The sequence below is a fragment of the Sphingopyxis sp. 22461 genome, assembly GCF_052044915.1.
Lineage (GTDB): Bacteria > Pseudomonadota > Alphaproteobacteria > Sphingomonadales > Sphingomonadaceae > Sphingopyxis.
In genome coordinates this window covers 1-57,671 of record NZ_JBQENY010000017.1, presented here as the reverse complement: position 1 = coordinate 57,671, position 57,671 = coordinate 1, and the positions used below count along the sequence as shown (strand labels likewise).

General features: G+C 59.9%; 48 protein-coding genes and 2 pseudogenes. 15 read left to right on the top strand and 35 right to left on the bottom strand.

Annotated features, from left to right (window positions below; all coding sequences use genetic code 11):
- The first annotated feature begins 255 nt into the window (after positions 1 to 255).
- Positions 256 to 720, top strand: coding sequence for a MarR family winged helix-turn-helix transcriptional regulator (locus ACTJI5_RS21720; RefSeq protein WP_440861774.1), 465 nt, complete (start codon positions 256 to 258; stop codon positions 718 to 720).
- Here the strand turns inward: ACTJI5_RS21720 and ACTJI5_RS21715 are convergent.
- The 15 genes from ACTJI5_RS21715 to ACTJI5_RS21645 all read right to left on the bottom strand — a co-directional run bounded on the left by ACTJI5_RS21715 (position 713) and on the right by ACTJI5_RS21645 (position 16,877).
- Positions 713 to 1,909 carry a CaiB/BaiF CoA transferase family protein gene (locus tag ACTJI5_RS21715; protein ID WP_440861773.1) on the bottom strand — a complete coding sequence of 399 codons (1,197 nt, stop codon included), beginning with the start codon at positions 1,907 to 1,909 and terminating at the stop codon, positions 713 to 715. The genes ACTJI5_RS21720 and ACTJI5_RS21715 overlap by 8 nt on opposite strands.
- A gap of 4 nt (positions 1,910 to 1,913) precedes the next feature.
- Entirely contained in the window at positions 1,914 to 3,089 is a 1,176-nt protein-coding gene (locus ACTJI5_RS21710; protein ID WP_411341029.1) for an acyl-CoA dehydrogenase, read from the bottom strand.
- 16 nt (positions 3,090 to 3,105) lie between these two features.
- The gene (locus ACTJI5_RS21705; protein ID WP_411341028.1) at positions 3,106 to 4,296 is read right to left on the bottom strand and encodes an amidohydrolase family protein; all 1,191 of its coding nucleotides are present in this window, start codon (positions 4,294 to 4,296) and stop codon (positions 3,106 to 3,108) included.
- Between the two features lie 20 nt (positions 4,297 to 4,316).
- On the bottom strand, positions 4,317 to 4,901 hold the full coding sequence (locus ACTJI5_RS21700; protein WP_411341027.1) for an amino acid synthesis family protein: 585 nt from the start codon (positions 4,899 to 4,901) through the stop codon (positions 4,317 to 4,319).
- Between the two features lie 5 nt (positions 4,902 to 4,906).
- Positions 4,907 to 5,494 carry an amino acid synthesis family protein gene (locus ACTJI5_RS21695; protein WP_411341026.1) on the bottom strand — a complete coding sequence of 196 codons (588 nt, stop codon included), beginning with the start codon at positions 5,492 to 5,494 and terminating at the stop codon, positions 4,907 to 4,909.
- A 10-nt stretch (positions 5,495 to 5,504) separates the two neighbouring features.
- On the bottom strand, positions 5,505 to 6,398 hold the full coding sequence (locus tag ACTJI5_RS21690) for a UPF0280 family protein (RefSeq protein WP_440861772.1): 894 nt from the start codon (positions 6,396 to 6,398) through the stop codon (positions 5,505 to 5,507).
- Positions 6,395 to 7,924 carry a hypothetical protein gene (locus tag ACTJI5_RS21685; RefSeq protein ID WP_440861771.1) on the bottom strand — a complete coding sequence of 510 codons (1,530 nt, stop codon included), beginning with the start codon at positions 7,922 to 7,924 and terminating at the stop codon, positions 6,395 to 6,397. Before ACTJI5_RS21685 ends, ACTJI5_RS21690 begins: the two co-directional genes overlap by 4 nt.
- 74 nt (positions 7,925 to 7,998) lie before the next feature.
- On the bottom strand, positions 7,999 to 8,856 hold the full coding sequence (locus tag ACTJI5_RS21680) for a ferredoxin--NADP reductase (RefSeq protein ID WP_411341023.1): 858 nt from the start codon (positions 8,854 to 8,856) through the stop codon (positions 7,999 to 8,001).
- Positions 8,857 to 8,861: 5 nt separating this feature from the next.
- On the bottom strand, positions 8,862 to 10,292 hold the full coding sequence (locus ACTJI5_RS21675; protein WP_440861770.1) for an aldehyde dehydrogenase family protein: 1,431 nt from the start codon (positions 10,290 to 10,292) through the stop codon (positions 8,862 to 8,864).
- A gap of 108 nt (positions 10,293 to 10,400) precedes the next feature.
- Positions 10,401 to 11,243 (bottom strand): fumarylacetoacetate hydrolase family protein, encoded by an 843-nt coding sequence (locus ACTJI5_RS21670; RefSeq protein ID WP_440861769.1) that lies wholly within the window; start codon positions 11,241 to 11,243, stop codon positions 10,401 to 10,403.
- Positions 11,244 to 11,282: 39 nt separating this feature from the next.
- The gene (locus ACTJI5_RS21665; protein ID WP_411341020.1) at positions 11,283 to 12,266 is read right to left on the bottom strand and encodes a hypothetical protein; all 984 of its coding nucleotides are present in this window, start codon (positions 12,264 to 12,266) and stop codon (positions 11,283 to 11,285) included.
- Positions 12,267 to 12,277: 11 nt separating this feature from the next.
- The gene (locus tag ACTJI5_RS21660; RefSeq protein ID WP_411341019.1) at positions 12,278 to 12,694 is read right to left on the bottom strand and encodes a RidA family protein; all 417 of its coding nucleotides are present in this window, start codon (positions 12,692 to 12,694) and stop codon (positions 12,278 to 12,280) included.
- Positions 12,695 to 12,730: 36 nt separating this feature from the next.
- Entirely contained in the window at positions 12,731 to 15,016 is a 2,286-nt protein-coding gene (locus ACTJI5_RS21655; protein WP_440861768.1) for a TonB-dependent receptor, read from the bottom strand.
- A gap of 44 nt (positions 15,017 to 15,060) precedes the next feature.
- Positions 15,061 to 15,606, bottom strand: a complete 546-nt coding sequence (locus tag ACTJI5_RS21650) for an aromatic-ring-hydroxylating dioxygenase subunit beta (RefSeq protein WP_411341017.1) — start codon at positions 15,604 to 15,606, stop codon at positions 15,061 to 15,063.
- Entirely contained in the window at positions 15,603 to 16,877 is a 1,275-nt protein-coding gene (locus ACTJI5_RS21645; protein WP_411341016.1) for an aromatic ring-hydroxylating oxygenase subunit alpha, read from the bottom strand. Before ACTJI5_RS21645 ends, ACTJI5_RS21650 begins: the two co-directional genes overlap by 4 nt.
- Positions 16,878 to 17,093: 216 nt before the next feature.
- On the opposite strand from ACTJI5_RS21645, the gene ACTJI5_RS21640 reads away from it, so the two are divergent.
- From ACTJI5_RS21640 to ACTJI5_RS21620, 5 genes are read left to right on the top strand one after another with little or no spacing between them, the layout of a single operon-like run.
- Positions 17,094 to 17,807, top strand: coding sequence for a GntR family transcriptional regulator (locus ACTJI5_RS21640; protein WP_411341015.1), 714 nt, complete (start codon positions 17,094 to 17,096; stop codon positions 17,805 to 17,807).
- Between the two features lie 23 nt (positions 17,808 to 17,830).
- Complete coding sequence (hcaB, locus tag ACTJI5_RS21635; RefSeq protein WP_440861767.1) at positions 17,831 to 18,643, top strand: 3-(cis-5,6-dihydroxycyclohexa-1,3-dien-1-yl)propanoate dehydrogenase; 813 nt, start codon at positions 17,831 to 17,833, stop codon at positions 18,641 to 18,643.
- Between the two features lies 1 nt (position 18,644).
- Entirely contained in the window at positions 18,645 to 20,027 is a 1,383-nt protein-coding gene (locus tag ACTJI5_RS21630) for an amidase (RefSeq protein WP_440861766.1), read from the top strand.
- Positions 20,028 to 20,039: 12 nt separating this feature from the next.
- The gene (locus ACTJI5_RS21625) at positions 20,040 to 20,519 is read left to right on the top strand and encodes a (2Fe-2S)-binding protein (protein ID WP_440861765.1); all 480 of its coding nucleotides are present in this window, start codon (positions 20,040 to 20,042) and stop codon (positions 20,517 to 20,519) included.
- On the top strand, positions 20,519 to 24,037 hold the full coding sequence (locus ACTJI5_RS21620) for a molybdopterin cofactor-binding domain-containing protein (protein ID WP_440861764.1): 3,519 nt from the start codon (positions 20,519 to 20,521) through the stop codon (positions 24,035 to 24,037). The genes ACTJI5_RS21625 and ACTJI5_RS21620 overlap by 1 nt, the downstream gene beginning before the upstream one ends.
- 324 nt (positions 24,038 to 24,361) lie before the next feature.
- On the opposite strand, the gene ACTJI5_RS21615 is transcribed toward ACTJI5_RS21620, so the two are convergent.
- The 9 genes from ACTJI5_RS21615 to ACTJI5_RS21575 all read right to left on the bottom strand — a co-directional run bounded on the left by ACTJI5_RS21615 (position 24,362) and on the right by ACTJI5_RS21575 (position 36,550).
- Positions 24,362 to 25,603, bottom strand: coding sequence for an NAD(P)/FAD-dependent oxidoreductase (locus ACTJI5_RS21615; RefSeq protein ID WP_440861763.1), 1,242 nt, complete (start codon positions 25,601 to 25,603; stop codon positions 24,362 to 24,364).
- Between the two features lie 225 nt (positions 25,604 to 25,828).
- Positions 25,829 to 26,425, bottom strand: a complete 597-nt coding sequence (locus ACTJI5_RS21610) for a nucleotidyltransferase family protein (RefSeq protein ID WP_058537104.1) — start codon at positions 26,423 to 26,425, stop codon at positions 25,829 to 25,831.
- On the bottom strand, positions 26,422 to 27,270 hold the full coding sequence (locus ACTJI5_RS21605) for an XdhC family protein (protein ID WP_058537105.1): 849 nt from the start codon (positions 27,268 to 27,270) through the stop codon (positions 26,422 to 26,424). Before ACTJI5_RS21605 ends, ACTJI5_RS21610 begins: the two co-directional genes overlap by 4 nt.
- A gap of 102 nt (positions 27,271 to 27,372) precedes the next feature.
- Positions 27,373 to 29,637: a molybdopterin cofactor-binding domain-containing protein gene (locus ACTJI5_RS21600; RefSeq protein ID WP_440861762.1), complete on the bottom strand. Its 2,265-nt coding sequence runs from the start codon at positions 29,635 to 29,637 to the stop codon at positions 27,373 to 27,375.
- Complete coding sequence (locus tag ACTJI5_RS21595; protein ID WP_440861761.1) at positions 29,634 to 30,095, bottom strand: (2Fe-2S)-binding protein; 462 nt, start codon at positions 30,093 to 30,095, stop codon at positions 29,634 to 29,636. Before ACTJI5_RS21595 ends, ACTJI5_RS21600 begins: the two co-directional genes overlap by 4 nt.
- Before the next feature lie 236 nt (positions 30,096 to 30,331).
- Positions 30,332 to 30,793, bottom strand: coding sequence for a nuclear transport factor 2 family protein (locus ACTJI5_RS21590; RefSeq protein WP_440861760.1), 462 nt, complete (start codon positions 30,791 to 30,793; stop codon positions 30,332 to 30,334).
- A 2-nt stretch (positions 30,794 to 30,795) separates the two neighbouring features.
- The gene (locus tag ACTJI5_RS21585; RefSeq protein WP_440861759.1) at positions 30,796 to 31,662 is read right to left on the bottom strand and encodes an NAD(P)H-binding protein; all 867 of its coding nucleotides are present in this window, start codon (positions 31,660 to 31,662) and stop codon (positions 30,796 to 30,798) included.
- Between the two features lie 955 nt (positions 31,663 to 32,617).
- A complete protein-coding gene (locus ACTJI5_RS21580; RefSeq protein ID WP_440861758.1) occupies positions 32,618 to 34,885 on the bottom strand; it encodes a TonB-dependent receptor in 2,268 nt (755 codons plus the stop codon).
- A 450-nt stretch (positions 34,886 to 35,335) separates the two neighbouring features.
- Positions 35,336 to 36,550 (bottom strand): lipase family protein, encoded by a 1,215-nt coding sequence (locus ACTJI5_RS21575; RefSeq protein WP_440861757.1) that lies wholly within the window; start codon positions 36,548 to 36,550, stop codon positions 35,336 to 35,338.
- A gap of 140 nt (positions 36,551 to 36,690) precedes the next feature.
- On the opposite strand from ACTJI5_RS21575, the gene ACTJI5_RS21570 reads away from it, so the two are divergent.
- Positions 36,691 to 37,272 carry a TetR/AcrR family transcriptional regulator gene (locus ACTJI5_RS21570; RefSeq protein ID WP_440861756.1) on the top strand — a complete coding sequence of 194 codons (582 nt, stop codon included), beginning with the start codon at positions 36,691 to 36,693 and terminating at the stop codon, positions 37,270 to 37,272.
- A gap of 576 nt (positions 37,273 to 37,848) precedes the next feature.
- Here ACTJI5_RS21570 and ACTJI5_RS21565 read toward each other — a convergent pair.
- From ACTJI5_RS21565 to ACTJI5_RS21530, 8 genes are all read right to left on the bottom strand, one after another.
- On the bottom strand, positions 37,849 to 38,562 hold the full coding sequence (locus ACTJI5_RS21565; protein ID WP_440861755.1) for a TetR/AcrR family transcriptional regulator: 714 nt from the start codon (positions 38,560 to 38,562) through the stop codon (positions 37,849 to 37,851).
- Positions 38,563 to 38,597: 35 nt separating this feature from the next.
- Positions 38,598 to 39,557, bottom strand: coding sequence for an alpha/beta fold hydrolase (locus ACTJI5_RS21560; protein ID WP_440861754.1), 960 nt, complete (start codon positions 39,555 to 39,557; stop codon positions 38,598 to 38,600).
- Between the two features lie 4 nt (positions 39,558 to 39,561).
- Positions 39,562 to 40,725, bottom strand: a complete 1,164-nt coding sequence (locus ACTJI5_RS21555) for an FAD-dependent oxidoreductase (RefSeq protein ID WP_440861753.1) — start codon at positions 40,723 to 40,725, stop codon at positions 39,562 to 39,564.
- A gap of 32 nt (positions 40,726 to 40,757) precedes the next feature.
- On the bottom strand, positions 40,758 to 41,390 hold the full coding sequence (ndpG, locus tag ACTJI5_RS21550; RefSeq protein WP_440861752.1) for a maleamate amidohydrolase: 633 nt from the start codon (positions 41,388 to 41,390) through the stop codon (positions 40,758 to 40,760).
- The gene (gene ndpE, locus ACTJI5_RS21545) at positions 41,377 to 42,453 is read right to left on the bottom strand and encodes a 2,5-dihydroxypyridine 5,6-dioxygenase (RefSeq protein WP_440861751.1); all 1,077 of its coding nucleotides are present in this window, start codon (positions 42,451 to 42,453) and stop codon (positions 41,377 to 41,379) included. Before ndpE ends, ndpG begins: the two co-directional genes overlap by 14 nt.
- 19 nt (positions 42,454 to 42,472) lie before the next feature.
- Positions 42,473 to 43,258, bottom strand: a complete 786-nt coding sequence (gene ndpF, locus ACTJI5_RS21540; protein WP_440861750.1) for an N-formylmaleamate deformylase — start codon at positions 43,256 to 43,258, stop codon at positions 42,473 to 42,475.
- 4 nt (positions 43,259 to 43,262) lie between these two features.
- Positions 43,263 to 43,967, bottom strand: coding sequence for a maleate isomerase (gene ndpH / locus ACTJI5_RS21535; protein WP_440861792.1), 705 nt, complete (start codon positions 43,965 to 43,967; stop codon positions 43,263 to 43,265).
- Positions 43,968 to 44,810: 843 nt separating this feature from the next.
- Positions 44,811 to 47,096 (bottom strand): TonB-dependent receptor, encoded by a 2,286-nt coding sequence (locus tag ACTJI5_RS21530; RefSeq protein ID WP_440861749.1) that lies wholly within the window; start codon positions 47,094 to 47,096, stop codon positions 44,811 to 44,813.
- Between the two features lie 723 nt (positions 47,097 to 47,819).
- On the opposite strand from ACTJI5_RS21530, the gene ACTJI5_RS21525 reads away from it, so the two are divergent.
- From ACTJI5_RS21525 to ACTJI5_RS21515, 3 genes are all read left to right on the top strand, one after another.
- A complete protein-coding gene (locus tag ACTJI5_RS21525; protein WP_197411403.1) occupies positions 47,820 to 49,286 on the top strand; it encodes an APC family permease in 1,467 nt (488 codons plus the stop codon).
- Positions 49,287 to 49,465: 179 nt separating this feature from the next.
- A complete protein-coding gene (locus ACTJI5_RS21520) occupies positions 49,466 to 50,641 on the top strand; it encodes an acyl-CoA dehydrogenase (protein ID WP_440861748.1) in 1,176 nt (391 codons plus the stop codon).
- The gene (locus ACTJI5_RS21515) at positions 50,641 to 51,804 is read left to right on the top strand and encodes a CaiB/BaiF CoA transferase family protein (protein WP_440861747.1); all 1,164 of its coding nucleotides are present in this window, start codon (positions 50,641 to 50,643) and stop codon (positions 51,802 to 51,804) included. Before ACTJI5_RS21520 ends, ACTJI5_RS21515 begins: the two co-directional genes overlap by 1 nt.
- Positions 51,805 to 52,465: 661 nt before the next feature.
- On the opposite strand, the gene ACTJI5_RS21510 is transcribed toward ACTJI5_RS21515, so the two are convergent.
- A complete protein-coding gene (locus ACTJI5_RS21510; protein WP_156419690.1) occupies positions 52,466 to 52,975 on the bottom strand; it encodes a YybH family protein in 510 nt (169 codons plus the stop codon).
- A gap of 521 nt (positions 52,976 to 53,496) precedes the next feature.
- On the opposite strand from ACTJI5_RS21510, the gene ACTJI5_RS21505 reads away from it, so the two are divergent.
- Both ACTJI5_RS21505 and ACTJI5_RS21500 read left to right on the top strand, forming a co-directional pair.
- Positions 53,497 to 54,687 carry an MFS transporter gene (locus tag ACTJI5_RS21505; RefSeq protein WP_440861746.1) on the top strand — a complete coding sequence of 397 codons (1,191 nt, stop codon included), beginning with the start codon at positions 53,497 to 53,499 and terminating at the stop codon, positions 54,685 to 54,687.
- A 166-nt stretch (positions 54,688 to 54,853) separates the two neighbouring features.
- On the top strand, positions 54,854 to 56,284 hold the full coding sequence (locus ACTJI5_RS21500) for an NAD(P)/FAD-dependent oxidoreductase (RefSeq protein WP_440861745.1): 1,431 nt from the start codon (positions 54,854 to 54,856) through the stop codon (positions 56,282 to 56,284).
- Positions 56,285 to 56,429: 145 nt separating this feature from the next.
- On the opposite strand, the gene ACTJI5_RS21495 is transcribed toward ACTJI5_RS21500, so the two are convergent.
- Positions 56,430 to 56,615, bottom strand: a complete 186-nt coding sequence (locus ACTJI5_RS21495; protein WP_440861744.1) for a transposase domain-containing protein — start codon at positions 56,613 to 56,615, stop codon at positions 56,430 to 56,432.
- A 28-nt stretch (positions 56,616 to 56,643) separates the two neighbouring features.
- On the opposite strand from ACTJI5_RS21495, the pseudogene ACTJI5_RS21490 reads away from it, so the two are divergent.
- From ACTJI5_RS21490 to ACTJI5_RS21480, 3 genes and pseudogenes are all read left to right on the top strand, one after another.
- Positions 56,644 to 56,844, top strand: a pseudogene (locus ACTJI5_RS21490) (transposase domain-containing protein); the annotation flags it as partial.
- Positions 56,841 to 57,440 carry a plasmid pRiA4b ORF-3 family protein gene (locus tag ACTJI5_RS21485; protein ID WP_440861743.1) on the top strand — a complete coding sequence of 200 codons (600 nt, stop codon included), beginning with the start codon at positions 56,841 to 56,843 and terminating at the stop codon, positions 57,438 to 57,440. The pseudogene ACTJI5_RS21490 and the gene ACTJI5_RS21485, both read left to right, overlap by 4 nt.
- Before the next feature lie 12 nt (positions 57,441 to 57,452).
- Positions 57,453 to 57,569: pseudogene (locus ACTJI5_RS21480) on the top strand (integrase core domain-containing protein); the annotation flags it as partial.
- A gap of 7 nt (positions 57,570 to 57,576) precedes the next feature.
- Here the strand turns inward: ACTJI5_RS21480 and ACTJI5_RS21475 are convergent.
- Complete coding sequence (locus ACTJI5_RS21475) at positions 57,577 to 57,648, bottom strand: hypothetical protein (RefSeq protein ID WP_440861791.1); 72 nt, start codon at positions 57,646 to 57,648, stop codon at positions 57,577 to 57,579.
- Positions 57,649 to 57,671: the final 23 nt, after the last annotated feature.

Below are 57,671 nucleotides of genomic sequence, written 5' to 3'. Positions count from 1 at the left end.
GCTGGCGCCGTGTCGCAACAGGCCACGACAGGGGTCGAAAGGATCTATTCTCCGCCGTTGCTTTCGCAGCCACAACATCTTTTCTCTCTGATCTCACTCTAAGCGGCGTGAAACAGCCGCCTCAAGTTTAGCCGCCATCGGTCCACAATCAATCGAGAAGCGCCGGAATGGATTCTCAGCGCCGTGGTTAGCCAAACGCGGGTAGGTGTGGACAAGAGACTGGCGAAGCACGCCGGTGTCGACTAGCAGCTAATCATGAGTAGACAAACGACATCCGGGGACGAGGAACCTGAGCAGCCTCAGAATGGCGATTATCACGTCGATGATCAGATCGGCTTATTGATCCGCCGTGCCCATCAGCGAGCTAGTGCGATCTTCGCCCAGCACTTCAGCCATTCGGGCTTGAGCCCGCTACAATTCACCGCCCTGATCAAAATCCGCGACGAGGGTCGTGTGTCGCAGAATCAGCTCGGTCGCCTCGTATTTGTCGACCCTTCAACGATTATGGGGGTCGTTGCGCGATTGCATGATCGAGGGTTTATACGACGATTGCCTGATCCCCGCGACAAACGCCGGATGCTCCTTACCATTACTTCCACCGGACTAAAGCTGGCCGAGGATCTCGAGTGCGTAGGTCATGAAGTGACCCGGGCCACCCTCGCACCGCTAACAATGAGCGAGCGTGCCCAATTGCATGATCTGCTATCAAAGCTCAACTGACGGCAATTACCCGGCGCTGCATCAACGATTCGATTGTATCGCGGTCAATATCGAGCACATCGCGCAGCACGCTTTTGCTATGCTGGCCCAGCTTGGCTGGAGTTCGCGGTTGCTCGGCAGTCGACCCCGAGAAGCGCAGAGGACCGGCGACGCTGAACCCAACGCTTGCCGGCATCCGCAATCCGCGATGGATTGCTTGCGGATCGTCAAGTGCGGACGCGATATCGTTAATGGGTGCGTGCGGTAGCCCAGCTTTCCCGAAGATTGTCACGCAGTGGACAGTAGAATATTCTCGCAACACGCTTGCTATCTCTTCAACCATGACCGACCGGTTGGCTACACGCGCTGCGTTGGTACGGAACCGATCGTCGGTGGCCCATTCTGGCCGCCCAATGATTGTCGCGAAATCCGCGAACTGGCGATCGTTCCCGATGGCAAGAACGATTTGCCCATCGGCGGTATCGAACACCTGATAGGGCACGATATTTGGATGTGCATTGCCCAGTCGTCCTGGCACCGTTCCGGAGACGAGATAGTTTGATGCCTGGTTCGCAAGTGCGGAGACGGCGACATCGAACAGGGCCAGATCGATATATTGACCCACTCCGGTCGAAGCGCGCTGATGAAGCGCAGCGAGGATGGCAATCACCGCGTGCAAACCGGTCATAACGTCTACGAGCGCAACCCCCACTTTCTGGGGCTCGCGATCTGGTTCCCCGGTGATGCTCATCAACCCTGACAGCGCCTGGATCATTAGGTCGTAACCGGGCTGCGCGGCGCGGGGACCATCTTGCCCGAAGCCAGTGATCGAACAATAAACGAGCCGAGGATTAATCGCCGCGAGGCTGGCATAATCAAGCCCGTATTGCGCGAGCCCCCCGGTCTTGAAATTTTCGACCACGACATCCGAACGCTTGGCAAGTTCGCGGATCAGATCCGCGCCTTCAGGCACAGACATGTCGATCGCCACCGAAGACTTGTTTCGGTTTGCCGCCATGAAATAAGCTGACCGCTGTTCTTTTGGATCGCCATACCACGGCGGCCCCCAGCTGCGGGTGTCATCACCGCTGCTCGGCCGCTCAACCTTGACAATCTCGGCACCAAGATCACCCAACATCTGGGTAGCCCAAGGGCCGGCCAAAACGCGACTCAGGTCGAGTACCCGGATGTTCTCAAGCGGCCGGGTCATGACTTCAGAAAGCCGCGATGCCGGTAATCGTGCGGCCGAGGATCAGGCCATGGATATCATGCGTTCCTTCATAGGTGTTCACCGTCTCGAGATTGACCAAATGGCGAATGACGTGAAACTCATCCGCGATACCGTTACCACCGTGCATGTCGCGCGCCACGCGGGCGATGTCGAGCGCCTTGCCACAATTGTTACGCTTGATCAGGCTGATCATCTCTGGCGACCAATTGCCCGCGTCAATCGCCCGGCCAACCGCCAGCGCCGCATTGAGCCCGAGCGCGATCTCGCTCTGCATATTGGCCAACTTTATCTGAACAAGTTGCGTCGCCGCAAGCGGTCTGCCGAATTGCTGGCGATCCAGCGTATATTGCCGGGCGCGGAACCAGCAATCCTCCGCAGCGCCCATCGCGCCCCAGGCTATCCCGTAACGCGCCTTGTTGAGGCAACCGAACGGACCGGCCAGTCCCTTCGCGCCCGGCAGATAATTTCCCTCGGGAACAAAAACGTCATCCATCACAATCTCGCCCGTGACCGACGCGCGCAGCGACATCTTGCCTTCGATCTTGGGGAAACTCAGACCCTTCGCCCCGCGCTCAAGCACGAATCCTCGGATCACGTCATCCTCGGTCTTAGCCCAAACCACAGCAACGTCGGCAATCGGCGCGTTAGTGATCCACATTTTCGAACCGTTCAGGACATAGCCGCCATCGACCTTTTTAGCGCGCGATTTCATCCTTCCGGGGTCTGACCCCGCATCGGGCTCCGTAAGGCCAAAACAGCCAATTAAGGTGCCCGCGGCGAGTCCCGGCAGCCATTTCTCGCGTTGCGCCTCGGTTCCATAGGCGTGGATCGGGTGCATCACGAGTGAGGACTGGACGCTCATGGCCGAACGGTAACCGGAGTCAACGCGCTCGACCGCGCGCGCCACAAGCCCATATGCCACGTGGCTGACACCTGCGCACCCATAGCCCTCGATGGTCGCGCCGAGAAGGCCGAGTTCGCCCAGTTCGCTCATGATCTCGCGATCAAATCGCTCCTCACGCGTCGCCGACAATACGCGCGGCAACAGTTTGTCGCGAGCATAAGCCTGGGCAGTTTCGAAAACCAATCGCTCCTCGCTGGTAAACTGCTCGACCAGACGAAAAGGATCATCCCACAGGAGAGGGGTCATTGCGGTCATCGTTGCTACCTTCAGATTAGAGAATGATGGGAATTCTGTCTGCAGGCGGGGTGTTGCGGCTGCGACCGCATCGTACGATGCCGTCGATCATGACCATGCCGACCCCAGGAATGTCGCCCAGCGCGACGCTATCCAGCATATCCCGCCCGGCGCTGTGTTGCGCCTTGTCCAGGAACACGAGATCGGCCGGACGACCGACCTCTATCAGCCCGCTCTCCAGCCCGCGGATGCGGGCGGTATTGCCCGTGGCAAAACAGAACACATCTTCCGGTCGCAGCCCGCCGAGGCTGGAAAGCAGTGCGATCAGCCGCACGATGCCGAGCGGCTGGACTCCCGAACCCGCCGGACCGTCCGTACCCAAAATGACGCGATGCGGACATTTCAGTTCGACCGCGGCTTTGGCGGCAGCGATACCTGTCTTTTCGTTACCGTTGTGAACGATCTCGATCGCGCGTGACGATCGCTCGCATAACTCGCACACATGGGCTTCAGATAACGACGTATGCCCACCGTTAATATGCCCGATCACGTCGGCGTCAGCCTCCAGCACCACATCCTTGTCGATCAGTCCCGATCCCGGAATTGATGGGCCGCCAGTGTGGATGGTCGACTGAATGCCATATTTGCGCGCCCAAGCCACCATTTGCGCGGCCTCGGCGCCGGCCTTTACCGAACCCAATCCGATCTCACCCAGCAGGGTGACACCGGCTTCGGCCAATTCACGGAAATCATGCTCCTCCATGCCCTGCTCAATCACCGGCGCGCCAGCATGGACCTTCACCCCGCCGGGCCGGAAATTGGAATAGGCACGCTGTGCAGTGATCGCGAGCGCCTTCAATCCAACTATATCTTTGGGACGGCCGGGGAGATGGACTTCGCCCGCCGAGATCATGGATGTCACCCCGCCATGCAAACTCGAATCGATCCAGTTGAGCTGGCTCTGCCGGGGAGTCCAGTCGCCGAAGACCGGGTGGACGTGACTGTCAATCAGGCCGGGCGCGACCGCTGTTCCCTTGGCGTCTATCACCTGGTCAGCATTGCCGGTGTCGATATCGGCCGACCTGCCCACCCCGGCGATCCGTCCATCGACGGCCACCAGCGTGTCAGCATCGCTCACCGGGCGATCAATGTCGCCCGTCAGCAATAGCCCGATATTCTTGACGACCAGTTTGCCCAAAGGGACTTGTTCGACGACGGGACCAGCCATGTCACATTCCTTTCCCTGATTCAGCGCAGGCCGTCTTGACCGACGATCTCGTCCTTTGCCAGGCCACCGATACGGGGAAGCGGACGACCACTATCGGTGACGGCGACAGCAACCACGATCTCATTTGCGCGCGGCGCATCTGCGATACGCGCCTCGATCGCATCGAAGTGACTGCGGACATAGGCGGCATTCTTGTGACCCAGCGGAATGTCGATAGCAGTGCCGAGCCCGCCGATCTTCTTGGCCGACGGCACCAAGGCCGCGCCGTTCTCGACCGCCACGCGAAGCGGCGCGCCGAGCTTGGGGTGCAGTATCGCGGCGGCATGTTCAAGCTCGCCGCGCTCTCCGACTATCGCCGCCTTGCCGTAGCTTTCCGCCTCCATTGGCGCGATGCCCAGCGCGGCGACCGCGCGCGCGCCGAGCAGGCCGCCCAGTTCCTCGCCAATCGCTATCAATTCGTCCAACCCGGCTGAATAGCGGCCAGCATACGGATTTTCGATCACCGCCATCGCGACCACGCGGCGCGTGGGCGGCGAGACGTCCTGGCCTTGTTCACGGCGCACCTCGTCGACCTGCACGACGATTTTTCTGATATTAGCGGTCATATGCTTTACCTCAATCCATCCAGGGTCTTGACGTCGCCGGCCTGCAGACCGCCGACGCGATCGTGAATGCGCGGTCCTGTCGTCATTGCGAGAATCAGAACCATTTCGTCGTCGCGCGGTGCGCCAGGCACACTCAATTCGATCGCGTCGAAATTGCCACGTACGTAAGAAGCGTTGTGGTGGGTGATCGGCACGTCGAGCCTTGCACCGGGGCCGCCGACCTTCTTGGCTGACGGTACGATCGCCTTGCCACCGCCAATCGGATCGAGAACTCGACGCATCGCATAGCCGCCGGGCACATGCCACAACGCCCCATGCTCCAACTCCCCCGCCGCACCGACGATAGCGCCTTTGCCGTAGCCTGAAATTTGTGTCGCACCGATGCCCATGGCGGCCATGAGCACCTTCGCCACAGTCTCGCCGACCGGTTCGAGTGCGGCCATCATCGGCAGGATATCAGGCTCGTAACGCCCGGCATAAGGATTGGCGACCACGGCCGCCGCCGCGCCGCGCAAGAGCGGGATAGCGGGTGCCGGGCCAAATTCGTGCCGAATTTCCTCGACCTGAGTGAAAATGCGTTTGATCTCGATCATAATGCCTTCGTCATGCTGCGATTGGAGGATGAGACACATTGAGGCCGTCGCTTGCGCTGACTATTCGGCAATGCCCCTGAAGCTGGAGATAGGCCTGCTCGATCAAGCCCCGCGCCATGAGCTTGCGCGCTTCCGCCAGCCCGCTTTCCATCGCCGCCTCGATCGCGCGCGCGTCGAGCGGCGGCACATCACGCGTGACGAGCCGCGCACCGAGATCGCTGTCGGAGTCGATCTGGCTGGCTGGCGTACGCACGATGCGTGGGTCGGCTATGTCGACCGCGTTGGCGATCATCGTCGCCGCGGCATCGGCCGTGGCGGCATCGCCTGCCAGCACGGTCACGCTGTCAGCGATGCCAAGGCTATGGCTGCGGCCACGCCATCCGCTCGTGGCAATACCGCCAATCCCGTCGTCAGCGCCAACCTCGATTACTGCTTCGTGCCGGCTGAGCGCCGAGGCGCCCTCGAGACATAGCCGTGCGATATCGCCGAACACCCCGATGCGAAACCGCGTCCTGCCGGTAAGATGGAGGGCAATGTCTCCGCCATTGTTGACATAGGCGCGACTGACACCCGGCTCGCAGCGGAAGTAACCGATCATTTCCTCGGCAACCGCGCCGGCCACGGCGACCATGGGCGTGATAAAATAGGGTCGATGCATCAATGCCGCACGCCACATCCGGCGCGCTACAGGCCCTTGCGGCTCCTGACCGGCGGACACGTCGGCGCGCAGAAGAGGCAGTTCGGCGGCCAACTCGTGCAGCAACCCCGAAAAACGCGCCCAAGCGCCTTCAATTCCGCCCGAAACAGCATCACCGTCACCATCCGCACCAATGACGAGATCAATCGGCCCATGCTGAAAATGCCAGCGGCCGTCCGGCAAGCGCGAACGCGCCGCGGCCATCATTGCGGCGCCTTGGTGGGAAGCAGCGGCCACGGCTGGTCTCCCGCCCATGCCGCGAGTTGATGATGTGGCTCGCGCAGCAAGTCCTCAACCGACACAATCGCATCCATATGTCCGCCGAGCGCACGATAATCATCGAGCCGCATGGTAAACTCGATCGGCGCTACGATCGCCGGTGTCGGCACATAGCCGAAGCTGTTATTCGGCATCTGGGCCACATCAACCATCACGGTGATGCCGCCGCCCGGCCAGACATAGGTCGGCACCCCGCCGCAGGTAACGTTGACTAGGCGATTTTTGATCGAGCGCGTGAGTGCCACAGGATTTTCCGTCGCGCCCGCGCGCAGAGAGCCGCCCGCCCCCCCGACGAACAGCACCGTCGCCAACGAAGGTTCGCAATTCTCCGCGATGCGCTCAATCACATGCGCAAGCGCGAGCGGCATTGGCTTCGCCACCGGTTGCAGTGCCTCGTCAAGCTCGAAATAGGCGGCATCCTCGCCAGTGGTAGAGGTAATGAGTAGCCTCAGACCCGGCCTCGCGACCTTCGGGTCGAAGCCAACGAGGCATTTGAGCGGATCCGTCAGGTCGGTGCCGCCCCAGCCGGAACCGGGATTCGCGATCTGGAAGTAACGCCCCGGAGTGGAGCGGCGCCCCCCCATCTTGATGCCCGAAGGCGGCATATCGAGGCATTTTCCTGCCTGATGCTCTGTCAAGACGCCGGTGATATGATCGTCAAGGACGACCACCTCGTCGACCAGCCCCCACCATTGTTTGGCGAAGATGCCGATCGTCGCCGATCCGCATCCCACGCGCATCCGTTGCTCTGGTACGCCATTTACAATCGGCGGCTTGCCCGCCTCGACCGTGATTTTCGCGCCACCTTCTATCTCCAGGTCGATGGGCTGCTTGTTGCCCAGCTCCATCATCATCTTGACGGTCGCCCGGCCTTCGGGCTTTGAACCGCCGGTCAGATGGTGCACGCCGCCGAGATTGAGCATCTGCGAGCCATATTCGGCTGTCGCGACGTGACCCACATGCTCGCCTGCATAACGGATCGGTGCCGCCTCGTCCCCTAGATAGCGGTCGGTATCGACCTTCACCTTGAAGCTGCAATAACTGAAAATGCCTTCGGTCACGACGGTGACCATGTCGACATCATCCTGCTTCGACGCGACAATGAACGGTGCGGGCTTGTAGTCCGGATAGGTCGTCCCCGCACCAACCCCGGTCACGAAATAGGATCGCGCACCACTCAGCCCGTCACCCTCCGCGAAGGGAACGATCGCGGTGCCAGAGGCCTTTGCCCGCTCCATCAGCAGCACGGGGTCGACGCGGATCAAATCGCCGGCAACATTGCCCCAACGGTCACATGCGCCAGTCGCTCCGTCTGCGATCTTGCACAATACCGGACAGGCATTGCACTCGACCTTGCCTTCGCGCATCCGCTCAGGCGGACGCGATTTGGCCAACACCGTCACGGCTTTGGGGAAAAGGCCATCCCCTTGATCCGATTTTGAACCCTCATCCACAGAACGCGTCTCCAGTCGCGTTGAACCTATGCCTGCTTGCATGGTCAGTCAATATCATTTGTGTACAAACAATATTATCCCACAAACGCGCGTTCCAGAACATAGGAGCCAGGCGCCGCATTGCTGCCCTCGACCATCCCGTGCTCATCAAGCATCGCCGCCATGTCCTTGTTGAATGCCATCGAGCCGCACACCATCACGCGGGATGCGTCGGGCTGAAAACGGTTGCCAATCAGCCCAAGATCCTCCGCGAAAGCGCCCTCTCGAATACGATCAGTTATGCGGCCGGGCGTCTTGAACTCGCCTCGGGTGACGGTGGGATAATAGACGAAGCGGTCCCGCAACATCTCACCGAAGATCTCGTCATTTCGGATTTCTTCTTCCAGGAAATTCCGGTAGGCTAGTTCCTGCTCTTCGCGAACCGTATGAGTGATAATGATCTGTTCGAATTTCTCGTGCGTATCCGGGTCGCGCAAAACCGAAAGAAACGGGGCGAGGCCGGTACCGGTCCCCACCATGAATAAACGCCGACCCGGCAAAAGCGCGTCGAGCACCAAGGTGCCGGTGGGCTTCCTCCCAAGGAATATGAGGTTGCCCGGTTCAAGGTGCTGGAGACGTGAAGTCAACGGACCATTCGGCACCTTGACCGAGAAAAACTCCAAATGATCTTCCCAGCTTGGGCTGGCGATTGAATAGGCGCGCATCAGCGGCCGATCACCGTCCGTCAGACCGATCATGACAAACTCGCCCGAGCGAAAACGAAAGCTGGGCGGGCGCTCGATGCGGAAGCTGAAAAGACCCTCGGTCCAGTGGTGGACCCAGGTCACCCGCTGGAGATGGAGGTTCTTGGACTCGGCCATTGCGACGAGTTCATCGACCGTTGCGGTCCCGATGCTGCCCGCGCGCGCCCCGAGTGTCTGATGTGATGTCATATGGGTCAACCTATGTAGCTGGTTTTGACAATGGTGAAAAAGTCGCGGGCATGGCTGCCCTGCTCGCGAGGACCAAAGCTCGACTGCTTCCGGCCACCGAAGGGGACATGATAGTCAACGCCAGCGGTCGGCAGGTTGACCATCACCATACCCGCCAAGGCCCGGCGCTTGAACGAGCGGGCATAGCTGAGCGAGGTGGTGCAGATCCCGGCGCTGAGCCCGAACGGCGTGTCATTGGCGAGGGCGAGGGCGTGCTCGAAATCATCCGCGGGGATAACACAGGCGACCGGGCCGAATATCTCCTCGCGCGCGATACGCATCGCATTGTCGGCGTCCACGAACAGGGCGGGCTGAAGGAAAAAGCCTCGTGTCGGGCGGTCGACCAGATCGCCGCCGCAGGCCAGGCGGGCCCCCTCGTCTTGGCCGATCTTAATATATTCGAGATTTTGGCGCAGTTGATCTTCATCGGTCACTGGACCGATTTGGACTTCAGGATCGAGCGCATGGCCTACCCGCAAGTTGGAGACACGTTTGGCCAACGCCGCGACAAAGCGGGAATAGATGCCTTTCTGTACGATCAGGCGCGATGAAGCTGTACACCGCTGTCCCGTGGAAAAAAAGGCACCGTTGACCGCGCACTCTATCGCAACGTCGAGATTGGCATCATCCAGGACGACCAGCGGGTTCTTGCCGCCCATTTCGAGCTGGAGCTTGGCGCCGCGCTCGGTGGCAGTCGTTCGCAGCAACCTTCCAGTCGGGGTCGATCCGGTAAAACTGATGCCTGCAACGCGCGCATCCTCCACCAACCGTTGCCCGACCACGCGTCCGCGGCCCATCGCCAGATTGAAGACGCCGCGCGGCATAGGCGATCGGCTGATGATCTCGGCTAGCGCCCAAGCGCTTGCCGGTACGCTGTCGGCGGGTTTCAGAACGACGCAATTGCCGTGTGCGAGTGCCGCCGCCGTCTTCCAGGCAGGTATCGCAATCGGAAAATTCCAGGGCGTGATCAGGCCCACGACACCCAGTGCCTCGCGGGTCACCTCAACGTCGACACCCTCGCGGATGGACGCCAACTGCTCTCCGCCGGTACGAACCGATTCGCCGGCGAAGAATTTGAATATCTGGCCCGCGCGTCGCACTTCGGCGACCGCCTCGATCAGGATTTTGCCTTCTTCGCGCGCGAGTAGATTGCCCAGTTCATCCGCCCGCGCAAGCAGCTCCGTGCCGACGAAGTCGAGCGCGTCAAACTTCGCTTGCGGGGACGCGACGGCCCAGCCATCTGATGCGGCGTGCGCGCTCGCTATCGCCGCGTCCGTGTCGGCCGCCGTCGCCTGCGCATATTCGCCAATAACCTCGTCGAGATCGGAAGGATTGACGTTTCGCCGAAAACGGTCAGAACCGACCCAATCACCGCCGATCAGGTTTTTATACACCATAGCTCTCCGTTAAGATCGCGCCCTTACCGGCTTGAAGCCGATATCATTTGAGTGCCAATGATATTGGCGAGCGAGGCTTGCTCAGAGCATGGGCTCTTTCATAGTAGCTCAGGCTACGCTGTTGGTCAGGAGACCGATCACGCTCGAAGAGACTTCCACCACGTCCCCCTTCTTCAGATATTTTGGCGGATCGAAACCGATTCCGACGCCCACCGGTGTACCGGTCGCGATCACATCACCGGGGTACAGGGTGATCCCCGCTGACAGCGTTTCGATTAATGTAGGGATATCAAAGATCAGATCGCGACTGATAGCCGCCTGACGCTGCTCGCCATTGACACGGCATTCGATATCGATCGCATCGACGGCAACCGAGTCCGCGGTCACTAGAGCAGGGCCCATCGGACAGAAACCATCGAGCGACTTGCCAATAAACCACTGCTTGTGAAGCTTCTGCAGGTCGCGAGCAGTGACATCGTTGATCAAGGTGTAGCCGAAGACATGAGCCAGCGCGTCAGCCTTACTTACGCGCCGGCAGGTCTTCCCGATCACGACCGCAATCTCGGCTTCATAATCGACCGCTTCCGACACGCCGTCGGGATAAGGGATGAGGTCGCCCGAAGCGATTACGGTCTCGGGAAATTTTGTGAACAGGATCGGGTGCTCGGGAATCGCGTCGGCCGCACTTGATGCGCTGGAATCAAAGCCACTCCGCGTGAATTCGTGGGCGTGCGCGTGATAGTTTTTGCCGACGCACAGGATGTTGCGTCGCGGTCGCGGGATCGGCGCCAGTATAGCAACCCCTTCAAGCGGAAGCGTGGCGCCGGTGCGTACTGCCCCGCCAGCGTCAATGAGGGCCAACATGGACGGCGCGTCGAGCAGGTGCAATGTCTCGCCTTCAAGTTCGGCGACATGCTCCTTGTCGTCGTGGCGGATGGAAAGCAACTTCATTACATACTCCTTGAATTTCAATTCTCCGCGAGGGCGAATTTAATAGGTCATATATCCAATGCCCGTGATCCATTCCGGCACGGATTGATAATCGACGAGAGTTGCGGGGGCGCCATTCATCGCCCCCATCAGCGCAGCCCAGTTCAGCACCTCATGTGCGCCGAAGCCGCCGCCAGCCTCGATCTCGTCATAGCTCATCGCCTGGACGCGGTGGGCGTCGCCAGACGTGATGACATCGAGAAACGCGAGGTCCCATTCAGGATTGGTCAACGGCTCATTGGACGTTCGCATCATGTCCTGCTCGAGTTCCGCCATTTGCGTCATCAAGTCTGGAATATCGTCAAGAACAGCGCGCCCCTCATGCTGGAAGCGTTTGATGTTCTGGAGATATGGATGGAATTCCTCCTCACGACCGCCATGCACATGTTCGAGCCAGATCGGCGGCGAGTGCGATAGCCCACCCGTTGCCAAAAAGCCGACATCGATGTCCTCGCCATAAGCATCCACCGCCGCACGGATCGCTTCGCCGAAGGCATAAGCCCGGCGCATCGTCGGCAGGGGCGGGGTGTAGACGTTGAGGAACACCGGTATGACCGGGATGTCATAGGCATTGCGGATCAGTTCCAAAACAACGATCAGGTTGTTGCCGTATTCGACCGGACCCACCCGTGCGACGTCAAACCCGGCATGGACGGTTTCGCGGAGGAGATGTTCTGCGAACTTGGGGGAGCCTGGAATGTCTTTGGCACCATCCATGCGCAACACAGGTTGCCAATACTCGGGGGGGCCCGAATGCATATCCGCGACCCCGATTGCAAAGGTGGGAGTCAGCGAGCGGTACATCTGCTCGAAATGATCATCAAGAAAGGCGATCAGGACATCGGGTCGCCGTTCATCCAGATATGTTGCGATCTGCGCGCACGCCGCCTCCATGCGGTGACGCTCGGCCTCGCCTATTGTTTCCGGCCAGCCTATCATGCCTGGAGCATGGGACATGGCGATTCCGGCGGTCACTCGGGGCATAGCTATGATCCTCAGCTTCCCGACACCGCGACGGCCTCGACCTCGATCATGAAGCGGGCATCAACCAGGCGATTGACAACCAACAACGTGTTGGGCGGATAGACGTCGGTGCGGAACAGCGCTGGGAACCGCTTGGCTCGCTCGGCCATAAAGAGATCGATCATATCGGCGTCCAACAGATAGGTGTTGAACTTCACGATATCGTCAAAACCCATGCCGAGCTTGTCGAGGACAGCGCCGAGATTATCGAAGACTTGCTCAAACTGGGCCGCGAAATCGCCCACGCCAGCTATTTCACCATCGCCGCCGACCGAGAGCTGGCCGGCGATAAAGTGCGTTCGCCCTCCATCCACCCGTCCCGCCTGCGAATAGAGGCCTTGAGCTGGCGCAAGCCCTTCTGGATTAAGATAAGTAACATTGTGCGACACGGTTGCTCCTGTCTTTCTGTTCGTGATTCTGGATATTTAGAAGTGAAAGCTTGCCTCAACCCCATAGGTGCGGGGCTCTCCCCGCTGGAAAATGTCATATCCGAAATCGTTGCGGGCGGCGAAGCCATAGGGCGTATATTCTGTCTTGGTCAGATTTTTGCCGAACAGCGATATGGTTAGTTTCTCAGACGGCGCGTAGCTCAACCTGGCATCAACAAGCCAATATCCCGGCTGGGAAAACTCGATCGTGTTGACGGGATCAAAGAACTGGCGCGACTTGTATTGAGCATTGCCGAAAAGGCTAAGTTTACCTGATTTGTTGTCAAACAGTGTCAACGTCCCGTTGAATCCAGCAGTATACTTTGATGCGCCGATCAACTGCTCACCAATGGTCGGAAACCCGAGAAGTGATCCGCGATACTCTGGTTTCTGCGCTGTCAGACTGGCATTGAGAACCAGTGCGTCGAATGGGCGAAGCGTCGTCTCCACCTCCACGCCGTAAACGCGGCCATCAACATTGCCGACAATCTGGGCGCCAGCAATATACTTGTATGTCTGCAGATCCTTGGATTCCTGATGGAACGCCGCAACATTGACTTGCACCCGGCGATCGAACCATTCGCCTTTCAGGCCAACTTCGAAGCTCCGAGCCTTTTCCGGATCGACAATATAAGCCAGATTGGCCGCGGCAAAAGCTTGGCTAGCCACGGCGCCGGCTCGGTAACCTTGCTTGTAGGACGCATAGACGTTCAATTGACCAGTCACTTCATAGGAAGCCACGGCTTCAATGCTAATATTGTCCGAACTCCGGGAGAGATTGGCATCGGCAAAGCCCAGAATTACAGGGAATACCGGGGCGTTGGTGAAGGTGCAGAAATTATCAAAATTGGGCGCACCTACCGGCACCGGCGCAAGAGTGATGCAACCACCGTAATCTTGCGCTTTGACCGTGTCGCGGCTGTAACGAATGCCGCCGGTAAGCGAAAATCCGGGTGACACTTCGTAGGTGAGCCGACCGAACACCGCGAACCCGTCACGTTTTTGAACAAAGGCGTTAAACTGGTTAAACGGCGCGCCATTGAGCGGCCCGCCAAAGGTCGGCGTCACCGTGTAACCCGTGCCCGGTGTGTAAAAAGCAGGATCATTGAAAAAGCGAAGAGCGTTTTCGACAGCAGCGCGATCGTTGACGTAATTGGCGCCAATCAACCAGTCCAGTCCGTTATCCCCGCTGGAGGACAGCCGGGCTTCTGCATAAAATTGACGGGCACCGCGGACGTTGAAATCGCCATCGATGATGGAGACCGGCAGCCCGTCATCGTCAAGCGGCGCCAGAAAAGTTGCATGATCATAAGAGGCAGTGAGCGCAAAATCCGCAAATGATCCAAGAGGCGCTTCGAGGTTCAGGCTGAAGCCATAACCTTCAAAATCCTTCTCGCGCTGGAAATTGGCACTGGTCTCATAAAAACCCAAACCATCGCGCACATTGGCCGGAATGAAGGCTGGATTGATATTCTTGGGCAGAACCCCCGCGGCCTCCCCCCCAGAGCGTGCGTAATAACCTCGCGCAACCACATCGAGACCATCACCGGAATCATACCGGATGCTGCCCCGCGCCGAAAAAACATCGGTCTGGCTTTGGTTGCGACCGCCGGGGAACCGGTTCGTCACATATCCATCGTCCTTCGTGTAGGTGGTCGCAAGCCGAACCGCGACCTTGTCCGACAAGGGGAGATTGATGGCACCGTCAATGTGCCTGCGGTCAAGGTTGCCATAGCTGGCCGTGACATAACCCTCGGTTTCGAAACCGGGCTTGCGTGTGATCGCCAAAATCGCTCCGGCAGTGGCATTGCGCCCGTAAAGTGCGCCCTGCGGCCCGCGAAGCACTTCTACACGCTCCATGTCATACAATGGCACCGCCTCGAAAATGCTCAGGCCGCGCACACTGTCATCGAGATAGATCGCAATCGGACGACCATTGTTCATCGCATAATCGTTCGCGGCAATACCGCGCATCGTGAACACCGGCGTCGCGCCTTCGCCATAGGGCGAATAGGATTGGAGATTTGGCACAATCTGTGCGATCCCTTGGAAGTCGCGGATCGCGTTATTCTGCAAAGTCAGCGGGCCTAAAGCTGTGATTGCAGCGGGCGCCTCACGCACAGTTTCCGAGCGGCGCTGGGCGGTGACGACAATGTCGGAGCCCGAGGGCGCCGCTTGCGTATCAGCAGGTGCGGCCTCCGTCTGGGCACGAGCCGGTGATCCCAGCGCCACTGCCGATGTGGTTCCACACAAGACGATTAAAAGTCTGCCCAGCATGCTCATACCTCCCCCAAATTTTCGATCAGAAAAATCCGATTTACAAAATTCTAAAAGAATACTGTAACGGCCCCAGTCGGAATTACAGTTAAATCAAGAATAATTTTCCGCTTTGCAATCATCAGATTGCCATTGACCTTACGTAACCGGTCGATTCGAGCACCAAAGAACGTAGTTCCTGCTTCATCGAAGCGAGCTTGATAGACAACGAAGTTTGAATAAACATCGAGTTCTTCGTCCGCCTCATCGGCGACATACGCCTCAATATTAGAGATCATGTGCCGCACCCGGGAAGGCGGGTTTTCGCACCAAAGCTGCTTGGCAGTAGTCGTGCGCGCGATGCGAAGCCTCAGGTCCTCGAACGTTTCATCGTAGATTGCGGGATCGCCAACCGGGCTCAATTCATGCGCCACGTCGCGATCGCCGGGCTTTGCGCTGACAATGCGGTTCACGCGGTTCGGAGCCCAATAGTGGATGTCAGGGGCGAGGATTCCCAGCCAACCCTCGAAGTCACGCTCATCGAGCAGTCGTGCCTCGCGATAAAGAAACTGCTCGACGGCCAGATAGCACTCAGGATCGACGGCGACCCGGCTCATGACCGAGTTCCGATCGCGCTTGCCCACTGCTTGTAGAAGTTGCGCTGCGCGGCTTCGCTCAGCTGGTCGGTCACGAAGCAACCCAGGCCCTCATGCCAGGCCTCATTCCCCAGCCCCATATGGAAATGGGAGATCGCGTCGCGGCCCTGCTGGCCTTTGGAGGAGACGTAGATACTCTCCCACACTGCGGAATCATCCTGTTCGATGATGCCGGCCGGACCAAAGTTGAAATTGTAGAACTTGCTCAGTTCCCTACGAACGTCGTCAGGCGCCTCTTTGTCGACATAAACATAAGACCAGAGCTCGATCTCTCCGGGGCCCTTGGGATGCGCGATACGAAAAGTGTTGAACACCGGGAGCAGCGACCAGTTTGGAAAGACGTTGCCCGCGACCCACTGACACCGCCCGTGGATAGGACTGACGCGCTCATCGAGCTTGTCGACAACCGATTGATAATAGGCTTGAGTGGCCGGACTTAACATGTCCGGCTGCTCAACTGGCGTGTACGGCCTCTCCACGCCGTCGGGAAAATGGAAATGTCCGGCAAAGCCATGCCCTCCGGGGAGCGCGCAGTGCATGATGCCGCGAAGATAAGTGTCCCAATCCAACCCGATCGTCTCAACCGCTGACCCATGGGTGGAGCCGACATGATATTCGTCGCCAGCAAAATTGTCGGAATATACCTTCCAATTCGTCGGCACACGCCATTTTTGCGGCTTGCCAACCAATGTTACCCCACTCGGCGTCCGGGCAAAGATCGCCTCCAGAAAGGGGATCAGTCCACCAAGCTCGTCGCGAAGCGGCGGAGCGTCGCTGGCGAACGTGGCAAAAATCAACCCGAACATTTCCTCAACCTGCGCGACACATTTCAAGCCGAAGGCTTCTTTGTTCAGGCCGCCATAAAGCCGATTATTGAGCGGCACGCCGACCAGCTGCCCGTCCATCGCGAAGGTCCATGCGTGATATGGACAGACTAGCCGGCTGGCCTCGCCCGAGTCGTCAAGGCAAATCCTCGCCCCGCGATGGCTGCAGGCATTGAGGAAGACATTGATCTTTCCGTCAGAGCCGCGGGTGACCACGACGGGGTCCTCGCCCATGAACGATGTAAAATAGGATGATTTTGTCGACAACTGGCTTTCATGGCCGACAAGAAGCCAGCGCTTCGAGAAAATTTCTTCGAGCTCACGGCGATAGACAGCTTCATCGGAATAGATGGAACGTCGAACTTGTGCGCCATCGGACGAGACATACTGCGATTGATCGAGCTGCATTGGGTCCACCGCATCGTTTCAGGATTGTCGACAATATCATGCTCGGCCCTTGAGTCAAGCAACGCGCGAATTTTTTGCTAAATCTGAAAGAATTATTGAATTTCAATATGTTAAAAACTCATCCCGCAAGCATCAGGCCCACTCCGAATAAGGCGGGTTGAATTTCGCACCTATTGCTGTAAATATTGTCTAATATTCTTGAGGAGCAATTTGACAATGAAGGAAAAACAGGCCGTTTTTTCGGAGTCGCGCGGCGCGCTGCCGGGAGCTGTCTACAATCAAATCAGGGTTGCGATTCTTAATGGCGTGTTGGCGCCGGGGCAAATGCTACGGCAAGAAGAGATGGCCGCGCGGCTAGGCGTCAGCCGAGGCCCGTTGCGCGAAGCTCTTCCACGGCTCGTTGCCGAAGGATTGGTCGTTCTTCATGCCAATCGTGGCTATTCGGTGACCTCCCTAGATTTGGACGAGATACAAGAGCTTTTTGACCTGCGGGCCATGATCGAAGTCAAGCTCGCGCGGGTAGCGGCGGAGCGCCGAAGCGCCGACGATGTCGCTATCGTTCAGAAAATGAACATGGAACTTGGCGCGCTAGTAAAATGCACGACATCGGGTGACACGCGCGATCGGTTGCGCTGGTTCGATCTCAATGTCGAATTTCACGACGCGTTGCTGGCCCCGGCCGGCTTGCCGCAGCACGCGCGCGTTCTTGAGACGATCCGAAATCGGCTTGAGCCCTATATTCGCATGGAGGTGTATCTGACCGGCGACCTCGACGAAGCGCAGGACGAACATGACGCCCTCATCCAGGCTTTTTTGCGCCGTAAGGCCGACGATTTTGCGACATTGGTACACGACCATGTCGACCACGCCCGCATCCGGCTGCTCGATGGGCTGAGGGAAGGCGGCTGGAGTATGCGCAAATCAGCGTAGTCGAAGATATTAGGGAGATTGAAATGGGTTGGTTGAGTGGAGACGTCGCTGTCGTGACGGGCGGCGCGTCGGGATTGGGCTTGGCTATTGTCCGTCGGTTCGTGAACGAAGGCGCGCGTGTCGTCGTGTTTGATCGCGATGCGACGCGACTGGCGTCCGTCGCCGCTGAGCTCGGCGATTCCGTCGCCGCTGTGCATGGTGATGTTTCGCGCCTCGCCGACAATGAGCGGGCGGTGGAGATGGCGACCGCGACATTCGGCAAGCTCGATGTCTTCATCGCTAATGCTGGCATCTGGGACGGCGGCCTTTCGGTAATCGATCTTCCAGCCGAAAAAATTGAACAGGCTTTCGACGAGCTTTTCGCAATCAACGTCCGCGGTGGCCTTCTCGGCGCACGTGCAGCGGCACACGCGCTCGCCGCTACCCGCGGGAACATGGTCTTCACCATCTCCAACGCAGGCTTCTATCCCGGAGGGGGCGGGCCTTTGTACACAGCTTCGAAACATGCTGTTGTTGGTCTGGTCCGCCAGCTCGCGCATGAACTCGCGCCCAAGATCCGCGTCAACGCGGTCGCGCCGGGTGCGTTGCATTCCAACCTGAGCGGACCCGCCGCGCTTCATCTGGATGGACGCTCGCTGATAGAAGGTCGCAGCGACGAGTCGATTGCCAGAGCCATTCCGCTCGCGATATCACCTCAAGCCGAGGATTACGCGGCTTCCTATGTGCTGCTCTCATCGCGCACGGCGTCAAAGGTTACAACCGGCGCGGTGATCAACGCTGACGGTGGCTTGGGCGTGACCGGGATCGGTTGCGTGACCGCTGGATTGGACCTTTAGGATGGCGACGGATGCGCCATGGCAATGGGGGGTTGCCAGAATTGCCCGCGCCGTCGCTGCTGGAGAACTGTCGGCGGAGGACGTGCTCCGTTCGTTTCTTGACCGTGTCGATGCGGTTAATCCGATCCTCAATGCGATTGTCGACGATCGACGCGAGGAGGCGATCGCGGTTGCGCGCGCGTCCGACGCGCGGCGCGCACAGGGAGAGCCGGGTGGGCCGCTCGACGGGGTGCCCGTCACGACGAAGACCAATGTCGCCCAACGCGGCTGCGCGACCTCTAACGGCGTCGTGGCGTTTCGTGACGCTATCGCGACGGAAGACGCTCCGGTTGTCGCCAGCCTGCGCCGGGCGGACGCAATTCTGTTCGGCCGCACCAACGTGCCCGCCTTTTCCTGGCGTTGGTTTACGTCGAACGCGCTGCATGGCGCGACGCTGAATCCGCACGACAGCGCAATCACGTGCGGAGGTTCGAGCGGGGGAGCGGCAGTCGCGGTCGCAACCGGCATGTGTGCGGTGGCGCACGGATCGGACCTGGCGGGCTCGATCCGGCATCCCGCCGCCTGCTGCGGCGTATTCGGTTTCAAACCGAGCCTTGGCGCTATACCCAACTATGATCCGGGAGCGCCAGAAAGGCCCTTGCTGTCGCAGCTCATGGTGACGCAAGGACCAATCGCGCGCTCGGTCGAGGATCTGCGGCTGGGGCTGCACGGCATGCGGGGCGCCGATCCGCGCGATCCCTGGTTCATCGATGCGGAGCCTCGTGCCCGCACGCCGCAAGGGCGGATCGCTCTGCTGGCCGCCCCCGCCAGCGGTGTCGACCAAGAGGTCGTCGACTCGCTCGCGCTCGCGGCAACGCAATTCGAAGCCGCCGGATTTTCGGTTGAGACCCTCGAAATACCGTTATGGGAGGAGTTATATTCTTTCTACATGATCCTGCTAGCCGAAGGGAAGGGTGGCCTGTTCCAGCGGATCGACGATTTGGGCGACCCCCTCGTTCGCAACGCCGCGGCAGCACTGCGGCCGCTGGCTGACCGCATTGACCCGGCTGGCTATGCGGCGGCGCTAGCCGGCCGCGGAGCGCTGCTTCGTCGATGGCGGGCGCTGACTGAGCCATTTGACGCGGTGCTGGCGCCTGTGTGCTGGCGCATGCCGTTCGCTAATGACGCCGACCAGCCCGGCGGCATTCCCATGCCGGAGATCATCAGGACAATGCTGCCCACTGTCACCGCCAACCTGCTCGGGCTTCCGGCGCTCGCCTTCCCCGGGCCGACGCAGAGCCTGCCCATCGGCCTGCAATTGATCGGTCGCCATTTTGGCGACGACTCGCTGTTCGATATCGCCGATCATGTGGCGCGCGATGTGGCAGTGATCGACCCGCATTGACCACGTCGGAACATGCCTGAGGCGCGCCTTCTGGACGTTAACGGCGAGCGCCACACGGTTTTCGTCGATGCCGACACGCCGCTGTTGGCGGTGCTACGTAACGACCTCGCCCTGAACGGGCCCAAATATGGCTGCGGCCTGGGCGAATGCGGCGCGTGCATGGTGCTGGTCGATGGCGCGGCGGCACGCAGTTGCGTGCTGCCCGCCAGCGCGGTGACCGGCCGGCGCATTACCACGCTGGAAGGACTGGCCCCGCCAGGCCAGATGCATGCCGTCCAGCGTGGCTTCGTGGAAGGACAAGGTGCGCAATGCGGCTATTGCCTGAACGGGATGATCATCCGCATCGCCGCACTGCTCGATGCCGTGCCTGATCCGAGCGATATCGAGATACGCGAGGCGCTCCGCCATAACCTCTGCCGGTGCGGAGCGCACCTTGAGATTCTCGACTCTGTTCGCGCCGCCATCCGGATCGCAAAGGACGACCGAGCGTGATGCGTTCGCGCCTCGCGGCGCTGGATGCCTGCGCCCTCGCACGCGAGCCCGATATATTGCTGGTCGCGCGCAAAGACGGCGACCTGTTGGAGCCGTTCATCTGCATCGCGGGCGACGGATCGGTGATTGGATTTTGCGGCCACGTCGATCTGGGCCAAGGCATCCGTACAGCACTGGGGCAGATCGTCGCCGAAGAACTGGATGTCTCGGTTGCGCGTGTCGAGATCGTGCTCGGCGATACCGGCCGTGCACCGGATCAGGGTCCCACCATCGCCAGCGACAGCATTCAGAACAGCGCGCGCCCGCTTCGCAAGGCGGCGGCGCAGGCGCGCGCTGCCTTGATCGCCTTGGCGGCCGACCGGCTTCAAGTCGCAGCTGATAGCTTGTCGAGCGATAACGGGACGATCAGCTGCCGCCAGATCGACGCGCGGGTCGACTATGCGCAGCTCGTGCGCGGACGGCACATCGTGCTTCCACTTGACGAGAACCACCCCGTCAAGGCGCCATCCGACTATCGCGTCGTCGGCCGGCCGCAGCCGCGTGTCGACATTCCCGCCAAGGTCTCCGGTGAGCTCACCTTCGTCCACGATATGCGCGTGGCTGGCATGTTGCACGGGCGGGTAGTGCGGCCACCCTATGGCGGCGTCGATCATGGCCCGTTCGTCGGCACCAGCCTGATCAGCGTGGATGAGGCTTCGATCGCGCATATAGGTGGCATCGTTGCGGTAGTGGTGGAGGGCGACTTCATCGGTATCGTATCCGAGCGCGAGGAGCAGGCCGAAGCGGCGGCGGCAGCGCTGAAGGCGATCTGGAAAGATGTGCCTGAGCTGCGACCGCTCGACGATCTCGTCGCCGCGCTCAGCACGAACCCTTCCACCCCGCGCCGATTGCAGGACAAGGGCGATGTCGAGCGCGCGCTCGCCGAGGCCGACCGTCGCCTGCCGCGACGCTATGTCTGGCCCTATCAACTCCACGGCTCAATAGGCCCGTCCTGTGGCGTGGCGGACGTGCGGCCAGACGGGGTCACCATCTGGTCGGGCACACAGAACCCCTATCCACTGCGCGCCGATATCGCCCACCTGCTCAATCTGCCACTCGAGGCCATCGAGATCGTGCGCATGGAAGCCGCCGGCTGTTACGGCCGCAACTGCGCCGACGATGTGTGCGCCGATGCCGCTTTGCTGTCGCGCGCGGTGGGCGCACCCGTACGCGTACAACTCACCCGGGAGCAGGAACATATCTGGGAGCCAAAGGGAGCCGCCCAGCTCATCGAGATAGACGGGGGACTGGATGCCGCCGGCGACGTGACGGCTTACGATTTTCAGTCGCGCTATCCTTCTAACGGCGCGCCGACACTTGCACTCCTGCTGACGGGGCGGATCCCGCCGATCGCCGAGACTTGGAAAATGGGCGATCGGACCTCGGTCGCGCCTTACGACTATGCAAACATGCGCGTGACTGTGCACGACATGCCACCGATCGTGCGCGCATCCTGGCTGCGCGGCGTGTCGGCGCTGCCTAACAGCTTCGCGCACGAAAGCTGGATCGATGAAGCCGCAGCAGAGGCGCAAGTCGACCCGATCGAGTATCGGCTGCGCTACCTCAACGATTCCCGCGCGCGCGATCTGGTCTTGCAGACCGCAGAGCAGGCCGGCTGGACACCGCACAACCGCTGGGGATCGCACGGCAGCGATGGCGACATCCTGTACGGGCGCGGCTTCGCTTATGCGCTCTACGTTCACAGCACCTTTCCCGGCTACGGAGCGGCTTGGTCGGCATGGGTCGCCGATGTCGAGGTCAACCGCAAAACGGGCGAGGTCGCCGTCACCCGTATCGTCAACGGCCACGATGCGGGCATGATGGTAAATCCAGCGGGGGTGCAGCACCAGATCCACGGCAATGTGATCCAATCGGTCAGCCGCGCGACGCGCGAGCAGGTGACCTTCGCTCAGGGCATGCCGGCTCAGCGCGAATGGGGCGGATATTCCATACTGCCCTTCACGCAATTACCCCGCATTGACACCCGAATGATCGATCGGCCGGATCAGCCGCCACTGGGTGCGGGAGAATCCGCCTCGGTTCCAAGCGCCGCGGCCATCGCCAACGCAATTTATGATGCCTGCGGCGTGCGCTTCCGCGAACCGCCTTTCACCGCCGACAAGGTGCGCGAGGCACTGGGCGTCACGATGCTCGCGGCAGCCGCCGTGGCGCCGACGCGCAGGCGCGTCAGGCCATGGATGACGATATTCGCGGGCGCGTCGCTGAGTCTTGCCGGACTGATTGGTGCTGCACTGCCCTGGCGCGCTGCAATTGCGCCAATCGATCGTCCGCTTTCCAATCTTTACAGCGCGCAGACCATCGAGCGCGGCCGTCAGCTTTCCGCCATTGGCGACTGCGCGATCTGTCACACGGCCCCCGGGGGTGCGCGCTTCGCGGGCGGTTATGCGATAGAAAGTCCGTTCGGTACGATCTACGGCACTAACATAACCCCAGATCCCGAAACTGGCATCGGTTCGTGGTCCTACGCCGCGTTCGAACGCGCGATGCGGCGCGGCATCGCGGGGGACGGACGCCACCTTTACCCCGCCTTCCCCTACACCCACTTCACGAAGACCAGCGATGCGGACCTCGAGGCGCTCTATGCCTATCTGATGGCGCAGCCCGCAGTACGGCATAACCCGCCCGCGACGCGCCTTTCCTTCCCGTTCAACCTCCGGTTCACGCTTGCGGGCTGGAACGCCCTGTTTCTGAAGCAAGGGCCGATGGCGGCCATGCCCGACCGCGGCGCGCAATGGAACCGCGGCCGCTACTTGGTCGACGGACTCGGCCATTGCTCCGCCTGTCACAGCCCGCGCAACGCGCTCGGCGCCGAAATGGGGGACCGTAGCTATCTTGTCGGCGGCGAGGCAGATGGCTGGGAAGCTCCTGCGCTGGGAGAGCGATCACCTTCAACGCTGCGCTGGAGCGAGGCGGATTATTACCAATATCTCCGCCACGGCTACGCTCCACGCCACGGGTCGGCAGCAGGGCCGATGGCGCCGGTCGTGGCGGAACTGCGCGACGCGGCGGATGCTGACGTGCGGGCAATGGCGCATTACCTCGCATCGCTAGATAGTCGTGAAGACGCCGCGACGGCGAATGCGCTGATCGCCGCATCGAACGCCGCGATCGCGGCAACGCCGGACACTCCAGCCGCTCGCCTCTACGATGGCGCGTGCGCCGTGTGCCACACCGGTGTGGAAAGGCGCGACCTGTTCGGAATTCGTCCACAACTCGCACTCAACACGAACGTCCGTTCGGACCGGCCCGATAATCTTATCCGTGTTATCCTGGACGGAATCGCGACGCCGGCGGCCGGAACGCACGGAACGATGCCCGCGTTCCGCGCCTACATTGATGATCGCCAGCTTGCCGACCTCGTCCGCTACATCCGTGCAACCTTCGCACCCGATCGCCAGCCATGGGCCGATGTCGAACAGAGCATCGCTCGAGCGCGCGGGGCATCGCGAAAACATTGAAGATGGCGGCCTCCATCAAACTCTCGACATTCTACAGCTGATTAGATTCGGTCCATCTGACTGGAGGCGGCCAGCCCCGCCTGCTCGACTTCGAGGCGTTTCGCCCGACGCTGGGAGTGCAGCGGGCTTATGGCAACGGTGCCAATGGCGGCTGTTGTCCCTATGATCCGGTGACGATGCTCAAGGGGCTAATCCTGCGGCCCAAAACAATTTCACCGACATATCGGTGGAATAGCTGATCTGGGACCGGTTAAGCTGGTTGCGCTTCCTGGGCTTGACGGGAAGGCGGTTGCCACGCCGAAGCAATAAGATCCAAGGGACGATCTACTCCGCTCTTTGAGTCTCGTGAGGCAAAAGAGTTTTTAGTGATATTTCGGTGTCCGCAATCTTTTCGAATGGGGCCACGAGCCCCGCCGTCACGATCATACGGCCCTGAACATAATCCTTCGTCGCGTTGACGCAGTCTATGGCGATTACCCTGCCCGCCTTGAGGTAGACGATTGAGAAGCTGCGCGCGGCAGGATCGCCGCGTAGTACCGCCTGATCGTGCCCTGTGGACAGCCCCGCGGTCTGAAGCTTGAGGTCGTACTGGTTGGACCAGAACCACGGGATCGCATGATATGGACTCTCGTAGCCTAGTATCCCCTTTGCGACGACATTCGCCTGGTCGTTGGCGTTCTGCACTGATTCGAGCCGGATCGTCGCGCCTTCTGCGAATGCGTTCTCATGCGCCGCGCAGTCGCCGATTGCATAAATGTTCGGAAGGCTCGTCTTGCAGAAGCGGTCAACAAGTACGCCATTGCCGCCCTCGGCGCCCGCTGCGAGCAGCGGTTCGACGGCCGGAACGATACCGATGCCGACGATGACCAGATCGGCCGGAATCACTTCGCCATTCGACAACTGCACGCCGGTGGCACGGCTCTCGCCTTCGATTGCATCGATGCAGACGCCAAGCCGCAGATCGACACCATGATCCCGATGCTCCTTTTCGTAGAAGCGCGACAACTCGACACCGGCGACGCGTGCGAGGACGCGGTCCAGAGCTTCCAGTAGAACAACCTTCTTGCCCGCCTTGGTGAGCACGGCCGCAGCCTCGAGTCCGATATAACCGCCACCGATTACAACGATCTGACGTGCGCTTTCGGAGGCGGCCTTCATCGCATCGGCATCGGCGCGGGTGCGCACACCCTGGACGCCGGGAAGATCACCGCCGGGAATCGAGAGCATGCGCGGACGGCCGCCGGTCGCCCACACGAGTTTGCCGTAACCGATCGCCTTGCCATCGTCGGTCGTGACGATATGGCCCACCGGGTCGACGGAAACCACCCGCTCACCAAGAAGCATCGTCACTTCGCGCTCGTCCCAATATTTGGCGGGACGCAGTTGGATGCGCTCGAATTCCTTCTCGCCGGCGAAATATTCTTTCGACAACGGCGGTCGCTCGTAGGGCAGTTCAGGTTCCTCGCCGACGATCGCAATGCTGCCCTCGAACTTTTGAGTACGCAGCATCACTGCGACCTGTGCCCCGCCGTGCCCGGCACCTACGATCACCACATCGAACTTCATATTCCCTCCGCTACGGCACGCTCACTTATTGCGCATGTCCCTGACATGCGCGGCATAGCTGCACAAGAAACTTTGGCTGTTCGGTCGACAGCAGCATCAATTCATCGCGCCGACCGGCCAGCACCTGTATAGCGTACGGATTCCGGCTTCATTTAGCGCGCCGGCATGTGCTTGCCCCGACAGGCAATGGCCCGGTAGAGAAACGCCGATCCGGCTTCACGCGAATCAATGCCATGGTGCAATAGATAATGTTGCAAGGTCCATTCTGGTATCGATGTCTGCTAACTCGCGAGCCGGTACGTCGATCTTGCGACATTGCGGCTCTCCGCGCAGATAAGATGAGGCACCTCGATCGCCCGTCAGCGACAGCATATCATCGAAGTGCCTGTCGGTCACACATATGGGGATGCCAGCCTTGCCGCCTGGATAATGCGTCGCGGACAGACCGCCGACAGTTGCCGCGTCGGCGAGACGGCGCAGCGTCGAGGATGTGACGAACGGCATGTCGCCCAGCATAAGCAGCAATTTTTCGCACTTTGTCTCCGCGGCATGCCTTACGCCGACCGCGATCGATCCCGCAAGGCCCAGCCCGGCCTCCGGATTGAACAGAAGCCCGGCGTGCCCCTCTGCCTCAGCCTCCCTCGCGAATTTGGGGCAGGTATCGCCAACGACAATGACCAAGCTTTTGGTATCGAGCCCTAGAGCCGCATCCACCGCATGGCGTCCAAGGCGTTTTGAAGAAAATTCCGCGTCAAGCTTGGGTCCTTCAAAACGGCGGGCCGCGCCGGCCGCCATGATAGCTATGCAAAGACGGCCGCTCATGGATGGGGATGCAATGCTTCATATGCACCAACCACTTCCGAAAGAATCGACAGGGCCAGAACCTCGGGCGAGCGAGCGCGGGGAACGAGACCCACGGGGCTATTGATGCGGGCCAAGGCGGCATCATCAAACCCGTCCGCGCGCAGCAACTCTAGCCGCCGCGCGCGCGCCTGCGCGCCGCCCTGGCACCCGATGTAGAACGCCGGCGTGCGAAGAGCCCATGCGAGAAGGGCATGCTCCCATTCATGATCGTGAAACAGGAGCAGTACGGCTGTCCAGGGATCGGCCGAAATCCCGGTGGGGACCGTATTCAGGGCAAACTGCTGGCCGGCCGCGCGCAATTCGACATCGACGTCAGTTGCCTCGGCCTGCCGCTGCAGAGCCTTGCACTCTGCCCCCGTTCCCAACACAAGTAGCCGGAGCCGCGGAATGTAGCGTCTCACACGCAAGAAACGGCGATCCGCAGCGGCCGGAACGGCTAACGGCAGCGCGGTCGCCCGGCGTGCCCCGAGATCCGCCACGCACTTCGACAGTTGGTGCGCTTGCGGAGCGGGGTCGATCAGGATGTCGAGGCCCGACCCGCAAGGGAGACGAAAGTCGATAAATGGCGACCCCTTGCCATAGCGCAGCAGTTTTATGATCCCCTCGCGCGCGGAAATCGTCGCCTGGGCCGCCAATTCATTCTGCAGGCAGTTGTCGGCCATGTCCCCTACCAGCGTGCCGTCGCGGCCGACGGCCAGTTGCGCGCCGCACCGACGCGAGAAGCTGCCATCGATCCCCACGATAGTGCACAAGGCAACCTGTGTGGCTACCGCATAAGCAAGGGCCGCGTGGTCAGACGACATCACCCTTCCCGTGCGCTCTGCGCTGGCGGTGCGAAATTGGAAGGGCCTGAACTCGAATCCTGTACCAACTTTTCAGGCGACAACATTTGTCGTCGCATCCAGTCAATTCGCCAGGATCTTGGCAATGGGCAGACTGCGCAAACGAGGGCCGCCGGCATCTGCGATCGCGTTCACCAACGCCGCGATCGTCACCGGAACGGCGTCCTCGCCGATGCTGGCCGGCGGTTCCGTCGAAGGCAGAATTTCGATCGTGACCGCCGGCATCTGGTCAAGTTTGAGGATCGGATAATCATGAAAATTGCTTTGCTGCACCTGCCCATTCTCTACCGTTATCTCGCTATGGAGCGCGGTCGTCAGGGCATAGGCGATCCCCCCCTCCAACTGGGCGTGGACGATGTCCGGATTGATCACGGTGCCGGCGTCGACAGCGAGAAAGACATGATCGACCCGCAGGCCGGCCTTTTCGTCGAAGCTGACGTCGACGATCGCCGCCTTTGTCGATGACGGATAGCTCGGATAGTAGCTGGTGTCCCCTACCGCGAGGCCGCGTCCCCGTCCCCTTCCTTTCGGAGCGTGCCAGCGTCCCTTCTCGATCGCGAAGTCGAACAGCTTAAGGTGATTCTTCACCCGTGCGACTGCGATCTCGCGATCCTCTAAATCGGCTGGAATATAGGAAGGATCGAGCAGCGACCGATAGAATTCAGGCACGTCACGGCCGGTCAGCAGACGTAGTTCGTCGAGGAAACCGAAGTTCATCCAGAGATGCTGGGTGAAGCCGACGCCGCGCATCCAGCCGAAAGGGAGCGGCGAGTCAGGATTACGCTTATACGCAAAGCGGACATTGGGCGGCTGGAAGGGAAAGCGCGTTTCGCCATAGCTCTGCTCGGCCGACGTTCCGCTCGCGACAGAACACGTCCAGACTGTCACATTGCCGGCGCCGTCCAGCCCGGCTTCGAAGCGCGCCGCCGTGATTGGCGCATAATAGCTTTTACGCACGCACTCCTCGCGCGTCAGCAGCAGTTTCACAGGCGTGCCCTTGCAGGCCAGCGCGATCTGCACCGCCTGGTGGACGAAATCATTCTGCAGGCGCCGGCCAAAACCGCCGCCGGCCGGAAGGATATGGACATGCGCCTTGTCCGGCGACACCCCGCACAGGCTGTGGGCAATGTGCCAGGCATCGTCCGGAAACTGGCTGTTTGTCCAAAGATGAACCTCGCCGCCATCGACATATGCGCTGCAATTTATCGGTTCCAGCGGCGCCGGATCCATATAGGGATAGCTATATTCTGCCGACAGCGTCTTAACCGCTTTGGCAAGCGCACTCCGGGCGTCACCAGCCTCGACAACCACCGGGGCATCGCCCCGGGCCTGCTTCGCGAGCGTCTTCATATACTCTTGGCTTGAAAATTTCGCATGGGGACCCGCGTCCCATTCGATCGCCAGCGCATCGAGCGCGGTCTTGGCCTGCCACCAGCTGTCGGCGACGACCGCGACCGCATCGTCCATTGTGACCGGCGCTGCCCAAATATCCGGATCTTCGCCCTCTGGCACCGGCGCATTATAGCCAACCTTCGCACCCTTGATCTTGACGACCTCGGGATTGCCCGGCATGCCTTTGATGCTGCCCTTGTCGACGCTGCGCAGCTTTCCGCCGAAGGTGGGACTCTGGCGAACGGCCGCGAAACGCATGCCCGGCAGTTCGAAATCAATCCCGTAAACAATCTTACCCCGGATCGCGGCATCCACATCACGGCGCGGGATTGGCTTGCCGACCAATTGCCGGTCGCCCACTTCCTTCAGCTTCACTGCCTTCGGATCGGGTACCGGCATTTTCGCGGCGGCTTCCGCCACCGACGCATAGCTCAGTTCCTTTCCTGACGGTTTGTGACGGATTGAGCCCTTGACCGCTTCCAGTTCTACTTCGGGCACCTTCAAGCGCGATGCAGCGGCGCGAATTAACATTGTTCGAACCTGAGCTCCCGCCCGCTGGGTTGGTTCGAACAAGGTCTGCGCGGAATGGCTACTCAAGACCGCCGTCCACACGTAGACATTTTCCCGCGCCGCGTTAACCGCCGGATCGTAAAACTCGCTCTTCAGCGTAGACCAATCCAGTTCGAGTTCTTCGGCCAGCATTTGCGGGATAGTCGTCAAAACCCCCTGACCGATCTCCGTCTGAGGCACGCGCAAGGTGACGCTGTTGTCGGGATGGATCACGATCCAGGAGAGGAGTTCAACCCCCGGCTCGCTGTCATCGGGAAGCTTCTTGCGGTCCTTGCAGCCCGCGAGCGAGAGCGTGAAACTCACGCCTGCCGCGGTCACCAACGCGCCCGTGACGAAGCCCCGCCGGGTGAGAATGATGTCCTTCACCGGCCTGCCTTCCCGCCCTCGGCCGCGCCGCGGATCGCCTTGCGGATGCGATTGTAGGTGCCGCAGCGGCAGATATTGGTGATGCCCTGCCTAATATCATCATCGCTTGGGGAGGGATTGTCCTTGAGAAAGGCGGCAGCGGCCATGATCATTCCCGGCTGGCAGTAGCCGCATTGCGGCACGCCCACTTCGCGCCAGGCGACCTGCACAGGATGATCACCGCTCTCGCCGAGCCCCTCGATGGAGGTTATTTTCGATCCGGCAGCCTGTCCGACCGAATAAGCGCAGCTGCGCACTGCGGCCCCGTCGACATGAACAGTGCATGCGCCGCACAGACCCGCTCCGCATCCGAACTTGGTCCCCTTGAGGCCCAGACTGTCGCGTAAGACCCATAGCAATGGCACGGCCGGATCGACATCGAGCCGGTGCTTCGTTCCGTTCACTTCAATTTCGAGCATCTTGCGTCCCGTCTCCCATGCGATGCTCGAAGGGCTTGGTGCGCCTGGCCATTCACGGCACCAGAGGCATTCACGCCAACTTGCGCGCATCGACGATCCGAAAACGATAGCACCGCGACTCAATTATACAAAAGAATAATTATCGGTCGTCCGCTGGGCGGGCACGGTCCCGCCCATGGTCACCGCGGCCGCTACCTTTGGTCCGGCGACACGGGAGCATCGCGCGCCTCCGACCGTCATCCGGTTTCGATTAAAAGGCCGTCATTCCCTCGTTCGATGGCCTTTGCGAACGCCAGCGAGTCGAAGTGGGCGTGCTCGGTGCTGACCTTGCCGTCGACGATGGTGTCGATCAAAACCACCGACCATGATATCTCCGCACCGCCGTCGGGCGCTCCCTCCCCGACATATCGCGCCTTGACCCACAATTCGCCAACCACGGCCGTGCTGCTTGCGACGATGTTCGCATATTCGACCTCAACGGTTCCGGAAACAAATTGGGCATTGTAGCCGCGCAGATACTCTCGAAACGCCTGCTTGCCCCGCACCGGGCTATCCGAGAACGGCATATCGATATATACCATGTCCTCGTTGTAGAGCGTCAGGAGTTCATCCAGATCGTTGCGCGCCCAGGCGTCAACCTGCCTCTTGAGCAGCGCCTCATTCTCGCGCGCGAGCCGAGCTTCGACCGACGTCTGCATCGTCACAATCCGCCACCTCGCCGGAGCGACGACGCGTGTTCGGCCAGAAATGCGTCGAGGCTGCGGGGCGCGCGCCCGGTGATACCGGCGACGACGTCGGTAACAACGGCAGTGTCCCCCTTCATGATACTACGCCCAATGTCGGAGAAATATTCGATGAACTGCTCCGGCGCGCCTGCGTTTCTCAGCCTTGCTTCCGCCGCTTCGGTCGTCTCTTCGACGGGCCGGACGGTCGTCCCGGTGGCGGCCGATATGCGATCCGCGAGCTGCTCCAAGGTCAAGGCTTCGGGACCGGTCAATGCGAGTGCTTGCTTGCCGCAATCTTCGCCGAGGAGAAGCTCCACCGCGACGGCCGCAATATCCCTGGCGTCGATCCACGATGTAGCGGCGCCCCCGGATGTCATCACGATAACTCCATCCTGGCGGATCAGGTTTCCGAAGAAGCGCTCGTCGACGAAGTCCTGCATGAACCAGTTGGGTCGCAATATGGCATAGTCGAGATTGCTCTGCTCGATGACACGCTCGACCTGACGTTCATGCGCGTCGTCGGCGCGCGTCTCGGCCGCGATTTCCGAGAGCAGCACGATCTTCGTCGCACCGGACTTCTCGGCCAGACCGACGAAATCCCCGACAATATGGGTCACCTCGTCGGACTCCGGCTTTACAAGATAGATGGCATCCACTCCGTCCAGTGCAGAAGCCCAGCTTGAGCGGTTTTCCCAATCAAATGGCACCCCAACGATGTCACCCTGAGCTTCGAATGAAGGGTTTCTTGATGCAGCCCTGACCGTGACGCCGCGTTCCGCGAGACCGTTCACCACATGCCGTCCCGTCGTCCCGGTCGCCTTGGTAACCAAAATACCGCTCATTCCCGGCTCCTGCTCTTTGGCTATTTACGCGATCCCCGAACGGCCGCTTCCTGAATAGCCCTATCCGAACCAAATTTACTCATAAATTCTATATTCGCATAATATAATCGCTGTCAATGTTCCAGCGTCCCCATCCGACAGACCGAGTTCAATGGGATTGCGCGCCGAGAGATGGGCCGGTCGCGTCACAATTCCTTATAAGATAACCCTTTCTGGCCCGCCTCCATATGATGCTAGTGCCAACGTGGAACCTCCCGTCGCTCCCGCGTGACATCTCAAGCGTGAACTTATTGCATCGGTGGATAATTCCAGCCCTCCGCGATGCCGAAGCACGGGGCTATCAGAAGAGGGATTTCTGAACGGGTCGCTGCGAGTTGGGGGGCATTGCCGTAGCGGCAGCGATCGGAACGCGACCTTGACGTAGCGGGCATGCGGCGGCTTGCGCGGACAACGAATAGTGCGAACCGGAGCCGTCCGTTGCTGGCTTTGGAGATTTACGATGTACGAGCCGAAGAAATGCCGCGCGCGGATCGGCAGGGCGACGTTGCAAATCGTGCGGAACTGGTAGTGCACAGCGCCATGCGCTTGCAGGGGCCGCTTAAGCGGACCGACATGAAGCTGGCAAAGATCGGAGCCCGCACTATCGGCGACCTCGTCCGTACCATTGGCGACATATGTTCCTTCTATACCTCTAGAACGCCAAAATCGCTTCGACCAGGATTCGGACATATTGTCGGGGATGAATTCGGTTGCAGCCCCAGCTTGGCTGCAGTTTGCATATGCTCGCCGAAGGAGCCAAATACCCGACCCGCGCCGGCGCTGATTTGGGTGACATGGACGCCCCTCTGAGAGGAGTTGATAGAAACACTTCCGGAATGCGTGTTGCCCGACCGCCCGATACCGGATCGCGTAGCGATCAACGGGAGGAGTCTTGCTCCTCCCGTTGAACATGTCTTTAAAAGCGCAGCGTCGCTTCGACGCCATACATGCGAGGCTCTCCGCGGATATAATATTCAAATCCGAGGACCGCTGGATCGGTGTGAAATGCGTATGGCGTATATTTCTTGTTGAAAATGTTCGTACCCCAAACCGCTACTTCGACGGGGCTCTTGGAAGGCGAGAAGACGATCCGGCCATTGGCGAGCCAGAAACCGTCTTGTTGAACGCCCGGGATGTTTTGCGGGGTAAAAAATACTCTGCTCGTATACACGCCGCCCAGATGCAGCCTCAGCTTCCCGTCATCATTGTTGACGATATCCCAGTCAGCGCCAACATTAACATTCCATCGCGCAGCGCCGAGCGCCTGCTTTCCGGCGACCGAAACCGGCGCGACGCGCCCGATCGACCCCCGGACATAGCGGGGATCCTGATGGCCGACGGACGCCGACACATTGAAGCTGTCGGTAATGTTCGCCCTTGCCTCCAATTCAAAACCTTTGATGCGTGCCCTTTCGATATTATACAGGAACTGCGCTCCGGCCTCGAAATAGCCCACCTGCTGGTTGCGATAATTTGCCCAAAAGCCGGTGAGATTGATTTGCAGTCGGCGGTCAAGCCAATCGGTCTTGATGCCGGCTTCGTACGAATCCACTTCCTCAGGCTTGGCCAAGTTGACCTCGCTCGGTGAGCCATAGGCCGAACCATTAACCGCCCCTGTGCGATAACCTTGCTTGAACGAAGCATATGTCAAAATATTGTCCGCGATCTTCCAGTTCACGCCCGCTTCAAAGCTGGTGTTGCTGAAGGTCTGCCGTCGGGAAACCGACGGGATGGTGAGGATGTCCGAAAAGTCGAAGAAGTCGGGCGTTCCGTTCACGACGCGGCGAAAGGCTTGATAGGCCGTGTAGTCCGACGCGCGGATTTTGTCCCTGCTGTAACGCAAGCCCCCGGAAACCTTCAGGCCCTCGGCGAGTTCGACTTCTCCGCGAATGTAACCCGAGATGTTGGTGCGTTTCTGACGAAACTGGTTTCGCTCGTTGAAGGGAACCCCGAATGTGGGAACATAGCCGCTGCCCGGGGTATAGAAAAGCGGGTCATTGAAAAAGCGGAGCGTAGCGAAAAACTGTCCGCTGTCGCGAGCATATTCGACGCCGGATATGAAATTCACCGGTCCGTCAAATTGTGTAACCACCCGGAGTTGTTGCACGAACTGGCGAATCTTGCGACCGCCTCCGTTGTTCTCATCCAACTCGATTTGCATTCCATCGCTGTCGGTGTTGAGCACGTGATGAGCGGAATCGTAGCTTGTAATCGAGGTGAAACGATACGGCCCCGCGTCCAGGTTCAGGGTCAGGTTGGCGCCGCTGTTGGCTATGTCCATTCGCCCGGGATAATTGACGCTAGCCTCAAAAAAGCCCAGTCCCGCGCGCAAATCTTCACCAAGGATGTCGAGGTTGAGATCGCGCGGGAGCGAGCCTTGAATGGTGCCCGTAGAGGTGAAGCGATGGAGACGCAGAATCGCTTCGAAATCGCTGCTCGGTTTGAAAAGGATCGTTGCGCGGCCTGCTAGATATTGCGTTTCTGCAAGGTCGGGCCCTCCGGGAAAGCGGTTCTTGATCCAGCCGTCTGCCTTGACCCCATTGACCGCAAGGCGGACTGCAAGTTTGTCCTCGATCAAGGGTGCCTGCGCCGCCATATCGAGGTTCAACCGATTGTAGCGACCATAGCCCAAGGTCAGATGGCCGTCGGTCTCGAACGTCGGAACATTGGACACGATGCTGATCGCGCCGCCCGTCGCGTTGCGGCCGTAGAGTGTGCCTTGAGGTCCTCGCAATACTTCGACGCGTTGCGCGTCAAAAATCGGCATGCTCTCTAGAGGACTGAAACCTCGCACGGAATCGTCGAGAAAGATCGCGATGGGCCGGCTGTGATTGAACGTGTAATCGGAGGCCGAAACGCCACGCATCGTAAAGACCGGCGTGCTTCCCGCGCCGTACGGCGAGTAGACCTGCAAGTTGGGCACCACGCGGCTGATGTCGGCCGCCAGCAGGATCGATGCGTCCTTGAGCGCCAGGTTGCCGAGCGCGGAAACGGCAGCGGGCACATCCTGCAACCTCTGTTCGCGCCGCTGGGCGGTTACGACGATTTCAGGCGGCCCCTCGACAATCTCGGCCTGTTCCGTGCCACTCGCGGCCGGGTTGCTTTCCTGCGCTTGGGCGGTTGATACAGCGGTAGCGGCTGCTGAAACCAGTAATGAGATACGGCAAATATGATAATACTTCATAAATCCCCCTTACATGGCATCGCCCTGCAGTAAAGCCGCAAGTCATGCCTATTTTCCTATCATTAGAACTTATACTAGCGGTCATTTATTTAGTCTTAGAAGTCCAAGGATTCATTCAGGGAAATCTTAATTTTTCTCGCTACTAGAAATAACGAGAAGAACTTCTCAGATATTACCGGCTTGTCGCGTCCAATCGCATGCCCATACGCCGTGCGACATTGGAGGCCAGGGGGCAACGCAATCCCGGTCCCGATGGCGGACAACGTCAGTGCGCCAGAAAGCTGGTCGGCCCGCTTATGAAGTTCCACGCGAGCCACTCGGCCGAGCACTCCCCCGGAAGAACGGTTCACCACTTCCCGGCGCGCGCGCCACCGAGCGGCGCGATCGGGGAACTTGTCGGCGGTCCGATTGCCTCGTTGCGTCAAACCCCGCATTGCCTACCGGCTCCTTCTAACGGACGGCCAAGCTCGCGCCGTTGTGCGGCCGCTCATCATCGCCCGCGTTGACGCCTCGCCCCCAATTGCCTTCAAGCAACGACTCCAAGGGCATGCGACCGGTGATCCGCCGGACGAACGGGAGCGTGTCGGCGAGGGAACGGTAAGGCAGATCCATGTGGTTCGCGTCGTAGCAATGATACTCGACGTCGCTGCCCGCCGCCCGCAGATCCTCCGCATAACGGCGGACCGTTCCCGGAACGCAATATTCGTCCACCGCCCCCTCGGTCAGCAGCACCGGGCGATCGAAGCGGCCTCGCGAAGCCTCCAGCGCGGACAAATCGATATCGGCAAAGACACGTGCGGCCGCTTCGGCATGGCTGGTTTCGCCGGGAGCGAAACGAAACAGCGGCTTGCCGAGCATAGGCATGAAGGTGTCCAGGACCTCACCCGGCTCGGCCAGCCGGCTCGTGCACCACGCCTTCCACAGCGCCAGGCCGTCGTCGTTCAGATGCTCCTCGACTTTAATCGAGGGGTCATGATAAGTGTAAGCATGAAGGACGAGCGGCAGCAGGATGCGGGCCGTATCGGTCATGTCGCCCACAAGCGTGGACCATTCGACCGGCGCGCATTCAGCCACGGCACCGCGATAATCCAGTTCGGGCGCCGTCGCAGTCGCGACAGCCGCAGCGAACAAGGTGGACTGCCCGCCCTCGGACGCACCCATGGCGACCCATATCGGGGACAGCTCGGACGTGAGTTCGCGCCCCGCTCGCACGGCATCTATTTGATTGGCCGCCAGCATCGGCCCGTGCAGGTACGGATGCGGCCCTGCGGTGCCACGCCCCTCTTGGTCCGACAGCACGACGGCGTACTCGGCCTGGAGGAACGACGGGATTGTGGTCCAGGCCGGATAGCCCAAAACGGTGGCATGGGGATCGAGCGAGGGCGCCGCGATGGCGGTGATGCCGGTCGTCCCGACGGCGTAAGAGACAACCGCCCAGCCGCCCTCGGGAGCCTCAGCTTTAGGCAGCAGCACGAGACCGCTGACAGCGACCTTGGCGCCTGTACTGCCAAGGCTGACATAGAGGACGCGCCAGCCACGCGCGGCACCGCGGATCAGTTCGCGCTCGGACAAGGGCTCGCTGCGCAGCAGCGTGCCCCGCGCTGTGCCAGACAAATCTTCGGACCATGCGTAGAATGGCGCGGCGGGATCGAACGGCTCGCTCACAGGGGTCTCCCAAATTGCTCTACCATTTGGTATAGCTATCTCACGGACGGGTTATTATTCAAGCGTGGAATTGGAGTCAAGAGGCAATGCAGGAAGTAGGCGGCGGAGCTAGAAGCGGGACACAGAAGGACGGCCGCGCAGTGCGTTACGAGCACCGCCGCCCGGAGTTGCTCGAGGCCTTGCTCAATCATTTGGTCGACAACGGCCTCAATGGCCAGTCCGTTCGAGCGCTTGCCGAATCAGTCGGCGTCTCTCACGTGACGCTGCGCCACCATTTCGGAACGCGCGAGCAACTTCTTGCAGAAGTATTCCAGGCAATCGTCGAACATTGGTCGATCCCTTTCCACTTTGCGAAGAACGATCTCGTGTGGGTGATCCGTGACCAATGGCGGCGATGGACCACGCCGGTCGGGCAACGCTATTTCCGATTGGCTTTTGAGGTATATGGACTTGCCGTCAGCCAGCCCGACCAGCACCGATCCTTCCTCACGAAGATGGTGTCAGACTGGATAACCCTCATCGCTGATCATTTGGTGGAAACGGGCTATCAACGCGCAAAGGCCGAAAATCTGGCGACTCGCATCCTGGCGCAGATTCGCGGGCTCCAGATGGACCTGATTGCTACCGGCGACATCCTGCGTGTCGAGGCAGCATTCGAGGAATTTGCATCCCAATTGGCGACCGAGGTCTCGCAAACTCTAGGTCGTCAGGGCGCTCCTTGACCCCAATGGTGGCCCGACTTTTATTGCTGTCAGCTATTCTGATCCCGCTTATTCTGAAGCCAACGCCGACGATGGACGCTGCGAGCGCCTCGGCGAACTCAGCAAAGCCGAATTTCAAATAGACGCATCGGATAAGGCTCAGGAACATGAGGGCACCAATGGCCACGAGGCCAGCGCGGCAATCGCGTTCGCGCGATCGAGATTGCGATCCTCGCTTACCTCATCGGCGATAGCGACAGTCGTCGGACAAGGCCGGTTACCCTCCAGCTCTCTCACCAAGCTATTCCGCCTCGGCGGGTATCTTGCAAGATCGTCCGACCGAGCCCCTGCGACCATTATTGTCTGGCGCGGCCCACGGCGCCTTGTGGATGTCCAGTTCGGCGCCGACCTCGCCAATTAAAAAAAGGCAATGCGGCGCCGGCCGACTATCACGCTAAGCGAGCAGCGGTACAAGCACGGCCAGCCTGGCGGAATGGTAGCAATCTCGATACGATACCATTCTTTGGTCCGGCAGGGGATCAAGCGCAAGAACGATCAGGCTGCCGTCAAGAAGGGAAGCTGCCTCACCGCGGAAGGTCAGGGTCGATCAGCCTGCATCCCGGCCGCGAGGAACGCCACCATATTATCGAGCATCTCTTCTTTCGAAAGATGATGGATCTTGCCTTCCGTCAGATCCTCGATCCGCCCCAGGTCATTCAGCATGAACATATATGTGCCGACCAGGAAGGACATTCGCAATCCGATCGTCCGTCGGGGCAGTTCTGGAAGTGCCTGCGCCAAGGCATCGACATAGCGTTTGACCGACGCATCATAGACTTCCTTGCGGAGGCGCAGGGCATGTTCTTCAGGCTCGGAATGCAGGCGGGACTGCAATTGCGCGAAGGCGGCGCCGGCCTCGCCGCTATGCTTCAGGTCCCACTGCGGCTGGAGATAGGCCCGAATGATATCCTTCACCTGCAGCGGTTGGCCGGATTCGAGCAGCCGGTCCAGCAACACGTGACGATGTCCGGACAGCAGTCCGCCCCGCCGCTTGTAGACTTCGTCGAAAAGTTGCTCTTTCGTGTCGAAATAATAGCGGATCAGCCCCTGGTTCACGCCAGCACGCTCCGCTATATCGCGTACGCTTATCCCGGTATAACCACCTTCGGCAAAAGCGATTTCCGCGGCATTCAGGATCTTTTCCTTCAATTTGCCATTATTTTTGGGGCGCCCGGGCTTCCTTGCCGATTTCTTTTTCTCACCCTTCACCGCCTTGTCTTCAGCGACGACAACAGTGGCATTGGAATCCATCTCTATTCTTTCCGCAGTCAAGTTCGAACCCTTTTCTAGCCAAGGATGGCGTCACTGCTAGGAAAGGAAGCCTGTCCGCCGAGGGACCGCTCGATCCACGCGACAAGCAAATCCGCGATCGCTGCGCTGTTTATCTCACTCATCAACATGTGTCCATTGCCCCCAATGCCATGCTCTTCAAGCCGAATATGTTCAAAGACATTCCCCCGATCACGGACGAAAGCCGCCGCGCGCGCGTTAGCCTCGCGCATCCAGGTTGCCTCGCCAGTGACGATCGCCACGGGTCGGTCGAACGGGTCGGCCGTTCCGGCATAAGGCGCCGCACAAAGACCGTTCTCGAACGTCCCCAGAGGATGAACCATTCCGGGATATCCGAGCGGCTCGATCGCGACGATTGCCTCGACCTTGTCGTCGCCCTTGGCGGCAAGAGCCCAACCGCAAGGACCACCAGCCGAATGGCTGACGATGATGGTCGGCCCGATCAATTCGAAAAGCGCATCGGCGATCGCCTCGACATGATGCTGGCTCGCCGCAAGAGTAGTCGCCATCGGCCCTTGGCTCGCCATGAACCGGTCGCCAGCCCGAGGATCGTCCGGCCAGCGATCATGCTTCGCCGCCTCGGGCCAGAGATCATGCCGTTCCGGTTCGACAAAGCGGGGATAAAGGAACCCATAATCCGGAAGCGGCAAGGCCGGGCCGTGCACCCGTTCGTTCCATGCGCAACGCCCGTGCCCTGGCCGATCGAGGATATAAACCGGAAAGCCCGCGCGCAGAAAGCTGTGCGCCCAGCCCGGCCGACCATCGGGCGTCCGCAGAAATTCGGACCCTTGCCCACCCCCTCCGTGGACGAAGAGGACGGACACTGGCCGTGACGCCGCGGGTACGAACCATTCGACATATCCACTGATGCCCGGCCAGATCTTGCCCTCTGCGTGAGCGGGCTCACCGGTCAGGAAGCGGCCGCCGAAGTCCTGGAGTATATAGGGCTCCATCATGAATTCAGAAACGGGTGATCAATTGCTCGGTGAAGCTCAGTTCCTTCCTGATCAGCTCCTCATTCCCTGCAACGTTGCGCAGGAACTGAATTCGCTCTTCCTTCTCCTGGCCTTCCTTAAGATAATAGAGGCTGCGCAGGTTGAGCGAAGCGCGCGGAGACGTGATTTCGGTGAAAATGCGCCGCCGGTCTTGCTCATAGAATTCCAGAATGTCGTGATCGGCGCCGTCGTGGAGAACCCGGTTCAGGGCCTCGATCAATGCGAACGCATCGAACATCCCGCCCGTGAGACCGAGACCTCCGGTCGGATTGGTCACATGTGCGGCATCGCCCACGAGGATTATCCGGCCTTCGCGCATCTTGTCCGCCACACGCTGGTGCATACGGTAGGGAGAGGCGGCCAGAACTTCGTACGGCAAATCGGGCAGGTGATCGGCGAACATCGCGTCAATGCGTTCGGGCAGCCCTTCGATTGGCAATTCCGGATTCTCGACGAAGGTGACGCGCCAAACGTCCGACTGGTCGATCTTGCAGATGACCGCACCATGTTTTTGGTCGATCTGCATGACCGTAGGCGAATACCCCACCGATGAGAGATCGATTTTGGTATTAGTGGCTACATAGCGCTCGGGCCACGTCACACCGTAAAATTGCAGCCCGAGAACATTCCTGCGCACGGCGCTGTTCGCGCCATCGGCACCGACAAGAAAATCGCCCTCGAGGCGTTCCGCCCCGCCCGGTCCGTCAAGCTCGGCGATCACACCGTCCGCATTCTGGCTGCAACCCTGCAAGCGGGTCTGGTAGCGGATTTCGATATTGGAAAGCATCGCAACATGCCGGGCGAGAACCTGGGAGAGCAAGCCTTGATGCAAATGCAGGGCCTGTCCGTCCTCATAGGCCGGCGAGCCAGTCCATTCGATCATTTCCCCCGTGCTGTGGATGTGCCAGCCGAAGCTCTGACGAAGGAAGCCCTCGCTGATACAATCCTGCAGGAGACCCAACTTCTCGAGATGCGGTAGTACCGGATAGTGGTAAACGAGTGCTCGCGGGCTGTCGTTGAGCTCGGCCTCGGCCTCGAGGATCGTAACGCGCGTCCCCGCCTTCGCGAGGCCGATGGCCGTCAGCAAGCCAGTCGGCCCCGCTCCGGCGATAATTACATGCTGGGTCATTGATCTACCTCTCCATTATTAACTGGGCGACGTCAGTCCGACGACCTGATCTGGCCGAGCCAGTTCAGGATGTCGTCGGCGCTGGTGATGTCGCCGTACTTTTGGGCGATGTCATAAAGATTGGCTTCGTGCGGCGCCGACGCCCGGTCGGCGCAGCAATCGCGCGGCACCAGCACGATAAAGCCGGATTGCACGGCATCAACGACGGTGGCGCGCACGCATCCCGATGTGGTCGCCCCCGTAACAACAACCGTATCGACCCCGGCAGCGGTGAGCAAACTGGCCAGGTTCGTGCCATGAAAGGCCGACGCGCCATGTTTGATGATGACGAGATCGCCCGAGGTGATACCGGTCGCGCTGTCGATTTCGACCAGTCTTGTGCCCGCCATCAGCGCTTTCATGCCCGTCGCCTTGCGAAGCCAAGGCAATGCCTCCGCCTCCCACGGCTGATAGGCGATGGTGGTGTAAATAACGGGAAAGCCGCGTTCGCGGGCAACATCGGTGAGCCGACGCGTCGCAGCGATCTCAGCCCGCATATCCGCGGCGGTGGGATAGCTGGTGTCAGTGAAGCCGTAGGAGAAATCGACCACAACGATCGCCGGCCGGGTTCCTCTTGGTGCGCTGCGACCGAATCCGGCCTTATCATAGACCTCATCCTGCGACATCGAACACCTTGCTTTCCTTCACGCTCGAACCGCCGTTTCGATCGAACTGGAGTTCCTTCACCGCGATTTCGCCATCGATCAGCACCGGGTCGTCATCGAGAAAGAGCGAGCAGCCGCGCATGGGGATGTCGAGATGGCAGGCCGTGTCGTTCAACCCGCCAAGCTCGTTGTTGGGGCCCGTGGAAAACAGGACGTTGCCCAGATAGCTGCGCGGCTCCATTCCCATGCCCCCGGGGAATTCGCCCGGCGTCATCCGATGCCACTTGGCGTCCGGATTCATCCCCCAGCCGATATGGCTCATTGCGAATCCGCGCTCGTCTTCGAAGTCCGCCATGTAGGATTTGACCAGTTCAGCTTCCAGGCCGCCACGGATATCCGTGATCCGTCCCTGCTCGATCGTGTAGATAATTGGCTCGCGAACATAGATATTCTGCGGAAGGAGCACATCGCCCGTCCCGACGACGATCTGACCATCCACACCGTCATCGTCGCCCCCCGTGAACACGAAGCCCGAAGGCCAATGATCCCATCGCCCAGGCTGGTCCGTGCAAGCATATTCGGTGATGGTGGGATAGGTTCCGAGCTTGTAGATCACATCGGTGCCGTGGGGGGAGGTGATGTGCATCGATTTGGCCCGCGCCAGCAGTTCTCCCGCCCGCTCGACTTTCTCGCGCAGTTCAAGATTCGGCAACATGCGCGCGAGCAGTTCTGGCGGCTCGACCACTGTCAGCACGCGCGTGCCGGCCGCCTGGATCGCCATCTGTTCTGGCGAGAACAGCAAAAAGATGCAGTCGATGAGCATGTCGGCGTTCTTGAGGGCCTCGACAGCCTCCGGCATGACCGCAAGCGATGTCTGGCCGACTGCCCACCCTCCCATGGGCGAAGCCGCGGGAAGGCGCATATGATAGATATTCGCGCCCAACATTCTGCCCGCGGCAAGGAAGGCATCGGCATAGTCGAGACGCTCGTCGCCTTGGGTGAGGACAACCAGGCGCTCATCCGCACGCACTCCGGACATCTTCAGTTGATGCAGGCAAATTTCGATAAAGCTTGCGCGGTCCATTACGGACGCTCCAATTCTGTCAAATTCTGAAATCGCTCACGGCGCGCAAAAAACCATCAAGGTCGTCCCACGGGATCATGTGCCCCGCGCCCTCGACCGTCGTAATTGCAATGTGCGGCGCAAGGCTCTTGATCTCCGCGATGTCGGCCTCTTCGATCACCGGGGAGGCGCCGGCCACCACCAGGCGCATCGGCAGGTCGAGGTGCGGCAAGTCCTGATGGATGTCGTCGGTGTGAAAGCCCTTATAGGCGACGTCGATCGCATGAAGATCACAGCTATGAAGCCACTCCGCCCGCAACGCGCGCTGCTCTTCGGTCCAGGTAGGACAGAAGGCCTTCATGTCATCCGCTGAACAGCCGCGCTGCGCCAACAGGATTGAGTCCTCGTACCAGGGCCACGCCGATGGATAGGGACGCCGACCGGGTCCGCTTACCGGCGGATCGACGAGGATCAGCCCGCCAAAGGCCTTCGGCGCCTTGCGCGCGGCACGGATCGCCGTGCGCGCGCCCATCGAATGACCAAGAACGATTGGCGCTTCCATGCCCAGCGCCTGGACAAGCGCGACAGCATCGTCCGCCATCGCATCGAGCGAATAGTCAAGGTCGCACCCCTGGCTGAGCCCGCGTCCGCGCACATCCAGAACATGGACTTCGAAATGCGCCGAAAGAGGCTCTGCAACGAAGTCCCAGGTGACCGCCGGCGAGGTAATCCCCGGTATCAGCAGCATTTGCGGACCGCCCTCACCGTGCTGGATCAGGTGGTGCCGGATGCCGTTCGCATGGACGTTATAGCCGCGCATCGCCATCCCCTTAATAGGCGCCGGAAAGCAGCGTGCCGCCACCGGGCACCCGCGTGTCGAGATCGAGCGACCTCAGCATCGCCCATGTTGTGGCGATCGCCGCCGTCAGGACGGGCTTGCCGACCTGCGCCTCGACAATCGAGACGGCGGGCAGCGAAGGCATCTGCACGCATGCCGACAGCACGACCGCATCGACCTCGCCGATCTGCTCCATGCTGGCGACAATGCCGGGAAGACGGGCCGGGTCGTGCGCGGCAACCGCGAGATTGTCGGAAATCTCAAGCGCGCGCCACTCCACCACTTCCACACCCTCGCTGCGGATATAATCGACGACCATCTCGGTCAGCGGCTTCATATAGGGAGCAACGATCGCGACCTTCTTGGCGCCAATCGCCTTAATGCCATCGACAAGCGCTCCGGCGGAGGAGACGACGGGCGCCGAATTGCCGCTGTCGACGGTGACCTGGTGCAGCCGGGCCTGTGACTCGCGATGATAGCCGTGCCCCATCGACATGATCGCCACGAGGCACGCGTAGCCCATCACGTCGACCGCAGCGTCGGACAGCTCAAGCGCGCAGCGATCACTCGCCGCATCCATCGCGGCCAATTCCTCCTTCGTGACATGCTTCATCCGCATGCGCGAGGAATGGAAGGTGAAGCGCTCAGGCGAAATCGTCTCACGCGCGCGCAGAAGCGCCGGAATTTCCGTTTCCATCGTCACGTTGGAGCTCGGCACGATCTGGCCGATGCGATAGGTTCTCATCAGAGTCTCCTTGTAGCTAGGAGTGGTAATAATTCGTCATTCGTATAAATTCAAGGAGAATTGACCGCTCGAACGGCTCCGCGTGCACCATTGAGCCGGGGCGTCGGCGCGCGACCGCAAGGTCGCCTTCTCTTCAAGATGCTATCCATAAATATCATAGTTAAAACATGGTATTATGATGCCCTCTCAGGACCAAATTCCAGCTTGAATCGAACAGCTCACGCCGTGCACCATGGCGGTCGAGACCCGCGCCGCTCGACAATAGCAAGGGATCGGGATCCAAGATTAAATTCTGCGCCCGCCGGATTTCTGCAAGGCGATCATGATTCCTGCCCAGCAGCTAAACGGCCGCGCCGCGAATCCAGGGGGATTGGCAGGAACTTGTGCGCTATTTTCCCGGCCTGTCGTCCATCGCGTGAGCATCCCTCACCAGCTCAACGCATCGCGCCACGGCCGCGATACATCGACTGAAAAGCAGGCGGTCAGTAGAGGGCCTGGGGTCAGAACCCATCGAAAGATCGATTCCCAATGACCTGCGCCGAAGATTGATGAAGGCGGTTCGAGATCGGTCGAACGCCCGCTCGCCGTCATCGAAAACAACAAGCAGCTACCCCCGCGGCTGTTCCTTGCTTCTGGTCCGGACGCCCGTCCGACCGTGCACCCTGCCCCAGGTCAGCGCCTGCCGCCCAAGCTCAGCGGGCCGGCCCGGCGCTTCTCCCGGATTGCCTCCTCCTCGCTGCAGCGATGCAGCGAGGAGGAAGTGTTTGGCCAATTACTTGTTGACAGTCCCTTCGGTCAGAACCGGATGGTAGCATCCACGCTATATGTACGCGGCGTGCCACGAATCAGATAGTCCAGCCCGGCGAACCTCAGGCCCAGACCATAGGTGAAATACTTTTCGTTGAAGAGGTTCTTCACCCCTGCGCCAACCGAAAAGCGATCCGTATTATAGGCCAGACGCGCATTGGCGACCCAATAGCCCGACTGAGACACATTCGCCGTTTCCGCGATGTCGAAAAAGACGCGCGAGGTATAGGTGCCGTCGAGATTAAGATCGACCGTTCCGTCATTGATCTCCGCCAGCACAAAATCGCCGGTGAGATTGAGGCTGAACTTCGCGGCGTTGGATATCTGGTTCCCGGAGACATCGATGCCGCTCGAACCCGACACGGTCGCATCATCGCTATATTTTGGATCCAATACGCCGACGCCGACGCCAAGCGTCACCCGATCGACCGGCCGAGCGGTGATGTCAGCCTCGAAACCGCGGACACGCGCGCCACTGATCGAACGGAGCGGAAACAGGCCGCCCGCCTCGGTCACGACGACCTGCTGGTTTTTGTAATCGGTCTGGAACAACGAACCGTTCACGGTCAGCGCGCGGTCGAGCAAGGTCGATTTGAACCCGAACTCATAAGTCCGCGCGGTCTCCGGCGGTGCGAAGGTGATTTCGGAGGGATCGCTGAAGGCCTGCGCATTCACAGCGCCGCTGCGATAGCCTTCGCGCATGGAGGCGTAGAGCAAGACGTCTTCAGTTGGCTTCCAATTGGCCCCCACCTCGAAACTGGTATTGTTGAAGGTGCGGCGATCAGAAAAGTTGCTGATCGTCGGGACCGCGACGGGGTCTACGTTATCGCCGAGGAATGCGTTGAAATTCGAAACAGCGACCTTGTCCCGGCTGAAACGCACACCGCCGTACATGGAAAGTGTGTCGGTTATTTCGAAGTCGCCGCGAAGATAACCCGCATAGCTTCTACGCTTCTGGTCGAAGCTGTTCGACTGGATAAAGCCCGTCCCGGTGGGCGTAAAGCCGAAGGTGCAGGCCGCGCCGCAGCCCGGATCCGTGAGCAGCGAATAATCAAAGCCGGCGTTTACCGAGTCATAGGTATAGATGAGGCCCGCTTGGACATTGAACGGCCCGTCAAACGATGTCGCCAGCCGCAGATCCTGGACGAACTGCTTCATGTCTTTGCCGAAGGTAACGATAGGATCGTCCGCCTCGATAACGAGACCGTCATCGTCGCCAATGTCGACCCATTTTCCCCAGTCATAGGTCGTCACGGAGGTCAGTCTGAGGACGTCGGACGCGTCCCAGTTCATAATAAGGTTGAACCCGTTGCTGCGGATCGTGCGTTCGGGCGTGCTGTTGGTAGCCGTCTCAAAGAATCCAAGGCCGTCGCGGTTCGACCCGGGGAGGTTCGACAGATTGTTGCCGGGAAAAAGAATAGCGGGATCGTTAAAGTCGATGTTTCCCGCGAACGGCGCGTAATTGCGGCCACCGCTCCTGACGTGGTTGAAACGCAGCGTCGCCTCGAAGTTGTCCGCGGGCTCGAACTGCAGCGCCGCGCGGAACGAGAAGACATCAGTCTGGTCGAGGTCCCCAAGGCCGGGCGTGACGTTCTTGAGAACCCCCGTGTCGTGCACATAAAGCGCTGCAACGCGTACCGCCAGCACATCCTGGATCAGCGGGGCCTGCAGCGCACCTTGCAGCCGAACGCGATTGAAATTGCCATAGCTGCCCGTCACATAGCCCTCGGTCGAAAAACCGGGCTTTTTCGTAACGATGTTCACGGCGCCGCCTGTCGCATTCTTGCCGTAGAGCGTGCCCTGCGGGCCGCGCAGCACCTCGACGCGCTCGACGTCATAGAGAGGCATCGTCTCGAACGTCGACAGACCGCGGATGCCTTCGTCGATATAGATTGCGATCGGCTTGCTCTGATTGGCGGAATAGTCGGTCGAAGAAATACCGCGAATGACAAAGTTGGGCGGGCCACCTTCACCGAAAGGGTAGTTCACCTGCGAGTTCGGCGAAAGCGTAATCAAATCGGAAATCTGCACCGCTTGGCGCTTCTCGATCGACTCACCGCCAAAGGCTGAAATGGCGACCGGTACGTCCTGAAGACGTTGCTCGCGGCGCTGTGCGGTAACGATGATATCGCCGGAGCCGCTTGCGGCCGTTGCACCCGATTCAGGCTCCGCACTCTCCTGGGCATAAGCCTTCGAGGGAGCTGCGAGCGGTAGCAAAGCAAGCGAAATCGCCAGTGCGGAACGGGCCGAACCCCTAGTCAATCGAGCAGTCATTATACTTCTCCCTTTTTTGCATAGTTCATCCCCGCCGGTCGAGAGCACCCTGCCAGTGCGCAAGCCACTCCCCGTTTGCCTCGGCCGAGGCGCCCCTCAGCATTTGAGATTTCCTCACCTCACACCCCTGCGCGGGAAACAGAATCCGCCATCGGGAGAAGCTCGGTCATGCAAAAATGCAGTAAATTATTCTGCCGCATAATTAAGGTGGTTGTCAATGGTTATGCGAACCCACTGGCAAGAACCCCCGGCCGCAAATCCGCTGGGAAGCGTGGCCCACAGTTTAACATCATTTTATCAACTATTTAACTACGTTATAATATCCGCAGTGTCACACCAGACCTGTCACCTGTCCGCGTCTGGAAAAAATCATCAATCGCATAAATTAGTTGCGAACGGTGACGAAATTGCTACGAATTCGAGACGCTCGCGGCCGACTCGATTTCTCGAACGACCTCGCAAGCGGCAGTTTGACATCCGCTGGCGCCGACGCGGGTCTTGTGAAATCGGGCGTGAACGAAATGGGGGCAAGGCGGATGCGCAATCTGGACTTGGCGATATCCGCGGCAAACGCTCTTGATCGCATACCTTTTTTCGGGGCTGCAATGGGCCATCGAAGGCTGGCGCGTAGAGCGCAGCGGTTTCGGGGAGCTCGTCGAGATCAAGGCCGCCGTCGTTACGATCAGCATCTGACGCAACCGAAAGCCGTTCATGGAGATACGCATGACACAAATTAATGCCGCCACTGCATCGGCACTCGTTCCGTCTCCCGTCGAGAGCGAGACCGTTGCACTGCCGCGCTCGCTGAGTACTTTTCGGCTGGCCGTCTTTGTCATCGCCGCTGTCGCGCCGCTCGCCTGCGTTATCGGGGTGCTCCCCGTAGCGTTGGTGTTCGGCAGTGGAACCGCCCTGCCGCTTGCCTTCGTCATTTCCACGGTCGTCACGGCATTGTTCGCAGTGGGCTATTCCGCGTTCAGTCGAGAGGTGCTGGTTGGCGGCGCATTTTACACCTACATTGCACGCGGCCTTGGCCCGATCACCGGTCTAGGGGCAGCCGGCGTCGCGGTAGTCTCTTACACCATGTTCGTGCCTGGGGGCTTCAGTTATCTCGGTTATATGATGCAGACCACGTTCAGCGACTTGCTCGGATTTAACCTTCATTGGGTAGTTTATTCGCTGACGGCCTGGGTCGTGATCGGTTTCTTCGGCCTTCGCCAGATCGACTTCAGCGCCCGGGTCGTGCTGGCCGTCATCCTTATCGAGTTCATGCTGCTGCTGTTTTTCGATGCCATCCTTGTCGGACAGTTGGGCGGGGCGGCATTCCCGACGCAGTCGTTGGATATCGGTGGTCTGACGACTGGCGCGCCGGGTGTTGCGATCCTGCTCGCGTTCACCTGCTACTTCGGCATCGAGTCTGCCGCTCTGTTTTCCGAGGAGGCTAAATCGCCTCAGAAATCTGTGTCGCGGGCCACCTACATCGCGATCTTCACCATCGGCATCTTCTACTTCGTCACATCGTGGATCACCGTAGGCGCAATAGGACCCGACAACATCAAAGGCATACCCGAAGCAGACGTCGGACTCATCTACTTTAAGCTCAGCAATCAGTACGTCAGCGGTGCATTCACCACCATCATCCAGGTCGCGCTGGTCACCAGCATGTTTGCTACCGTCCTTTCGATGCATAATGTGGCCGCGCGCTATTTATTCGTCCTCGGCCGTCAGGGCTGCTTGCCCCGCGCTCTCGGCCGGGCGCATCCTGTCCATGGCTCGCCCTCTGCGGCCAGCGCCACCGTTTCAGTCGTCGCGCTCGTCGTCTTCACGAGCGCTGCTTATCTGGGGCTGCACCCGATGCTCGGACTGGGGCTGATCGTCCTGGGTTTTGCAGCCGTTGGCGTGATGTTCATGCAGGCGCTCACCAGCCTGGCGGTGGTGTCGTATTTCCGGGAGCATCCCGAGCGCCACCTTTGGCAGCACGTTATTGCACCGATTTTGGCGTTTGTCGGCCTGTTGGTGGCGCTGTACTTCGCCGTCAACAATTTTGAGTACCTTAGCGGTAGCCAGAATCCGGTGGTCAATCGATTGCCAATTGGCATCCCGGTCGCGATGGCCGCAGGCATAGGGTTCGGACTGTGGCTGCGCCGGTATCGGCCTTCCCGGTTCGCCGCCATTCAGCTGGACGAGTCGTGATCCCGTCATATCGGACGGAAAAATTCGAACGGTCGCTGGGCCCTCATTCCTCGGGCATGGCGGAATCCATGCAACAAGGGGAGCTCCACCTCCAGCCTAGACCTCCGGTTTGTTGGCTTTGATTTCCATAAGCGACGCATGCTTCGCATCGCAATTTTCAATTTCTGATTGGATTTTAGATGCAGCGTTTTTCAAGGGCGGACCCCTTTCAGCTTGAAGACCAGCTGACGGAAGAAGAGCGCATGATCCGCGATGCGGCGCGGGCCTACGCTCAAAACGAGCTGCAGCCCCGTGTCACCCAAGCCTATGCACAAGAACACACAGACTCGGCGATTTTTGCCGAAATGGGACGTCGAGGCTTACTCGGTATCACGATACCCGAAGCGTTCGGCGGCACGGGCGCAAGTTATGTGAGTTACGGCCTCGTCGCTCGAGAGGTCGAGCGCGTTGACTCCGGCTATCGTTCGATGATGTCGGTGCAATCCTCCCTGGTCATGTACCCGATCCATGTCTTTGGCTCGGATGAGCAGAAGGCGAAGTTTCTGCCCGGCTTAGCCAGCGGCGAATTAATTGGTTGCTTTGGCCTTACTGAACCGGATGCAGGATCCGATCCGGCTGGAATGAAGACCCGAGCGCGCAAGGTCGATGGCGGATACGTGCTGACGGGGTCCAAGACCTGGATCTCGAACGCTCCGATCGCCGACGTCTTCATTGTCTGGGCGACGTCGGAAGTTCATGGCGGGAAGATCCGCGGGTTCATCCTTGAAAAGGGAACCAAGGGTCTCGACACTCCCAAGATCTCCGGAAAATTGTCACTTCGCGCCTCGATGACGGGCATGATCATGATGGACGAGGTCTTCGTGCCAGAAGATGCCCTACTGCCAGGCGTCGAAGGGATGCGCGGGCCATTCAGTTGCCTCAACCGTGCCCGCTACGGCATTAGCTGGGGCGCGCTTGGAGCGGCCGAGTTTTGCTATGCCGCTGCCCGCCAGTATGGGCTGGACCGAAAACAGTTCGGGCGACCGCTGGCAGCAACCCAGCTTTATCAGAAGAAGTTGGCGGATATGGCCACCGACATCGCTCTAGGCCTGCAGGCGAGCCTGCGGGTGGGCCGCCTGATGGACGAGGATCGCTTCGCACCCGAGATGATCTCGATGGTCAAGCGCAACAACGTCGGCAAGGCGCTCGACGTAGCACGCGCTGCTCGCGATATGCACGGCGGAAACGGAATTTCAGAAGAATATCAGGTCATCCGCCATATGGTGAACCTCGAGACGGTCAACACTTACGAGGGTACTCATGATGTCCACGCCCTGATTATCGGGCGGGCAATCACGGACATCGCGGCTTTCTGATGCAGCAAGAACCCGCAAGCGCACGCCAACCGCTCAAGGGCCTGAGGGTCCTTGAACTGGCCCGAATTCTGGCCGGCCCGTGGGCCGGCCAGATCCTCGGGGATCTTGGCGCTGACGTATTGAAGGTAGAAAGTCCGGACGGCGACGACACGCGCAGTTGGGGGCCGCCATTTATCGACAATGGCAACGGAACACATGATGCAGCCTATTTCCACGCCTGCAATCGTGGGAAGCGTTCGATTACCGCCGACTTCGGCAATGCCCGAGATCTTGAGGAGGTGCGCCGCCTGGCGATCGAAGCCGATGTCGTTATCGAGAATTTCAAGGTGGGCGGTCTGGCCAAGTTCGGGCTGGACCATGCAAGCCTCTCGGCCTTGAACCCGCGCCTCGTATATTGCTCCATAAGTGGCTTTGGTCAGGACGGTCCTTATGCCGCTCGTGCCGGCTATGATTTCATCGTGCAGGGTCTGAGCGGGATTATGGACCTGACCGGCGACCCGGCTGGCGCACCGCAGAAAATCGGCGTGGCCTTGGCTGACATCGTGACGGGCCTATACGCCGTCATCGGTATTCAGGCCGCCCTCACGCGCCGCGAGCGGACCGGCCGGGGCGACCATGTGGATGTTGCCCTGCTTGACTGCATGACCGGCGTCCTTGCCAATCAGGCGATGAACTACCTGGCAACGCGGGAAAATCCGGCCCGACTGGGCAACGCACATCCGAATATCGCACCCTATGCCGTGTCCCCGGCCAAGGATGGCTGGCTAATTCTTGCGGTGGGCAATGATGGTCAGTTTGACCGTTTTTGCAAGGTCGTCGGGCTCGACGAACTGCCGGCGTCACCTTCATTCGCGACCAATTCTTCGCGGGTAGCCAACCGGGACGAATTGACCGCCATAATCAGCGCAGTCACGCAAAATTGGTTGCGGGACGACTTGCTGGGCGCGCTGGAGGTCGCGACAGTACCAGCCGGCCCAATCAACACGGTCGCGCAGGCACTGGCCGATCCCCAGATCGCGGCGCGCGGACTGGTGAGACAATTTGATCGGACGGGCGCATCCCCGGTCGACGGATTACGCACACCACTGATGTTTGAACATGCCGGCCTGTCTCTCGATTGCGGGTCGCCCTTGCTGGGACGAGATCAGCCCCGCTGGCTTTGACTGTTCTCACCGCGGCAGCGGGCCGCATACCGCGCGCGCTGCAACGCGGTTGAACAAGTAGCACACCCTCCGCAAATCTGAGTGACGCTCCCGATCTCGCTTCCCTGGCACGCGGTGAAGGAGGGTGCGCGGCAATTTGACCGAAGCGGAGAGGAACCCGGCCCAAGCAAGGCCGATATGCCATTCCCGTCTTGCCGGGGCTGATCTTGGCAGTCGCCGCCGCGCTGATCGAGAGGGCGGTATAGCAGACACGCCGCATCAGACCTGGCCCCTCGTCTTCTTCGAGAGCCCCGGGTCGCGATAGGCCTGACGAAGGCATGATGGGCCGGCCAGACTTGCCGGTGGCGGCGGCTTCACAATATACCTGCGGGTCGAGCAGAGCGAGACGCCAACTTGTGGCTGCGGATTAAGAACGAAACGGGGGACAGGAATGTCGAGGATGTCGTACCCGACATCGTCGAATGGAATCTGCGAGGATTGAAAGCACCTGCAAAAGGTCCAGAAAGAAGACCAATCCGCCCAGTTCCGGGTAACTGACAAACGAGCCATGTCCATCATCGGGGGATTGCGATGCGAGCAGCGTCCCCGAAAACTTTATCGGGAAGGCCCATTGCTTCGAGCGGCTGTTTCAAAAAACCGCAATGGGCCTTCCCGGAAGCAATCAGTTACCGAAGCCGCCGGCCTGCCACATCTCTCGCACGACGCGCCAACCCTCAGGTTTGCGCTTCAGCACGAAAAGCTGGCGAATCGTCTCCTGCTTCGTGGTCGCGGGCGGGTTGGGCTGGCAGGTCAGCACTGCAAATACCGAAGCCATGTCCCGCTCGGACGAGACAACCGTATCCTGGACGGCGAACGCGCAGCCCTTATTCCCATTGGGACCAAGATAGGCAAACCAGTCGTCAAGGGCCTTGACGGAAGCCTCGATCCCGCGCCGCGCCGCAACATCCCCCTCGCCGGTGATAATCACATCGTCGCTGTAAAAGCGCTTGGCCAGTTCGGTCGATGTCAAACCGTCACGATTGGCCTGATCTTGGCCAGCGTAGAAGGCATGGAGTTCCTGGACAACGTCGGCCGGCGCCGCCTCTGCGGGCGCCTCGCGTGCCACCACCGCCAGCGGCGTGGCGCACGTCAATGCAAGCAGGGCCAATCGCGTCTTAAGGTTGCAAGTCATACAAATCTCCCATTTTCCTAGGAATAACGCCTCATGTCACCACGCCGCGTATAATTATTTCCACGACGATTTAATTATCGATCGGCAGTTGCGCGGTGTCAAGCGAGGATTGCCGATCACGCGGCATGCCTCGCAAGTCCACCCACTCTCTCACCGCACCTTCAGGCTGGCGAAATCCCCCTTCCAAACGGCCGGGGGCAAACGCCCTCCGACCTGCGGAATGTCGCCCCATATGACGCCGCGAAATTGGAAACGCTCGTCTCGCGCAACTGTCGACAGTGCCAGCGCCGCACAGGTGATGGAACACCATGACCGGCCCGGCCTTGCCCGCGAGCCGAATCTGGGCTGGCGGTCGCTTAGAATGACAAAGTAGGGCGTAAATTATGCGATTGACGAATTGATTTGCGTGTCGGATCGTAGTGGAATACAGGCAGCGGTCTTATAAGGACGAGCAACCGGGCCGGCCCGGAAGCTCGCGCGTGGCGGGCGGTTTATTGAACCGCATGGGAAAGGTGCAAGGGATGGATCGCGAGCTCGGCGTGCGTCCGGCAAGGACATTGGCAATAGCGTGCGTCCTCTACGCGCTTTCGATTATTCTGATCAATATCGCGCCGTTCTTTGTGGGGCTTTACGTCGATACACTACATATAAGTCTGAGCGAGGCCGGGTTCGTACAAACCATTGATCAAGCTGGAGGTATCGTAGGGGCCGTCCTCGGCTTCTTTCTCATGCCGCGGCTCTCCTGGCGGACGCTGGCGTTTTTCGCAGCGCTCGTGGCGACGATCGCCAATGCGGCAACGGCATTGGCCGACAGCTATGTTCTTCTGTGCCTGATCAGGTTCGTCGCGGGATTCGGGGTGGTCTTGCTGACTACGGTGTCTGCGTGCGCGCTCGCGCGGGCGCGTGTTCCGGACCGCGCATTTGGGGCAGGGCTAACGCTCGGCATGCTTCTTTCCGCCGTCGCAATTTGGGTGCTGGATGCCATAAGGTCCGATTTTGGCTACAGCGCAAGCCTCGCATCAGGCGCTCTGTGGCTATTCGTCGCCGCGGGCTTGGCGCTGCTTCTTCCTCGCGAGCTGCGCGGCAGGACGGATAAGGCCGGTGCTTTCGGCGCCGATCTGGAGCAGTCAAACGTTAGAGTGCTGGGCAAGGTCGGCCTCCTGGCACTGCTGCTCTTTTCCATAAGCGCCAATGTGGGGTTTAGCTTTACCGAACGGGTCGGCCTGGACAACGGACTGGAGCCGAGCGCAATAGCCAATTCCTTCGCGATCGGCTGTATATTTTCGGTGGCCGGCTGCCTGATGCCGACCATATTCGGCGCTGCTGGCGGGCGGATAAAGTGGCTGGTTATTACTACTACTCTTTTTATCATATCTCTCTGGCTCTTCTACATCGCCACAAACGTTACTTTATACGTTGTCGCCTTTTCCATATATCTTTCGGTATTTAATATGGGACTTGCTTACTACATGTCTGTAGTTGCAGAAAATGATCCGGAAGAACATTATACGCGGGCCATATATATCGTGAACGTCACCGCTCAATCGCTCGGCCCCGCAATAGGTGCGCTGGTCCTGATTGGATACCCTATCGCTGCTGTGTTCCTGATTGCTCCGATACCCGCGGTAGGAGCCCTGATCCTCGTGGCTTATTATACATCGCGGCAGTCGCATAATCTGGCCGCGTCGCTCTATAATCGGCTGAAAACGTAGGTCACAGTTGGCGGATCGCCATTGTACGGCAGGCCAATTGTTCGACGTCGGAAAGGAAAGATGAAGTGGCAGGTTCGAGCGGTGAGGATGTCGATGCGGCAGCAGAGATCTTTGATTTCGGCAGCAGACAGATGTTCGATTCCTCCGATTTGAGGGCGACACTCTAATGGCGGCGGTATCTGAAGTTTCCGCGGCTTGCCGGCCCGGTCGCCGTACATCGCCTCCGCATGCCGGAAAATCCTTCTGGATCCGCGACTTTGGCGATTATTCTCCAAATCGTGATCTGGATACCGATCTGCAATGCGATATCCTTGTCATCGGCGGTGGCATCGCAGGCCTCTCATCGGCCTGGCATGCCGCAAAAAGCGGCTTGGGCAAGGTCGTCCTGATCGAGAGCGAGATCATCGGCTTCGGAGCGAGCGGCCGCGCGGCAGGCTGGATCATGCCCCAGTTCGGGATGGACCAATTGTCCATCCGCAAGACATATGGCGTCGAGCGATCCAGGGCGGCCTTCGCATATTGTCGGCGCGCAACTGCTTATACGCGCGAGATCATCGAGCAAAATGGCATCGAAAGCGATTATCGCGCGCCCGGTCTTATGCGGGTGGCCTTTGACGACCGCTGGGTGGACGATCTCCATGACCTGTATTCCACCTATGAAGACATCGGTGTGGATACGGTCTCATGGCTGACCGCACCGGACGTGCAGGCCCATTATAACGGGAATACCAACTTCAAAGCGGCCATTTTCGACACGGACCTTGGTTTGCTCAACCCCTGCAAACAAGTGCGCGCCCTTAAGGGACTGGCCGAAGCGGCGGGCGTTACGGTTTATGAAAACACCCCCGCGACACATATCGAGCGACGGCCGGGCGGTGTGCGAGTGATGACTCCGGGCGGCTCTATTGGAGCGAGCAAGGTGGTGATTGCCACGAACGCTTTCACGCACCAACTGCAAGGGCCAGTCGGCCGAGAGCTCGCGCCATACCAGGCGCCGGTATTCGCGCGCGGCGCGGTGACGGAGCGTCTTTCGGACAAAATGTGGGCGGAAATTGGTTGGAAACAGGGCAATGCGATCGAGAGCTCGCTTGATCTGTTTCACTATATGGCGCCTACCGCCGACCAGCGTATCCAGTTCTATTTCATTTATTATGGCGGTCACCCCGTTCGCAATGAGATGGAACCGGCGGTCAGCGCCAAGGGGGGAGACGTCTCGCTCGCACATCTGAAACGGATATTCCCGGCTCTTGGGGGCGTCAGATTGGAGCATAATTGGGGTGGACACATGTCGGCTACGCGTGACATGGTTCCTCACTTGACGAGTATCGGTGATCAACGCGTTATCTATATCGGTGGATGCTGGGGGCATGGTCTAGCCATCAACCACCTGCATGGCCAGACGGTCGCAGATATGTTGGCGGAACGGTCAACGGACCTCACCGATTTCTGGATTGTTGATCGGAAGCCCAAGAACTGGCCGGTTTGGCCGCTGGATTTTATCGGCAAACAGCTTGCTTGGTCTATTCTCAAGCGCAAAGTGCGTAAGCAGATTCGCGGGTCAATTTTCGAGGGATTCGACGGCGACCTCCAAGAATAGGGCTCTGTCTGCGACAAGCAGCATGTTGTCAGCTAGACGCGGCTGCCGCATCGCGACCGGCAAACGCCCCTCCCCTCGAGCCGTGACCATATCGCATATATCAAGCCGCGCTGAACCGTAAGCGCTGTTCTCAGCCCACGTCGACCTAGGGTATGAGATTCCCAACGTTATTCGCCGGGTGACCATTGGCGAGTTTGCTGAGCGTCTCGGTCATCCAGTCGTGTGGGTCCATGCCGCTGGTGTTGCAGTTTTCAACGAGCGTGGCGATCATCGCCCGGTTGTCGCCGCCCTCGTCGGCGCCGGCAAACAGTGCGTTCGTGCGGTTATGCATACCTTTCCATAACCGCAAGTCATGACGGTTCGCCGGCTCCGACCGCGGCGGTGAGCGCGCCGCCGATCTCTATTCACTCATCGTCACCGCCAAGCTCAATGATATCGACCCGCAGGTCTGGCTCGCCGACGTCCTTGACCGCATCGCGAGCATCGCGCAAAACCGTCCCCACGAGCTTCTCTCCCGGGGATGGCGGACACGCCAGCCCGCACTTCAGGTCGCCGCATGACGCTTATCGCCCGCCTCAAGATCGTCCTCAGGGATATCGAGCCGAAGGTCATGCGCCGGATCGAGGTGCCGCTGTCGATCAATCTCGACCGGCTTCACACGGTCATCCAGATCGCCATGGGCTGGACCGACACCCATCTCTACGAGTTCCGTTTCGCCGGCGACGCCGCCTTCGGCATTCCCGATCCCGACTATCTTTCCAGCATGAATGATGCCCGCAAGACCACCCTGCGCTCCGCGATCGACGACTGCGGCGGCAAAACCTTCCGCTATATCTATGATTTTGGCGACTATTGGGACCATGCCGTCACCGTCGAACGGATCGAAGCGCGTGTGCCGGGCTTTCCCTACCCCTCGCTCCTCGCCGCCACCGGCCGATGCCCGCCCGAGGACGTCGGTGGGTCTCCCGGCTATGCCGAGTATCTCGAAGCACTCGCTGATCCGGACCATCCCGAGCATGAAGACATGCTCGAATGGGGCGGCGATTTCGATCCCGACAAAATCGATATCGCCGACATCGCAATTCGCCTCACGGATATCGGTCTGGCGTGGGAACGAAAACCCCACCGTAAAGCCCACGCTACACCAAAGTCATAGAACCCGCAGCCTTCACCAAATGATGCAACGCAGAACGGGTTCGTCGAGAGCTTCAATGGTCGCATGCGCGACGAGCTGCTCAACGAGACGCTGTTCTTTACGATCGGTCAGGCCCGCACGATCGTAAGCGATGTTTTCAGGCCACGGCGGTCCAGGGCATGAGGTTGCGGACGGCATTGGCGGGATGCCCGTTGGCGAGCTTGGTCAGTATTTCGGTCAGCCAAGTGTGGG

Coding starts and splice junctions, on each gene's coding strand:
- ndpG (WP_440861752.1), bottom strand. CDS start 41,390: ATGTCGCAGGATGAGGTCTATGATAAGGCCGGATTCGGTCGCAGCGCA.
- ACTJI5_RS21650 (WP_411341017.1), bottom strand. CDS start 15,606: ATGAGCCGGGTCGCCGTCGATCCTGAGTGCTATCTGGCCGTCGAGCAG.
- ACTJI5_RS21515 (WP_440861747.1), top strand. CDS start 50,641: ATGCAGCAAGAACCCGCAAGCGCACGCCAACCGCTCAAGGGCCTGAGG.
- ACTJI5_RS21695 (WP_411341026.1), bottom strand. CDS start 5,494: ATGATCGAGATCAAACGCATTTTCACTCAGGTCGAGGAAATTCGGCAC.
- ACTJI5_RS21505 (WP_440861746.1), top strand. CDS start 53,497: ATGGATCGCGAGCTCGGCGTGCGTCCGGCAAGGACATTGGCAATAGCG.
- ACTJI5_RS21590 (WP_440861760.1), bottom strand. CDS start 30,793: ATGCAGACGTCGGTCGAAGCTCGGCTCGCGCGCGAGAATGAGGCGCTG.
- ACTJI5_RS21640 (WP_411341015.1), top strand. CDS start 17,094: ATGAAGGAAAAACAGGCCGTTTTTTCGGAGTCGCGCGGCGCGCTGCCG.
- ACTJI5_RS21485 (WP_440861743.1), top strand. CDS start 56,841: ATGACGCTTATCGCCCGCCTCAAGATCGTCCTCAGGGATATCGAGCCG.
- ACTJI5_RS21560 (WP_440861754.1), bottom strand. CDS start 39,557: ATGATGGAGCCCTATATACTCCAGGACTTCGGCGGCCGCTTCCTGACC.
- ndpF (WP_440861750.1), bottom strand. CDS start 43,258: ATGGCGATGCGCGGCTATAACGTCCATGCGAACGGCATCCGGCACCAC.
- ACTJI5_RS21665 (WP_411341020.1), bottom strand. CDS start 12,266: ATGCCCCGAGTGACCGCCGGAATCGCCATGTCCCATGCTCCAGGCATG.
- ndpH (WP_440861792.1), bottom strand. CDS start 43,967: ATGGAAACGGAAATTCCGGCGCTTCTGCGCGCGCGTGAGACGATTTCG.
- ACTJI5_RS21675 (WP_440861770.1), bottom strand. CDS start 10,292: ATGGTGTATAAAAACCTGATCGGCGGTGATTGGGTCGGTTCTGACCGT.
- ACTJI5_RS21595 (WP_440861761.1), bottom strand. CDS start 30,095: ATGCTCGAAATTGAAGTGAACGGAACGAAGCACCGGCTCGATGTCGAT.
- ACTJI5_RS21615 (WP_440861763.1), bottom strand. CDS start 25,603: ATGAAGTTCGATGTGGTGATCGTAGGTGCCGGGCACGGCGGGGCACAG.
- ACTJI5_RS21620 (WP_440861764.1), top strand. CDS start 20,519: ATGCGTTCGCGCCTCGCGGCGCTGGATGCCTGCGCCCTCGCACGCGAG.
- ACTJI5_RS21710 (WP_411341029.1), bottom strand. CDS start 3,089: ATGACCGCAATGACCCCTCTCCTGTGGGATGATCCTTTTCGTCTGGTC.
- ACTJI5_RS21680 (WP_411341023.1), bottom strand. CDS start 8,856: ATGACATCACATCAGACACTCGGGGCGCGCGCGGGCAGCATCGGGACC.
- ACTJI5_RS21555 (WP_440861753.1), bottom strand. CDS start 40,725: ATGACCCAGCATGTAATTATCGCCGGAGCGGGGCCGACTGGCTTGCTG.
- ACTJI5_RS21610 (WP_058537104.1), bottom strand. CDS start 26,425: ATGAGCGGCCGTCTTTGCATAGCTATCATGGCGGCCGGCGCGGCCCGC.
- ACTJI5_RS21565 (WP_440861755.1), bottom strand. CDS start 38,562: ATGGATTCCAATGCCACTGTTGTCGTCGCTGAAGACAAGGCGGTGAAG.
- ACTJI5_RS21605 (WP_058537105.1), bottom strand. CDS start 27,270: ATGTCGTCTGACCACGCGGCCCTTGCTTATGCGGTAGCCACACAGGTT.
- ACTJI5_RS21700 (WP_411341027.1), bottom strand. CDS start 4,901: ATGACCGCTAATATCAGAAAAATCGTCGTGCAGGTCGACGAGGTGCGC.
- ACTJI5_RS21645 (WP_411341016.1), bottom strand. CDS start 16,877: ATGCAGCTCGATCAATCGCAGTATGTCTCGTCCGATGGCGCACAAGTT.
- ACTJI5_RS21705 (WP_411341028.1), bottom strand. CDS start 4,296: ATGGCTGGTCCCGTCGTCGAACAAGTCCCTTTGGGCAAACTGGTCGTC.
- ACTJI5_RS21525 (WP_197411403.1), top strand. CDS start 47,820: ATGACACAAATTAATGCCGCCACTGCATCGGCACTCGTTCCGTCTCCC.
- ACTJI5_RS21630 (WP_440861766.1), top strand. CDS start 18,645: ATGGCGACGGATGCGCCATGGCAATGGGGGGTTGCCAGAATTGCCCGC.
- ACTJI5_RS21580 (WP_440861758.1), bottom strand. CDS start 34,885: ATGAAGTATTATCATATTTGCCGTATCTCATTACTGGTTTCAGCAGCC.
- ACTJI5_RS21715 (WP_440861773.1), bottom strand. CDS start 1,909: ATGACCCGGCCGCTTGAGAACATCCGGGTACTCGACCTGAGTCGCGTT.
- hcaB (WP_440861767.1), top strand. CDS start 17,831: ATGGGTTGGTTGAGTGGAGACGTCGCTGTCGTGACGGGCGGCGCGTCG.
- ACTJI5_RS21530 (WP_440861749.1), bottom strand. CDS start 47,096: ATGACTGCTCGATTGACTAGGGGTTCGGCCCGTTCCGCACTGGCGATT.
- ACTJI5_RS21625 (WP_440861765.1), top strand. CDS start 20,040: ATGCCTGAGGCGCGCCTTCTGGACGTTAACGGCGAGCGCCACACGGTT.
- ACTJI5_RS21585 (WP_440861759.1), bottom strand. CDS start 31,662: ATGAGCGGTATTTTGGTTACCAAGGCGACCGGGACGACGGGACGGCAT.
- ACTJI5_RS21720 (WP_440861774.1), top strand. CDS start 256: ATGAGTAGACAAACGACATCCGGGGACGAGGAACCTGAGCAGCCTCAG.
- ACTJI5_RS21495 (WP_440861744.1), bottom strand. CDS start 56,615: ATGCATAACCGCACGAACGCACTGTTTGCCGGCGCCGACGAGGGCGGC.
- ACTJI5_RS21510 (WP_156419690.1), bottom strand. CDS start 52,975: ATGACTTGCAACCTTAAGACGCGATTGGCCCTGCTTGCATTGACGTGC.
- ACTJI5_RS21655 (WP_440861768.1), bottom strand. CDS start 15,016: ATGAGCATGCTGGGCAGACTTTTAATCGTCTTGTGTGGAACCACATCG.
- ndpE (WP_440861751.1), bottom strand. CDS start 42,453: ATGGACCGCGCAAGCTTTATCGAAATTTGCCTGCATCAACTGAAGATG.
- ACTJI5_RS21500 (WP_440861745.1), top strand. CDS start 54,854: ATGGCGGCGGTATCTGAAGTTTCCGCGGCTTGCCGGCCCGGTCGCCGT.
- ACTJI5_RS21670 (WP_440861769.1), bottom strand. CDS start 11,243: ATGAAGTTGCTTTCCATCCGCCACGACGACAAGGAGCATGTCGCCGAA.
- ACTJI5_RS21520 (WP_440861748.1), top strand. CDS start 49,466: ATGCAGCGTTTTTCAAGGGCGGACCCCTTTCAGCTTGAAGACCAGCTG.
- ACTJI5_RS21690 (WP_440861772.1), bottom strand. CDS start 6,398: ATGATGGCCGCGGCGCGTTCGCGCTTGCCGGACGGCCGCTGGCATTTT.